A 45,282-nucleotide genomic window follows, 5' to 3' on the forward strand; every position below is an offset into this window, starting at 1 on the left:
GGTGCTTTCCGAGAAGCCGGTCACCACCTGCGCCCGGCTCATGCCGCCGTCGAGCCGCGCTACCCAGTTGGCCAGCCCGGCGGCATCGGGATCGCGGTCGAGTACGTTGCTGTAAAGCAGCGTCACGAAGCCGGCATTGTCGAGCGCGCCATAGGTGTTCTGGAACTCCACAGAATTGACGAAGCCCTGCGTCACCTGTTGCAGCGGCTGCCCATCCTCGATGCGGGCCGACCAGTTGGCGAATCCGGCGGAATCCGGATCGCGGTCGAGCGTCGCGCGATAGACGCGATAGACCTTCGCCCCCGCGCTGTCGGCCACATCCTCCATCTCGCCGCCGATCAGAACGTCGTTTCCGGCGTTGCCGATCAGGTATTCCTGACCGGTGGAGCCTTCGATCGTGTCGTCGCCCAGCCCCGCCGCGATCTCTTCGATCCCCGAGAACTGGCCGGTGAAGGGCGCATAGACATCGGCGAAGACGATCTCGAACAGATCGGCATCGGGGTCGCTGGCGCCCGGAAGGCTGCGGGTGAGGTCATCGGCCGAATTCGCGAAGGCGGCCTCGGTTTCGATGATGTCCCTGGGCGTCAGCAGGCCACCGTTCCACGACCGCGCCTCGGAGGTTCCGGTGTCGCGCCAGACCGGGGTGGATTGCGCCAGAACTGCGCTGTAGCTGCCCGTCCGGACCGAGATCGTTGCATCGCCATTGACCGACCCGAAGACGAGGCGGTCGGTTCCGGTGCCGCCGTCGAGCGTCGCGTTGCCCGGCCCCAGCAGAAAGATGTCGTCCCCGGCGCCGCCATGGGCGGTGTCGTTGCCCTCGCCCAGCGACAGCACATCGTTGCCGCCCCGGCCGTCGAGCAGATCGTCCCCTGCCCCGCCGGACAGCGCATTGGCCCGCCCGTCGCCGCGCAGCACGTCTCCGGCCTGCGAGCCGATCACGTTCTCGATGTCGATCAGCGTGTCGCTGCCCTGCGCCCCGGTGGCGGTGCCCGCGGCCAGATCCACAGTCACCCCGCCGAAATCTCCGGCGGCCAGGGCGCCGTTCGGCCCGTCGGGGCGCGCGTTCGAATAGGAGGCGGTATCGATTCCCCCGGTGCCGCCATCCAGATAATCGTCCCCGGCGCCGCCGTGCAAAAGATCGTTGCCCGCGCCGCCGAACAGCGCGTCATTGCCGGCGCCGCCGAACAGCGCGTCCTCGCCGCCGCGTCCGGTCAGCGAGTCGTTGCCGCCCCGCCCGACGAAACGTTCGCCCGCCGCGGTCCCCAAGAAGCTGTCGCGCACGCTGTCACCGCCGATCAGCGTCTCGATCCCGCTGATCGCCGTGAACGTCACCTGGTTCTGCAAGCCGCCAAGCCGGTTGATGAACTGCGCCGAGCCGGTGCCTGCGGCAAGATCCACCACGCTTTGCACCGTATTGGTGCCTTCCAGCGACAGCACGTCATAGCCCGCGCCACCATCCAGCGGGCCGTTCATCCGCTCGACCCGGAAGAAATCGTCGCCCGAGCCCCCTTCGACGGTCTGATTGCCCGAGGCGTCGAGATAGAATTCGTCGTCTCCGGCATCGCCGTACAGCGCCCCGGAGAGGCGCAGCCCCAGATAATCGTTGCCGTCGCCGCCATGGAAAATCGCCGACGGGTTGCCGTCATTCGCAGTCCAGCGCACCAGGCGGTCGTCACCGCCGGCACCGAAGATCTCGATGCGCGCGGTCCCCTGCGCGTAAAACTCATCGTTGCCGTTGCTGAGCAGCAGCACCTCGATGCCCTGAAAGCTGCCGCTGAAAAGCTGCACGATCTCGGTGTTGCCGATGTTGATGTCGTCGCTGTTCAGGCTTTCGACCTCGAAATCCGCATAGGCTTCGAAGCGGATCCGCTCATCGAAACTGTTGGTGATCGACCAGCGCGCATCGGTGAACTGGCGCAGATCCAGCGTGTCGATGTCGCCGCCGCTGTCCCCGCCATCGACGAAAGAGCCCTTTTCGGTCAGCACGATCATGTCGGAGCCGGTCCCGCCCAGCACCGAATCCGCGCCGCCGGAATACATCAGATCGTCTCCGCCGCCGCCGTCGATGGTCCAGCGTAGCGAGTCGTCGGGGCTTTCGGCACCATATATCGTGTCGTTCCTGTCCGATCCGACATAGGTCTCGATGTTCGAGGCGAGGTCGGTGGCAATCACCGTGCCCCCGTCCATGTGCTGAATCCGCCCGGTGCCGGCATAGATGCGCAGCGGCCCGCTGGCCGGAAGATCCCTGTCCTCCAGTGTCACATGTTCGGGATAGAGGCGGTAATTGCTGACCTGGGAGGAATAGACCAGCCGATCCGTCCCCGCCCCGCCGTCATAGACACTGCCGCGCCCGGGCGTCACCGGCCCGCCGATCAGCGTGTCGTTATCCTCTCCGCCATAGACCCGGTCGCGGCCCGGTCCGCCGATGAGAAAGTCACGCCCCGCGCCGCCGTGCAGCAGATCGTCGCCGGCAAGGCCGTTCAGGAAATCGCGCCCGCCGGCGGTGATCAGAGCGTTCAGCCTGTCCGTCCCGATCAGAACCGCGTCGCGGTCGTCCTCGATCGTCGCATTTTCGATCGAGGTCAGGTAGTCGCGGTCCCGCCCGTCCCAGGCCCAGCCGTCATAAGACTTTCCCGCCGAATCCTCGATGGCGCTCATCAACTCGACCGTGGTGAGCGAATTGCCCGAGCGATTGTCGGTCGGGAACAGCCATGTGTCCTGCCCCGCGCCGCCATCGACGGTGTCCTCGCCATCCAGCGTTACGATCACGTCGTCGCCGGTGGCGCCGATGATCAGATCGTCGCCATTCGTGGCAGGCGGCGCCAGGATGCCCATGTCCCGCAGTTCGTCCAGCGTGTAAACGCCGTCATTGAAGACGAAATACTCGATCCCCTCGACAACCTCCCGCCCCCACTCGCCGCGGGTGTCGAAAAAGATCACCGGCGCCATGCTGGAAAACTGGGTGATCCTGTAGTCCGCCAGGTTCTGGCGCAGCACCAGCCAGTCGGTGCCCGCCCCGCCGTACAGGAAATCGTCGCCCGAGCTGGCCAGGAACAGATCGCCGCTCGTGGCGCTGGCTGCGGCCCCCGCCTCATAGCCGTAGACGGTATCGTTGCCCTCCATCCCGTGCAGAAGATCGAGCTCGGTGGCCCGGCCGTAAAGCACGTTATGCCCCTCGTCGCCAAAGCGCAGCGCATCGGGCGCCAGCGCGCCGATGGCGTTCAGCACGTCGTTCTGGACATCTGCCACATAGCTGTCGATGTCGGGGTTCCAGCCATCGAGAAAGCCCGCGATCTCGCCGAAAGCATCGTCGAAACGGGCGACGATGGCGTCGAGAACATCGGCATCGGGCAGGACCTGGGAAATCGCGTCGCCGATCCGGTCCAGCAGGTCCTGAATGCCGAGCGTCTCGAGCAGCCAATCGACAACCGGGCCGACCGTCAGGTCATAGACGACGCCGACGGCATCCAGCGCCCATTCGATGGGCTGCAACGCCGACTGAACCGCATTGAGCGGCGTCGCGAGGAATGCCAGCGCGTCGTTTATGGTCCCGAAGGCCCTGGCCACATCGGTCAGCGGATCGAACAGGCCCGCGCTCGACTCGGTCGCGGCAAAGGCATCGTCGAGAAACTGCAACCGTTCCTCGATGGAATCGTAGGACCGGTTGATCGGCACCAGAAGATCGTTGATCGGCCGCGCGGCGAAATTTGCCGCAGATTCCAGCGGATCCAGGGGCGCCCCGATAAAATCGAAGGCCGCCACGATGTCGTTGATGCTGTCCGCATAGCTGTCCAGCTTGTTCTCGACGACCTGCAACGCATCTTCGGCATCGCCGAGCTTGTCTTCCGCGTTCTTCAGATCCTCGATATAGCCGCCCCGCTCGATCTTATCGACAAGCTGGCGGGCCTTGTCGCGCACCGAAAGCGCGACATCCTCCAGCCGGTCCAGGATCGCGGCCAGCGCCTTCGACGGCGCGTTCATCGGCCCGACCTTTTCAGAGAGCTTCAGCGCGAATTTGAAGGACTTGATCGTGTTGGCGAAGCTGGTCGCCTGATCCTCGACCTCCTGCGCCTGCTCCAGCGCCCAGCGCGCGGCCTCGACAACGGTTTTGATATTGCCGACCTTTTCCCGCATGTCGGCGGCGTTGTCCCTTGTGTCCTCGAGATTGAGGCCGAAATCCTCGATTTCGCGCCCGGTCGTCTGCGCCCCCGAACGCAGTGGCGTTACAAGTGTCATACAATCATCCGATAAAAAAACGCTGCCGTATACCGCAGGCAGACCGTGCCCTCATAAAGCCCCGTGGCCATTGAAAGCGCTCGTCACGTCCCCGCAGCCCGACCCGTCAAAAATGTGGCCGCGCACCGCCGGGAAGGCCGGTCTCTGCCCTCTAAAAAATAATCTCCCCCCTAAAAAAGATGACAAATGACTGCATGTTCCCGATGAGAAATCAACGCGTTTGTGGCCCCACACCGCCGCGAGGCCCCCGTGGCACAAACAAAAAGGCCATGCGCGAAGCTCGCGCATGGCCCTGTCTCGTCTGTGGTGCTGCCGATCAGTGACCGGCGATCAGCCCCATGCTTTCCAGCTTCAGGATAACCTGATGCGCGCAGTTATCGACATCGACATTCTCGGTCTCGACGCGCAGCTCGGGGTTCTCCGGCACATCGTAGGGGTCGGAAATCCCGGTGAACTCCTTGATCTTGCCTTCGCGGGCGAGCTTGTAGAGCCCCTTGCGGTCGCGCTTCTCGCATTCCTCGATCGTGGTGGCCACGTGCACCTCGATGAAGGCGCCGAACTGCTCGATGTCCTCGCGCACCGCACGACGGGTGGTCGCGTAGGGCGCGATGGGCGCGCAGATCGCGATCCCGCCGTTCTTGGTGATCTCCGAGGCCACATAGCCGATACGACGGATGTTGAGGTCGCGGTGCTCTTTCGAGAAGCCCAGCTCGGAGCTGAGGTTCTTCCGGACGATGTCGCCGTCGAGCAGCGTCACCGGGCGGCCGCCCATCTCCATGAGCTTGACCATGAGCGCGTTGGCGATGGTCGATTTGCCCGAGCCCGAGAAGCCGGTGAAGAACACGGTGAAGCCCTGCTTGGAGCGCGGCGGCTTGGTGCGGCGCAGCTCGGCGACCACCTCGGGGAAGGAGAACCACTCGGGGATTTCGAGCCCTTCCGCCAGACGGCGGCGCAGTTCGGTGCCCGAGATGTTCAGGATGTTGACGCTGTCCTTGTCGGCGATTTCGTCGTTGGGCTCGTACTGGGCGCGCTCTTCCACATAGACCATGTGTTTGAACGGCACCATTTCGATGCCCATTTCTTCCTCGTGCTCCTTGAACAGCTCTTGCGCGTCATAGGGGCCGTAGAAGTCGTCGCCTGCCGAGTTCTTGCCGGGGCCCGCGTGGTCGCGGCCGACGATGAAATGGGTCACGCCGAAGTTCTTGCGGATCAGGCCGTGCCAGACCGCCTCGCGGGGGCCTGCCATGCGCATGGCGAGCGGCAGCAGCGACATGGTGGTGGTCGATGCCGGGTATTTGTCGAGAACCGCCTCGTAGCAGCGCACGCGGGTGAAGTGATCGACATCGCCCGGCTTGGTCATGCCGACGACCGGGTGGATCAGCAGGTTGGCCTGCGATTCACGCGCGGCGCGGAAGGTGAGTTCCTGGTGGGCGCGGTGCAGCGGGTTGCGGGTCTGGAAGGCCACGACCTTGCGCCAGCCCAGCTTGCGGAAATAGGCGCGCAGCTCGTTGGGCGTGTCGCGACGGGCACGGAAATCGTAGTGAACCGGCTGCTGGATGCCGGTCACCGGGCCGCCCAGATAGATCTTGCCGGCGGTGTTGTGCAGGTAGTTGACGGCCGGGTGCGCGTCATCGTCGGCGCCAAAGACCTTCTCGGCCTCTTTCGCCTTGTTCGGCTCCCATTTGTCGGTGACGGTCATGGTGGCGAGGATCACGCCTTCCTGATCGCGCAGCGCGATGTCCTGACCGATCTCGATCTTGTCGGCGAACGCCTCTTTCACGTCGAGCGTGATGGGCATCGGCCAGAGCGTGCCGTCCGCGAGGCGCATGTTGTCGACAACGCCGTCGTAATCTTCTTCCGACAGGAAGCCTTTGAGCGGGAAAAATCCGCCATTCATGAGCAGTTCGAGATCGCAGATCTGGCGCGGAGAAAGGTCATGCGAAACGAGGTCGGCCGCTTCGACCTTCAGCTTCTGCGCACTGTCGTACGAGACAAAAAGCTCGGGGATGGGAGCAAGGTTATTTTGCATCAATGTGGTCCTGTTGCTTGATGGGACATAGCCGCTGCCGCTGCCGGTCAGCTCGGCGTGTAGAACCTGGTATTCCAGGAGTTTCCGGGCAAGGAACCGGTCTGTCAGCCGGGCCTTCTCGGCTGCGCCGCGCGAAGTCAGCGCATAAGCGAAACGTTGGCGCCGGTCCGGGCCCCCGCGTTCGCTGATTTTAATGAACCCCGCTTCGGCAGCGGCCCGAAGCTGTGCATTGAGCCACCCCAGAGACACGCCGATTGCCGAAGAGATCTCCCTCTGCGACGCATCCGGCGCCAGATCGAGCTGGCGCAGGAGGTGGAAGAACTGAGCTTCCTCATCGGTAATCGGTTTGGCACCGGGCGTGGACATAGTGTGCGACTCAAATGTGTTCACGCGTGAACACTTCGCATGGAAGCGCGTCCCGGGAAAGCCCAAACTTCCGCTGGGCGGGGATTCCCGCCGACGTGATTCTTTTGCAACGCCGCCCCGAATGTCTTCGGAGCCGAACGACAACGGGCCCGCCGATGGCGAGCCCGCGAAATTCATCCACCGTGACCGGGCCTTATCCGGAAACCGGCAGTTCGGCCCCCTGCCCCGCCGGCGCGGGCTCGGGCGCGCCTTCCTCGGCCAGCCAGCGCTCGGCCTCGAGCGCGGCCATGCAGCCCATGCCCGCCGAGGTCACCGCCTGACGGTATTTATGGTCGATCAGGTCTCCCGCAGCGAAGACGCCGGGAATCGATGTGGCGGTGCTGTCGGGCTGGGTCACGACATACCCGCCCATGTGGGTTTCCAGCACATCCTTGACCAGTTCGTTCGCCGGCGCGTGACCGATGGCGATGAACACACCCTTGCAGGGAATCTCGGTGATCTCGCCAGTCTGTACGTTCTTCGCACGCACGGCGGTCACCCCTTTCGGGCTGTCCTCGCCCACCACCTCTTCGAGCTGGTGATGCCAGAGCGGCACGATCTTCTCGTGCTTGAGCAGCCGGTCCTGAAGGATCTTCTCTGCCCGCAGCTCGTCGCGACGGTGGATCAGCGTCACCTTCGACGCGAAGTTGGTCAGGAACAGTGCCTCCTCCACAGCGGTGTTACCACCGCCGATCACCACGATTTCCTGACCGCGATAGAAGAAGCCGTCGCATGTGGCGCAGGCCGACACGCCAAAGCCCTTATAGGCCTCCTCGGAGGGCAGCCCCAGCCATTTGGCGCGCGCGCCGGTGGCCAGGATCACCGCATCGGCGGTGTAGGTGGTGCCGCTGTCGCCATGCGCCACGAAGGGGCGCTTGTCGAGTTCCAGCTTGCTGATGATGTCGCCGATGATCTCGGTGCCCATGGCGCGTGCATGGGCCTCCATCTTGACCATCAGCTCCGGCCCCTGGATCTCGGTCTCGCCGGGCCAGTTCTCGACCTCGGTGGTGGTGGTGAGCTGACCGCCGGGCTCGAGCCCCTGCACCAGAATCGGCTCCAGCATCGCGCGGGAGGCATAGACGCCGGCGGTATAGCCGGCCGGTCCGGAGCCGATGATCAGAACCTTGGTATGGCGTGTGTCGGACATGGGAGGCGCCTCGCAAGCTGTGACTTCACATTCCGGACTGCATATAGACACGCGGCGCGTCGGCGCAAACCCCAAGCCCCGCCAGACCGGGCAAATTCGCCATCCCTTAACAATCTTTCACGTTTATGAAACATTATTGCGCAGCGCGCCGCGGGTGGTATAACAATCGCGAATTCACAAGAGGACGAAAGATGCCCGGAAACCGGCTCGATCCGATCGACAGAAAGATTCTGGCCGAGCTGCAAGCCGATGGCCGCATGACGAATGTCGAGCTTGCCAAACGTGTGGGCATTTCCGCCCCGCCCTGCCTGCGCCGCGTGCGCACCCTGGAAGAGCAGGGGTTCATCCGGGGTTACCACGCCGATGTCGACCCGCGCGAGCTGGGATTCGAGGTGCAGGTCTTTGCCATGGTCGGGCTGCAAAGCCAGGCCGAGGCAGATCTGCGCGTGTTCGAGGACCGCTGCCGCGCCTGGCCGCTGGTCCGCGAATGCCACATGCTGAACGGCGAGGTGGATTTCATCCTCAAATGCGTCGCCCCCGACCTCTCGACCTTCCAGAGCTTCCTGACCGGAGAGCTGCTGACCGCCGAGAATGTCGGCAGCGTCAAAACCTCGCTGGTGATCCGCGGCGCGAAGGACGAGCCCGGCGTTCCCTTCGACGTGCTTGAAGAACGGCTCAGCCGCTCGGCGTAACAAAACGCCCCGGCACGGCGACCCGGTCAGGGGCTTTCCCGCTCACGACACCGAACGCCGCGCTGAGCCTCTTACATGGCGGTCAGGCTGTCGATGACCTCGCGCGTCGTGCGGGTCATGGTCAGCTCGCCGAAATCCTGCACCACGTCGATATTCGGGAACATCGACAGGAACAGCGCGCGCAGCGCATCCCCCATGGGCTGGGTGATCGCCTTGCCCGGGTGATAGGTCTCCATCTCGATCCCGCCGACCCGAATCGTGCCGTGGCGGCCCAGCATCAGATGATAGAGCTGCACCGCGCCGCCCGGCGTCACCCGCACGATGCGGTCGCCATCGGCGAAATCGGACACCGGCACCAGCACCCGGTCCTGTCCGATCAGCGATTTCAGACGCCCGCGCTGCAACACCATCCGTGCCGCCGGCCCCACCAGAACGTCGCCCAGCGGGCGGCCGGGGCCGAAAGCGTCCGAGGTGATCCGGGCGAGATAGGCAAGCGTCGTGGCATCGTCCTCGATGCCCGGCACGTAGGTGGTCGAGCCGATCCAGGTGACCGGCTGCGCCCCTTCGCTCGATTCCAGGTAATCGCCGGGCAGCAGATCCTCGACCGCGACCAGCCCCCGGACGGTGGGCACCAATGTACCGCGGGCGAAGGCCGTCGTGGCCTCTTCGAAAAGCGGGGTCGCAGGGGCGACATGGCTCTTGAACGAGATCGAGAGATCCGGCAGCAGCGCGGCGGCCTCGTATTTGCGCATGAGAGAAGGTGCGCGACGAGGCCGCCCGTCCCGGAGAGATACGGTATCACGAGAGATTTGCAGGGAAACCGCGTCGTCCACGGAACGGAAAGACTGGTGAAGGCTAGACATGTGAACACCCCTCGAGGCTGGTCACATCCGTGTTGGCCCCCACCAACAACGACAGAAGGACGATTGCGATTTCGTTGAACACGAACAGGCCGCAATGCCGCGTCTCTGTCAAAATTAAACCGGATTAAACCGTTTTTTCACGGTCAATCCGGTCAGGTCGGTAATATTGTCAGAAAATTCTCAACTATTTCGCCACATTCTGCCGAAACTCGGGCGAATCGACGCTGTTTTCAGGCGCGCTTGAGAATCGGGGCCTGCGCCTCGCGGCGGGCGATGGCGGCGGCGCGGCGGGTGCCGCGCGCCCAGGGCAGCTCGACATCGGTGCTCTTGGCGGTTGCGACGACCGATTTGATGAAACGGCTTTGCTTTTTCATGATCCTGCTCCTTGGTATTGCCTGTTCGGGCCTTGCCTGTGACCGCAGGTGCCCCCTGCGTTGTACCCTCGAAGATGCTACCGAATTGGGGCGGGTTTTTGACGGCAGGCGGACAATTTCCAGAAAAAGAGGCGTTTGTTTCCAGGCTGAACGGGCCAGGCGCCACCAGGGCCTAGAGACGGATCACCGAAATCAGCCGGCCGTAATCGGCTTCCTGCTCGTGACAGGAGCGCCGGTAAGAGAAGAAGCGCTCGGGATCGGAATAGGTGCAGTGCCGCGTCCATTCCGCACTCACCCCTGCCTCGCGCAGCTTGTGCAGCCCGTAGCCCGGCAGATCGAACTGCATCCGGTCCCCCGCGCCGCCGGCAAAGAAGCGGGCATTGGCGGGATCCTCGCCCATGAAATCGTCGAAGAACTCGGGCCCCACCTCATAGGCGCGCTGGCTGATCGACGGGCCGATCACCGCGGCAATCTTCTCGCGCGTCGCCCCCAGGGCGACCATCGCGGCCACGGTCTCTTCGAGCACGCCGTCGATCGCGCCGCGCCAGCCCGCATGCGCCGCCCCGACCACCCCGGCCTGCGCGTCGGCGAAGAGCACCGGCTGGCAATCTGCGGTCAGCACCGCCAGCGCCACGCCGGGCGTTGCGGTGACCACCGCGTCCGCCTCGGGCACCGGGCCCGGATGCGGCCCCTCGACCACGGCCACCTTCGCCGAATGCACCTGATGCACATTGATCAACAGCTCCGGCGCCACCTCCATGGCCGCGGCGACCCGCGCCCGGTTGATCGCGACGATCTCCGACTGGTCGGAAGAGCCGTTGCCGCAGTTGAGCCCCGCGAATACGCCCGAAGAGGCACCCCCCTTTCGGGTAAAGAACCCGTGCCGCAGGGGCGAAAGGCTGTGCGAGGTGATGATCTCAAGCGTCATGTCAGCAATCCGGGCGGCGGTGGGGCGCCTTCGGGGAAGAATCCGAGCGTCTTGAACACCGAACCCATTTCACCGGGATGCGTCAACCGGCGATGTGCGGCAACGTGGCTGTCGAGAGCCGCGCCGCTCAGCCCGCGAGCCAGCGCGCGGGCCCGGTCGGTGATGCCCAGACGTTCGAGAAACACCCCCTGCGGCGTCAGTTTCGTATGGGCGCAGGGCGCGGCCAGCGCCAGCGCCTCGAAATCCACATGCGCAGTGAGGTCGGCCTCTCCCGGGGTTTCCAGCGGCGCCGCGCGCTCATGCGCCCGCAGCGCCTGCAAGGTATCGCCCAGACTGTGCCAGTCGCCGTAATCGACGATCAGCGCCGCCCCGCCCCGCGCCGCGATGCGGCGGCCGATCTCGGCGGCGATGCCCTGCCCGGGTGCGCAGGTCTCGACCAGATCGCCCTCTTGCGTGTCCGCCAGCCGGTGCGCCAGCGCGGCCTGCGCGGCGGGCTCCGTCAGCCCGAAACTCAGCACCCCGTCGCGCAGCCCGACCACCCGTTCGGCCCAGCCCTGCCCCGCCCGGACGAACTGGCGGATCGGCAGCGCGTCGAAAAACTCGTTGGCGATCAGAAACAGCGGCGCCTCGGGCAGCGCGGCCACGCTGTCCTGCCAGACGGGAGCCGCCCCGCTCAGCCGCGCCGCCTGCTCCGCGCGCAGGCGCGGCGAGGTCTCGACCAGATGCAGCTCCGCCGCCTCCACCAGTCCCGGCACCGCCCGCATCGCCCGCAGCGCATCGGCCATCAGCGTCCCGCGCCCGGGGCCCAGCTCAGCCAGGACAAAGCGCGAAGGGCGCCCCTGATCGAGCCAGCATTGCGCCAGGCAGAGCCCCAGCAACTCTCCGAACATCTGACTGATTTCGGGGGCGGTGGTGAAATCGCCCGCCGCGCCCAGGGGATCGCGCGTCGGATAATAGCCGTATTGCGGATGCATGAGGCACAGCCCCATGTATTCCGCCAGGCTCATCGGTCCCTCCACGGCGATCCTCCGTGTCAGGATCTCCTTCAGCGGCGTCATCCCCGGCGCCTCGCGGCAAGCAGCAGCCCCAGCCCGATCAGGATCATCGGGAGCGACAGGATCTGCCCCATGGTCAGCCCGTAGCCATTCACATGCCACACCAGCCCCAGCGGATTGCCCTCGGACACGAATTGCGCATCGGGCTGACGGACAAGCTCTACCAGCACCCGCGCAAACCCGTATCCCGCAAAGAACACGCCCGCCACCGTGCCCGGCCGTTTCAGCGCCCCCCCGACAAAGGCGAGCCAGATCAGCAGAGCGCCCAGAAGCAGCCCCTCGAGCCCCGCCTCATACAGTTGCGAGGGATGTCGCGCGCAAAGCGTTCCGAGCGCCTGGCCGCAATCCTGCGCCGCCTGTCCGGGAAAGATCACGCCCCAGGGCAGATCGGTGGGCCGGCCCCACAGCTCCGCATTGACGAAATTCGCCAGCCGCCCGAGCAGCAGCCCCGGCGGCACCGCAAGCGCCATCATGTCGGCGGTGGGCATCAGCGGCACGCGATTCTTCAGACAGAAGCCCAGCACCGACAGAATCACCCCGATCAGCCCACCGTGAAAGGACATGCCGCCGTGCCAGACCATCAGGATTTCAGCCGGGTGGCTCAGGTAATAGGCCGGCTGATAGAACAGCACGAACCCCAGCCGCCCGCCCAGGATGATCCCCAGAATCACCCAGGTCATAAGCTGCTCGACCTGCGCCGCGCTCATCGGCGGGCTGTCGTCGCGCCAGAGGCGGACGCGCGTCACGGCCATCACCGCCAGCCGCCAGCCGATCAGGATTCCGACGATATAGGCGAGCGCATACCAGCGCAGCGCGAACTCGAAGCTGCCGAGCGTGAGCGTGAAGATCTCGGGCGAGAACTGCGGGAAGGGAATGGCGGCTTTCATGGCCGCATGAGTGACGTCGCTTTGCGCGGGAAGTCAACCTTGAGGCCCGCCGCGCATGGGCCCATATAGAAGACAAGCAACGTTCAGGAGTCTCCCATGCAGACGCGCAACAAGGTATTCGACGACATCTCGCAACTGATGACCAACGCCATGGGCGTGGCGCAGGGCGCAAAGGAAGAGGCCGAGACCGCGATGAAGTCGATGATCGACCGCTGGCTCGCCGACCGCGACTTCGTCACCCGCGAGGAATTCGACGCGGTCCGCGCCATGGCACAGAAGGCCCGCGAGGAAAACGAGGCGCTGAAGGCGCGACTCGACGCGCTGGAAAAAGGCGCGGAATAAACCGGCGGCACGCGGGAGCGGTGGGCAGATTGCCCACCCTACGGTCGCGGCGCTTGGAATAGCCGCACCATCGCCGGACGGCGGGGCGGCGATCAGAGGCGCCGAGCCTCTCGATCTATCCCGTCAAAACCGAATGACCTCGACACGCGGCGTCGGCGTCCCCAAATCGCCGGGGCCTGGGGCAGCCGTAGGGTGGGCAATCTGCCCACCGACCCCGATCCCTCTCCCCCACAGCGCCCTTGCGTGACAGCCCCCCTGGCGCTATACGCCCCCGGTGGCTTTGCGCCACCGATTCAAAACACCAAGAAACGCCGTGTTTGGCCCATTCGCTTCGGGGGCCATATCCGGCAATGGAGAAGCGATATGAAACTCAACGAACTGCGCGACAACGCGGGCGCCACCCGCTCGAAGAAACGCATCGGCCGTGGCCCGGGCTCGGGCAAGGGCAAGATGGGTGGCCGTGGTATCAAAGGTCAGAAATCCCGTTCGGGCGTGGCCATCGCCGGCTACGAAGGCGGCCAGATGCCGCTCTACCAGCGTCTGCCCAAGCGCGGCTTCAACAAGCCGAACCGCAAGAGCTATGCTGTTGTGAACCTCGGCCTGATCCAGAAATTCGTCGATGCGGGCAAGCTCGACGCCGGCTCGATCACCGAAGAGACCCTGGTCTCCTCGGGTCTCGTCCGCCGCAAGCTCGACGGCATCCGCGTGCTGGCCAAGGGCGAAGTGACCTCGGCCCTGACCATCGAAACCACCGGCGCGTCGAAATCGGCCGTCGAGGCGGTCGAGAAAGCCGGTGGCGCACTGAAAGTCACGGCTGCGGCAGCAGCCGAATAAGCGGGTTGTGAGCGGCACGCCAGCCGCTTACATAAGGCCCCACGTTTTCCACGAACGCCGCCGGAGCCGGAAAGCGCTTCCGGCGGCGTTTTCGCCTCAGAGAGGACCCGCATGGCATCCGCTGTGGAACAAATGGCCGCCAACACCAGCTGGGCGGCACTGGGCAAGGCTACCGACCTTCGCAACCGCATCCTATTCACTCTCGGCCTTCTGATCGTCTACCGGCTGGGCACCTATATCCCGGTTCCCGGCATCGACGGTGCCGCGCTTCGCCAGTTCATGGAAGAGGCGGGGCAGGGCATCGGCGGCATGGTCTCGATGTTCACCGGCGGCGCGCTGGGACGGATGGGGATCTTTGCCCTCGGCATCATGCCCTATATCTCCGCCTCGATCATCGTGCAGCTTCTGACGGCCATGGTGCCGGCGCTGGAGCAGCTCAAGAAAGAGGGCGAACAGGGCCGCAAGAAGATCAACCAGTACACCCGCTACGGCACGGTGGCACTGGCGCTGTTCCAGGCCTACGGCCTTGCGGTGAGCCTCGAGGCGGGCGATCTCGCCCATGATCCGGGCTGGTATTTCCGCGCCGCCGTGGTGATCACCCTCGTCGGCGGCACCATGTTCCTGATGTGGCTCGGCGAGCAGATCACCGCCCGCGGCATCGGCAACGGCATCTCGCTGATCATCTTCGTCGGCATCGTCGCCGAGATCCCGGCCGCGCTGGCGCAGTTCTTTGCCTCCGGCCGGTCCGGTGCCATCAGCCCGGCGGTGATCATCGGGGTGATCCTCATGGTGGTCGCGGTGATCATGTTCGTGGTCTTCATGGAACGTGCGCTGCGCAAGATCACCATCCAGTATCCGCGCCGTCAGGTCGGCATGAAGATGACCGAGGCGCAGCAGTCACACCTGCCCGTCAAGGTGAACCCGGCGGGCGTGATCCCGGCGATCTTCGCCTCCTCGCTGCTGTTGCTGCCCACGACGATCGCGACCTTCAGCCAGGCCGGCTCCACCGGGCCGATCATGTCCACGATCCTTGCCTATTTCGGTCCGGGACAGCCGCTCTACCTGCTGTTCTTCGCCGCGATGATCGTGTTCTTCGCCTATTTCTACACCTTCAACGTGTCGTTCAAACCCGATGACGTGGCGGACAACCTGAAGAACCAGAACGGCTTTATCCCTGGCATCCGCCCGGGCAAGAAAACCGCCGAGCATCTGGAATATGTCGTGAACCGGGTGCTGGTGCTGGGCGCGGCCTATCTCGCCGCCGTCTGCCTCATGCCCGAGATCCTGCGCTCGCAATATGCGATCCCGTTCTATTTCGGCGGCACATCCGTACTGATTGTGGTATCGGTGACCATGGACACGATCCAGCAGATCCAGAGCCACCTGCTGGCACATCAATACGAAGGTCTGATTCAAAAGTCGCAGCTCCGCGGCAAGAGTAAGACCCGTAAGCGGAAGGGACCGGCACGCCGATGAACATCATTCTTCTTGGACCGCCCGGCGCGGGCAAAGGCACCCAGGCACGTATCCTTGTGGAAGAGCGGGGCATGACCCAGCTCTCCACCGGCGACATGCTGCGCGAAGCCAAGGACAGCGGCACGGAAATGGGCAAGAAGGTCGCCGAGGTCATGGCCCGCGGCGAGTTGGTCACCGACGAGATCGTCATCGGCCTGATCCGCGAAAAGCTCGAAGCCGACCCGAACCGCGGCTATATCTTCGACGGCTTCCCCCGCACGCTGAAGCAGGCCGACGCCCTGGGCGAACTGCTTGCCGAAGAGGGGCTGACGCTCGACAAGGTGGTGGAACTGCGGGTAAACGACGAGGCGCTGGTGGAACGCATCACCGCGCGCTCGACCTGCGGATCCTGCGGCGAGGTCTATAACGACATCACCAAGCCGATCCCGGCGGATGGCAAATGCACCAACTGCGGCGGCACCGAGTTCAAGCGCCGCGCGGACGACAATGAGGAAAGCCTCAAGAAGCGTCTGATGGAATATTACAAGCAGACCTCGCCGCTGATCGGCTATTACTACGCCAAGGGCAATCACTGCCGGGTCGATGGCCTGGGCGAGATCGCCGACGTCAAGGCCGCCATCGCCGGCAAGCTCGACGGCTGAGACCGGCGAAGGCGCCATCTTGGAAGCAAAAGAGCGGGTCCCGCCGGGCCCGCTCTTTTTTCTTTCCGCGACTGCACGGGCCCCCTCCGCGCTCAGTCCTGTCCCGAGGCCACGCGCCCGATCCGCTCGAAGGCCAGCAGGATGCCCCCTGCCCCCTCGGCAAAGCAGGTTGCCAGAAAGGCGCTGTCCTCCGGCGACAGGCTTGCATAGCCCATCGACCAACCCAGAAAGCCCCGTTCCGGCACCTGCCGGCGCATCCGCAGGACCACATCGGAATGCCGGGGATCACCGGAGATACGCGCGAATAGCGGCTCGACGATCTCCGCCGGCCCTTCGAGCACCTGGCAGAACCCTCCGATGTCACGCAGCAGATACCCCGTCACCCCCTGCACGCGATTGTGCGAAAGCGCGTCTTGCAGAATCTCGAAATCCGAGGAATGTCCGCGCGGATGACGCGAAGCGCTTGTATATAGGAGCTGCGTGATCATACTGCGTCGGGACACCCGGTTCGGGAGGGCTGGGGCGTTCGGCGGTTGGGGCATGTTTGTCGCATGTGGGACGAAACGCCCGGGGAATGCAAGCTGTTCCGACATAGGGGTTGACGCTCTACGCGAATCCTCATACCCACCCCCATCTCTAATCGAGAATCAGACATGCGGAGCGGGTCGCTCCCCCTCCGCAGATCACCTCATCAGCGGACAGCCCGTGGTCTCCGACCTCGGGCTCATGTTGTGAAAAAAGGTTCTGGAGCTACGGAACCGCAACGAAAGGAACAGAGACTTGGCACGTATTGCCGGCGTCAACATCCCGACCAACAAACGGGTACCCATCGCCCTCACCTATATCACCGGTATCGGCCACACCTCGGCCAAAGCCATCTGTGAAGCCGTCAACATCGAGGCCTCGCGCCGCGTGAACGAGCTGTCCGATGCCGAAGTGCTCGCCATCCGTGAGCATATCGACGCGAACTACACCGTCGAAGGCGACCTGCGTCGTGAAACGCAGATGAACATCAAGCGCCTGATGGACCTCGGCTGCTACCGCGGCCTGCGTCACCGCCGCAACCTCCCCGTCCGCGGTCAGCGGACCCACACCAACGCCCGTACCCGCAAGGGCCCGGCGAAGCCGATCGCCGGCAAGAAGAAGTAAGGGAGGTCTACCGATATGGCACGTGATACCCGTCGCGGAGGCAAGAAGAAGGTCTCCAAGAACATCGCCGCCGGTGTGGCGCATGTGAACTCGTCCTTCAACAACACCAAGATCCTGATCTCGGACGTGCAAGGCAATGCGATCTCCTGGTCGTCCGCCGGCACCATGGGCTTCAAGGGCTCGCGGAAATCGACCCCCTACGCCGCTCAGCTTGCCGCAGAAGACGCAGGCAAGAAGGCGCAGGAACACGGCGTGAAGACGCTGGAAGTCGAAGTCCAGGGCCCCGGCTCGGGCCGTGAATCGGCACTGCGCGCACTGGCCGCCGTCGGCTTCAACATCACGTCGATCCGCGACGTGACGCCGATCGCGCATAACGGCTGCCGCCCGCCGAAGCGCCGCCGCGTCTGACCGCATCATTATTCAAGGTGGGGCCCTGCCATTGAGCGGGGCCCTGCCTTCGTCATTTTAACCTCGGGCGTCCGCGCCTTTTGGACATGGGGCACGGACAGGAATGGAGGGACGCATGATCCACAAGAACTGGGCTGAACTGATCAAGCCGACCCAGCTGGAGGTTCGCCCCGGCGCCGACCCGACCCGCGTGGCCACCGTTGTGGCCGAACCGCTGGAACGTGGCTTTGGCCTGACGCTGGGCAACGCGCTGCGTCGCATCCTGCTGTCGAGCCTTCAGGGCGCGGCCATCACCAGCGTGCAGATCGACAACGTGCTGCACGAATTCTCCTCCGTCGCCGGTGTGCGTGAAGATGTGACCGATGTGGTGCTGAACCTCAAGGGTGTCGCGCTGCGCATGGAAGTCGAAGGCCCCAAGCGCCTGTCGATCAACGCCAAGGGCCCCGGCGTCGTCACCGCTGCCGACATCGCCGAGACCGCCGGCATCGAAGTGCTGAACAAGGACCATGTGATCTGCCACCTCGACGATGGCGCCGATCTCTACATGGAGCTGACCGTCAACACCGGCAAGGGCTATGTCTCGGCCGACAAGAACAAGCCGGAAGACGCGCCCATCGGCCTGATGCCGATCGACGCGATCTATTCGCCGGTCAAGAAGGTCGCCTATGAGGTGCAGCCGACCCGCGAGGGCCAGGTGCTGGACTATGACAAGCTGACCATGAAGATCGAAACCGACGGCTCGGTCACCCCCGAGGACGCGATTGCCTATGCGGCGCGCATCCTTCAGGACCAGCTGTCGATCTTCGTCAACTTCGAAGAGCCGGAAAGCGCCTCGCGTCAGGACGACGACGACGGTCTGGAATTCAACCCGCTGCTTCTCAAGAAAGTGGACGAGCTGGAACTCTCCGTGCGCTCGGCCAACTGCCTGAAGAACGACAATATCGTCTATATCGGCGACCTGATCCAGAAGACCGAAGCCGAGATGCTCCGCACCCCGAACTTCGGCCGCAAGTCGCTGAACGAGATCAAGGAAGTGCTGTCCTCCATGGGTCTGCACCTCGGCATGGATGTCGAGGACTGGCCGCCGGACAACATCGAGGATCTGGCGAAGAAACTGGAAGACCAGTTCTGAGCCGCTGGCGGGGCGCGGTGAGAGGGCGCCCCGTCGCCTACCCGGGCAGTCTGCCCCAAGGAGAGCCGGTGACACGCATCGCCGGCCGGACAAAGCAAAACCGCCCGTAGAGGGCATAAGGAGTAAGACAGATGCGTCACGCAAAAGGCTACCGCCGCCTCAACCGCACCCACGAGCACCGCAAGGCGCTCTTCGCCAACATGGCCGGCTCGCTGATCGAGCACGAGCAGATCAAGACCACGCTGCCCAAGGCCAAGGAACTCAAGCGCGTCATCGACAAGCTGATCACCCTCGGCAAGCGCGGCGATGTGCACGCCCGCCGTCAGGCCGCCGCCCAGCTCAAGGAAGACAAGGACGTCGCCAAGCTGTTCGAAGTGCTCGGCCCGCGCTATGCCGAGCGTTCGGGCGGCTATTGCCGCGTGCTGAAGGCCGGCTTCCGCTATGGCGATATGGCACCGATGGCGATCATCGAACTGGTCGACCGCGATGTCGATGCCAAAGGCGCCGCCGACAAGGCCCGCCTGGTTGCCGAAGAGGCGCTCGAAGACTGAGATCTTCGGGACATCTCATAGAGAAAGGCGCCGCAGAAACCCTCTGCGGCGCCTTTTTTCATGCCCTTGCGGGCGCATGCCTCAAACGGCCTCGAGCTCGTCCCGCACCAGCGCCTCGATCCTGTCGACCGGATGGTTGGTCAGGGTCTTGGGCAGCTCGGCCACGATCTTGTCGGCCACTTCTTTGTGCAGCGCCGCGCGCAGATCGCCCAGCACCTTGGGCGGGGCCACCAGCACCAGCCGCTCGAACGCCCCCTTATGCGCGGCCTCATAAAGCATCGCGGCCAGGTCCGTGGCGAAACGCTCCTTGGCCAGCTCGTGCCAGTCCGTATCTTCCATCGCAGAGCGCTGTCCGGATCCGCCATCGGCCCGGCGCCCCGGGCGGTTGGCCGCCTGCGCGCGATCCGGCGGGTTTTCCTGGGTCTTCTCGTCGAAAAACGCCAGATTCGGATCCTCGGCGTCGGTCAGATTGCGCAGGAACAACGCCTTTTCGCTGTCGGTCACGACGACCCAGGTGCCTTGTGTCAGCTCTGTCATCGCATTCCCCTTTCTCTCCGAGCCGCCCGCTGTTCCGGAGGATCGGTCCCGGGCCGCGCCAACGGAACCTGCCCTTGCAGGCCCCGGTATCGCGCCGCCCGACCTAAAATCTCGGCGACTCTGACATCATCTCCTCCGATCACGGAGTATACACCCGCAACGCTCCGGACGCGACGGGCGTTCCGCCGCGCCTTGAATCCGCCCCGCGCGGCAGGCATATCCGGAGAACAGGAGGAAAGATCATGCTCCGTATCTGTCTTGTCGCCCTGACCCTTGCCGCGACACCGCTTGCCGCCCAGACCCGCGTGCCCGACAGCCAGGCCGAGATCTCGCTCAGCTTCGCCCCGCTTGTGAAAGCGGCGACGCCGGCGGTGGTCAATATCTACGCCCGCCGCGTCGTCGAGGCGCGCAGCCCCTTCGCCGGAGACCCGCTCTTCGGTAATCTGTTCCGCGATTTCGGCGGGCGCCCGCGCGTGCAGAACTCGCTGGGCTCCGGCGTGATCCTCTCGGATGACGGGATTGTCGTGTCGAATTACCATGTGGTCGGCCAGGCCACCGACATCCGCGTGGTGCTGAACAACGGCGCCGAATACGAGGCCCAGGTCCTGCTGGGCGACGAAGAGGCGGACCTTGCCATTCTCAAGCTGGACGGCGCTGCGGACATGCCGCATCTCGCCCTGCGCGACAGCGATACGGTCGAGGTGGGCGAGCTGGTGCTGGCCATCGGCAACCCGTTCGGCGTCGGGCAGACCGTCTCCTCGGGCATCGTCTCGGGGCTGGCGCGCTCGGGCACCGCGACGGGCAATGCGCGCGGCTATTTCATCCAGACCGATGCACCGATCAACCCCGGCAACTCCGGCGGCGCGCTGATCGATGTGAAGGGTCGGCTGATCGGGGTGAACACCTCGATCCTCACCCGCTCGGGCGGATCGAACGGCATCGGCTTTGCCATCCCGTCAGCGCTGGTGTCGCAATTTGTGGAACAGGCCCGTGCCGGCAAGGCGGATTTCGAGCGGCCCTGGGCGGGGATGACCGGGCAGCCGGTCAATGCCGACATCTCCGAGAGCCTTGGCCTCGGGCTGCCCAATGGCGTGCTGATCGCCGATCTGCATCCCCAAAGCCCCTTCGCCCGGGCCGGGCTGGAGGTGGGCGATGTCGTGCTGGAAGTGGACGGCCAGCCGGTCAACACCCCGCCCGAGATGCTGTTCCGCATGTCGGTGCGCGGGCTCGGCCATAGGGCGCAGATCCGCTACCTGCATGACGGTACGCCGCGGCAGGCCGAGGTCGAGATGATCGCGCCGCCCGAAACCCCGCCGCGCGACGCGGTGATACTGGGCGAAACCGCCGTGCTGCCCGGGCTCGCGCTGGCACGCATCAACCCTGCGGTAAGCGCCGAGCTGGGCCTGCCCCTGCCCGGCGAGGGTATCGTCGTCACCGATCCCGGCCCCTATGGCGCCCGGATCGGCCTGCGCCCCGGCGACGTGCTGCGGGCGATCAACGGCCGCGACATCGCCGCGCCGGACGATGTCGGCCGGCTGCTCGAACGGGCCGCGCCGCGTGTGCAGATCGACGCGCAACGCGGCGCCGGACGTGTCTCCCTTCGGTTCCGGACCTGAACCTTGGCCGATCTCTTCGACAACTCCCCGGACGCAACGCCCGAGAGCAACGCCCCCCGCCCGCTGGCCGACCGGCTGCGGCCAAAGACTCTGGGCGAAGTGATCGGCCAGGAGCAGGTGCTGGGCCCTGAGGCGCCGCTGGGCGTGATGCTGGCCTCGGGCTCGCTGTCGAGTCTGGTGTTCTGGGGCCCGCCCGGCGTGGGCAAGACCACCATCGCGCGGCTTCTGGCCCATGCGACCGATCTGCATTTCGTGCAGATCAGCGCGATCTTCACCGGCGTGCCGGAGCTGCGCAAAGTCTTCGAGGCGGCCAAGCACCGCCGCGCCAACGGTCAGGGCACGCTGCTGTTTGTCGACGAGATCCACCGCTTCAACAAGGCGCAGCAGGACGGGTTCCTGCCGCATATGGAGGACGGCACGATCCTCCTTGTCGGCGCCACCACCGAGAACCCCAGCTTCGAGCTGAACGCGGCGCTTTTGTCGCGCGCGCAGGTGCTGGTGCTGGAACGGCTGGCGTTGTCCGATCTGGAGCGGCTGGCGCAGCGCGCGGAAAAGGAACTGGACCGCCCCCTGCCCCTCGACGGCCGCGCGCGCGAGGCGCTGCTCGAGATGGCCGATGGCGACGGGCGGGCGCTGCTGAATCTCATCGAGCAGGTGATGGCCTGGCGGGTCACGGGCAAGCTCGACACCGAAGCGCTGACCCACCGGCTGATGCGACGCGCCGCGCAATACGATAAATCCGGCGACGGCCATTACAACCTGATCTCGGCGCTGCACAAATCCATTCGCGGCTCGGACCCGGACGCAGCGCTTTACTGGTTCGCGCGGATGCTGGAGGCGGGCGAGGACCCGCGGTTTCTGGCCCGGCGCCTGACCCGGATGGCGGTGGAGGACGTCTGCCTCGCCGACCCGCAGGCGCAGGCGGTCTGCATCGACAGTTGGCAGACCTATGAGCGGCTGGGCTCGCCCGAGGGCGAGCTGGCGCTGGCCAATGCAGTGATCTATCTGGCGCTCGCCCCGAAGTCGAACGCCGCCTATATGGCCTATAAGGCGGCGCGCGCGGCAGCGAAGAAGACCGGCTCGCTGATGCCGCCGAAACATATCCTGAACGCGCCCACGCGGCTGATGAAGGATCAGGGCTACGGCACCGGCTATGCCTATGATCACGATGCCGAAGACGGGTTTTCCGGGCAGGACTATTTCCCTGAGTCGATGGGGCGCACGCAGTTTTATGCGCCGGTCGAGCGCGGGTTCGAGCGCGATCTGAAAAAGCGCGTGGAGTATTTCGCGCGGCTGCGGCGGGAACGGAACGGGTAGCGCCCTGAACTGTCACAACGGAAGCCGGGCCAAGGGGGTGGGGATTGAGCGGATATTCACCTCAATCGCAGGCCGGGGCGCCTCGACCTCTCCCCTTCCCACCTCCCCGAACTTGACAACCGGCGCCGCGCAGGACACATCGCGCCCATGATCCTGACCCTTCTCCAGGTCGCCCTGGGCGGCGCATTGGGCGCAAGCGCGCGCTATCTGACCGGCGTGGGCATGACCGCGCTGATGGGCAAGACCTTCCCCTGGGGCACGCTGACGGTGAACATCCTCGGATCCTTCCTCATGGGCGTGCTGGTGGTGACGCTGGCGAATTTCTCTGCCACCCGCTACGCACCGCTTCTGATGATCGGCTTTCTCGGCGGCTTCACCACCTTCTCCTCCTTCTCGCTCGATTTCGCCACGCTCTACGAGCGCGGGGACATCCCCCTTGCCATAGGCTACGCCGCCGTTTCGGTGCTGGTGTCGATCACCGCGCTGTTCGCCGGACTGCTGCTGACACGGAGTCTTTTCGCATGAGCCGCGTACAGACCATCACCGTCGGTCCCGGCGACGGCGACCAGCGCCTCGACCGCTGGCTCAAACGGCATTTCCCGCATCTCCAGCAGGGGCGCATCGAAAAAATGTGCCGCAAGGGCGAGCTGCGCGTCGATGGTGCCCGCGCCAAGGCCTCGACCCGGCTCACGGTCGGCCAGCAGGTGCGCATCCCGCCGCTGCCGGAACCTGACGAGACGCCGCAGCCGAAACCCGAGCCCAAGGTATCGGAGGCCGACGCAAAGCTCATCCAGTCCTGCGTGCTCTGGAAAGACGACCATATCATCGCGCTGAACAAGCCGCCGGGCCTGCCCACGCAGGGCGGCAGCAAGCAGACGCGCCATGTGGACGGGCTTGCCGAAGCGCTGAAATTCGGGTTGGACGAAAAGCCGCGCCTCGTGCACCGGCTCGACAAGGACACCTCGGGCGTATTGCTGCTGGCCCGCACCCGCGAGATGGCGCAGGCGCTCACCGCGGCGATCCGCCACCGCCGCACGCGCAAGATCTACTGGGCGCTAGTCGCCGGCGTGCCCACCCCCTATCTGGGCGAAATCCGCTACGGTCTGGTCAAGGCGCCGGGGCACGGGCGCCATGGCGAGGGCGAAAAGATGATCTGCGTGCATCCGCGCGACATGAACACGACCCCCGGCGCGCAGCGGGCCCATACGCTTTACGCCACGCTTTACCGCGTGGCGGGGCGCGCCTCCTGGGTGGCGCTGGAGCCGATCACCGGGCGCACCCATCAGTTGCGCGCGCATATGGCCGAGATCGGCCATCCGATCATCGGCGACGGCAAATATGGCGGCTCGGGTCAGGAGAACCTGGGCGACGGCTGGGGGGCGCAGCTCGGCGGGGTGATCTCGAAAAAGCTGCACCTGCACGCGCGCTCGATCACCTTCGAACATCCGGTGACCAAGAAACCCGTCACCGTCACCGCCCCTCTGCCCGAACACATGGCCCATAGCTGGGAAACGCTTGGCTGGGCAGAGGACATCGCCGCCGACGACCCGTTCGAGGAGCTGCACTGACCATGGATCTGCGCCTTGTGATCTTCGATGTGGACGGCACGCTGGTGGACAGCCAGGCCGACATCATGGCCTCGATGACCCGCGCCTTCGAAAGCGCCGGCCTGCCGGCACCGGACCGCGAGGCGGTGCTGTCGCAGGTGGGGCTGGCCCTGCCCATCGCGCTGATGCATCTGGCGCCCCAGGCCAAGGCCCAGCACGACGCTATGATCGCCGCCTACAAGCAGCGCTATTTCGATCTGCGCACCGAAAAGGGCACGCCGCAAAGCTCGCCGCTGTTTCCGCATGTGCGTGCCGTGCTCGACCAGCTCCACGCAGAAGACGAGACGCTGCTCGGCATCGCCACGGGCAAGTCGCGCCGCGGGCTCGACGGGCTGCTCGACGGGCACGACATGCGCAAGCTGTTTGTCACCCAGCAATGCGGCGACGATCACCCCTCGAAACCGCATCCGGCGATGCTCGAGGCCGCGCTGTCGGAAACCGGCGTGCCGGCAAAGCGCGCGGTGATGATCGGCGACACCAGCTTCGATATGGAGATGGCCCGTGCCGCGGGGATGCTGGCGGTCGGGGTGAGTTGGGGCTATCACGACACCGCCCGGCTGAAGGCCGCACATCTGGTGATTGACGACATCCGCCTGCTGCCCGGCCTTCTGTCGCAGATCTGGGAGCAGAGCGCATGAGCGAATGGGCCCCCCGCAGGTTCTATAAAGAGGCCAGCGCCGCCCCCGCCGAAGGCGGCTTCGGTGTGTTCCTCGACGGCCGCCGGGTGATGACCCCGGGCAAGTCGCCTCTGGTCGTGCCGACGCAGGCGCTGGCCGACGAGATCGCGGCGGAATGGCAGGCGCAGGACGAAAAGATCGACCCGACCGCCATGCCCTTCACCCGCACCGCCAACAGCGCCATCGAAAAGGTTGCGCCACAGCGGGCCGCAGTGGCGCAGATGCTGGCCGAATATGGCGACAGCGATCTTCTGTGCTACCGCGCTGACACCCCCGAGGACTTGGTCCGGCATCAGGCCGAACGCTGGGATCCGCTGCTCGACTGGGCATCGGAGACGCTCGGCGCGCGGCTGGAACCGCGCGCGGGCATCATGCATGCACCGCAGGACCCCGCCGCGCTGGAGACGCTTTCGGCCCGGGCCCATGACTTCGATCCGTTCGAACTGGCCGCCTTTCACGATCTTGTGGCGCTTTCGGGCTCGCTCATCCTGGGATTCGCCGCGACCGACCCGCGCCACGATCCGGAACATCTCTGGAACCTCTCGCGCCTTGACGAAGACTGGCAGGCCGAGCGCTGGGGTGCCGACGAGGAAGCCCAGGAAATGGCCGTGCACAAACGTGCGGCATTTCTTCACGCGCATCGCTTTTTTGCGCTCTGCCGCCCTGCTTAATAGGGCCGCGCGCCCTATTTCATTGCACAATTTCCCGGCAGCGGGAGATGTTTTTCAAGGCAGGGTGGCTTGACCTCCAAAGAGGATTCCGAACAAACTCGCGGACACCAGTGGGGGGGAGCACCCATCCCAGGTATTCTCGGCCCCAGGGCCATGGAACCGGCCCATGAGGGGCCGGACAACAGGAAGAGGTTAACATGAAGAAAACCGTAATTCTTGGCGCGCTGACGGTTGCCGGTCTGGCGGCGGGCGCTGCCAGTGCGGGGACTCTCGACGACGTCAAGGCGCGTGGCAAGCTGAACTGCGGCGTTTCCACCGGTCTGACGGGCTTCTCGGCTCCGGATGCCAACGGCGTCTGGCAGGGCTTCGACGTGGCTGTCTGCCGTGCCGTCGCTGCCGCCGTTCTGGGCGATCCGATGGCTGTCGATTTCGTTCCCACCACCGGCCAGACCCGCTTTACCGCGCTGGCCTCGGGCGAGATCGACCTGCTTGCCCGGAACACCACCTGGACCTTCTCGCGCGACGTCGATCTCAAGTTCGAATTCGTCGGCGTGAACTACTATGACGGCCAGGGCTTCATGGTTCCGAAAGAGCTGGGCGTGTCCTCGGCCAAGGAACTCGACGGCGCCACCGTCTGCATCCAGACCGGCACCACCACCGAGCTGAACCTCGCGGACTTCTTCCGCGTGAACAACATCAGCTACGAGCCGGTGCCGATCGAAACCAACGCCGAAGCCCAGCAGCAGTACCTGGCCGGCGCCTGCGACGTCTACACCACCGACGCTTCGGGCCTCGCCGCAACCCGCGCCTCCTTCGAAGCGCCGGGCGATCACGTGATCCTGCCGGAAATCATCTCGAAAGAGCCGCTGGGCCCGCTGGTCCGTCACGGCGACAACGAGTGGGGCGACATCGCCCGCTGGACCCTGAACGCGCTGATCGCCGCCGAAGAATACGGTGTGACCTCGGCCAATATCGCAGAGCTGTCGGCAGCTCCGGGCAACAACCCGGAAATCAACCGTCTGCTCGGCACCGAAGGCGAGCTGGGCGCCATGCTCGGCCTCGAAGCCGACTGGGCCAAGAAAGCCATCATGGCCAATGGCAACTACGGCGAAGTCTTTGAAAAGACCATCGGCGAAAACACCCCGATCGGCCTGTCGCGCGGCCTGAACGCACAGTGGACCGAAGGCGGCCTGCTTTACAGCCCGCCGTTCCGCTGATCGGAACCAAAAACAGGGGCGCGGGGGTAAAACCCCGCGCCCTTTCCACCTTAATGATCTAAAAACAAACACAAATCCTAGATCAATACGAGTTTCCGAAGAGGGGCAAGAGGCCGGAGCAACCGGCACAACGCCCAGGAAGAACGGAAGCCGCCGGGGAGAAGACAATGACGACCATGACAGACCCGCCGGGGCAGGGCTTCCGGCTGTCTCAGCTTATTTACGATACCCGCTACCGGTCCCTGACCATTCAGGTCGTGGCGATGGTTCTGCTGATGCTGCTTTTCTCGTGGCTCGTTTCGAACACGATCCACAACCTGCAAAATCTCGGCAAGGATTTCGATTTCGGCTTTCTCACGCAGCCGTCGGGATATGACATCAACCAGCGGCTGATCGAATATAACAGCCAGATGACCCACGGACGCGCCGCGCTGGTGGGGATTCTCAACACCATTCTCGTCGCCTTCCTGGGCTGCGCGCTGGCCACCGTGCTGGGCGTGGTCGCCGGGGTTCTGCGGCTGTCGAACAACTGGCTCGTCTCGCGCCTGATGTCGGTCTATGTCGAGGGGTTCCGCAACGTGCCCCTGCTGCTGTGGATCGTGCTGATCTTCGCGCTGATGACCGAAAGCACCCCGGCCCCGCGGGCCTTCCGCGGCGATGACGCCACCGCCTCGATGCTCTTCGACGCCATCGCGGTCACGAACCGCGGCGTCTATACCCCGGCAATCCATTTCGGGACGCCCTTCTTTGCGAACGGGTTCTTCAACTGGCTTGTGGTGATCCTCGTGCTGGGCGCGTCGCTCTACGCAATCCGGCGGCTGCATCACTGGGCGACCGAACGACAGGAGGCCACCGGCGACCGCCCGACCACCTGGTATTTCACCCTCGGTCTGCTGATCCTCCCCACCGCCATCCTCATGGTGCTGATGAGCGCGTATCTGAACCTGCCCGAGCTCAAGGGGTTCAACTTCGGCGGCGGCATTCATCTGCGCAACTCGCTGATCGCACTCTGGCTTGCCCTGTCGCTCTACACCGGCGCCTTCATCGCCGAGATCGTGCGCGGCGGTATCCTGGCCGTCTCCAAGGGCCAGACCGAAGCCGCCTATGCGCTGGGTCTGCGGCCCTCCACGACGATGAATCTGGTGATCCTGCCGCAAGCCCTGCGGGTGATCATTCCGCCGCTGATCTCGCAATTCCTGAACCTGACCAAGAACAGCTCGCTCGCCATCGCCGTGGGCTACATGGATGTGCGCTCCACGCTTGGCGGCATCACCATCAACCAGACTGGCCGCGAACTCGAAGGGATGCTGCTGCTGGGGCTGTTCTATCTGGTGCTCAGCCTGCTCATCTCGGGCGCGATGAACATCTATAACGCCTCCGTGAAGCTGAAGGAGCGCTGACATGAGCGAAGTGCACGCACAGACCGTCGCCTATGTCCGCGACACCATGCTTGATCAGCGCGAGCCGCCGCTCTCGCAATCCGGCGCCTACAAGTGGATTCACGAAAATCTGCTGTCCTCCTGGGTGAATGTCGTCCTGACGGTCGCCTCGCTCTGGGTGATCTGGGCGGTGCTCAGCCACGTCGTCCCCTGGGCGGCGCTGGGGATCTGGAGCGCCGACAGCCTCGCACAGTGCCGCGAGATCCGCGATCAGATCTATGGCGCCGATGCCTCGGTCGCCTGCTGGGCGGTGATCGGAGAGCGCTGGAACCAGCTTCTCTTCGGCTTCTACCCGACCGAGCTCTACTGGCGTCCGATCCTGGCCTTCGTGCTGTTCCTGGTCGCCATCGCGCCGGTGCTTTTCGCCTCGCTGCCGCGCAAGATGCTGTGGTTCACCCTTGCCGCCCCCTTCGTGCTGTTCTGGCTGATCTGGGGTGGCGCGATCTGGACCCCCATCGTGGTGGCCCTGGGCTTTGTCATCGGCTGGGCCGTGGTGACCTTTGCCGGACCGGCGATCGGCGCGCTTGGCGGCGTGGTTCTGGCCATCGTGGCGCCGCTCCTCTACTGGCTGCTGGTCGCGGGCCCTCTGGCCGATGCGTTGGCCACGGTGCTGCCCATCGGGCTGGAGCCGGTGAAGTCCAACGAGATCGGCGGCTTCATGCTGGCCACGATCATCGGCGTCTCGGGCATCATCCTGTCGCTGCCGCTGGGGATCGTGCTGGCGCTGGGGCGGCAGTCGGATCTGTTCCTGATCAACAAATGCTCGGTGATCTTCATCGAGGTGATCCGGGGCGTGCCGCTGATCGTCTGGCTGTTCACCGCGTCGCTGCTGCTCAACTACTTCCTGCCGCCGGGGACGAATTTCGACCTCATGTTGCGGGTCATCATCATGGTGACGCTGTTCTCCTCGGCCTATATCGCCGAAGTGGTCCGCGGCGGGCTCGCGGCGCTGCCCAAGGGGCAGTACGAGGCGGCCGACGCGCTGGGGCTCGATTATTGGAAGAGCATGCGGCTGATCATCCTGCCGCAGGCGCTCAAGATCTCGATCCCGGGCATCGTGAACACCTTCATCGGGCTTTTCAAGGACACCACGCTGGTGGTCTTCATCGGCCTGCTCGACCCCATCGGCCTGTCGAACGCCATCCGGGCCAGCACCCAATGGAACGGCATCTACTGGGAACTCTTCGTCTTTATCGGCCTCTGCTTCTTCGTGTTCTGCTTCAGCATGGGCCGCTATTCCCTCTTCCTCGAGAAAAAGCTCCGTCGCGAGCATCGTTAAGGAGACCCGACACATGAACCAACCTGCGACAGCTTCCGTCGACCGCAGCCAGATGAAGGTCTCTGACGAGGTCGCCATCCAGATCACCAAGATGAACAAGTGGTACGGGAACTTCCACGTGCTGCGCGACATCGACCTGACCGTCTACCGCGGCGAGCGGATCGTCATCGCCGGGCCCTCGGGCTCGGGCAAATCGACGATGATCCGCTGCATCAACCGTCTGGAAGAGCATCAGGCCGGCCAGATCGTGGTGGATGGCACCGAACTCGGCTCGGATCTCAAGAACATCGACAAGATCCGCTCCGAGGTCGGGATGGTGTTCCAGCACTTCAACCTCTTCCCGCACCTGACCATTCTGGAGAACTGCACGCTCGCCCCGATCTGGGTGCGCAAGATCCCCAAGAAAGAGGCCGAGGCCACGGCGATGCATTTCCTGGAGAAGGTGAAGATCCCCGAGCAGGCCAACAAATACCCCGGCCAGCTTTCCGGGGGCCAGCAGCAGCGGGTGGCCATCGCCCGCTCGCTCTGCATGAAGCCGCGGATCATGCTCTTCGACGAGCCGACCTCGGCGCTCGACCCGGAGATGATCAAGGAGGTGCTCGACACCATGGTCTCGCTGGCCGAAGAGGGCATGACCATGCTCTGCGTGACCCACGAGATGGGCTTTGCCCAGGCGGTGGCGAACCGGGTGATCTTTATGGATGCGGGCCAGATCGTCGAACAGAATGAACCGAGAGAGTTCTTCAACAACCCGCAGCACGAGCGCACCAAGCTCTTCCTGAGCCAGATCCTGGGGCACTAAGGGGCAGGCCCCCTCCCCCACTCAGCGGCGCGCTCCGTGCCGCTGACGGTCCCTTCCGGGCCCGCCCTTCCCGGGCGGGCCTTTTTATTTGCCGCAACCTCCGCCCCAAGGCGCACTGGTTTGAAAAATCCTGGGTCTCACATAAGAACCGGCGGCGGCACCGGGCCGCCGCCGGACACACCGTGGCTCAGGGAAGTTGTCGATATTGCCACGGATCGCGCGGGTTCGGGCGCGCGCCGTCTGGAGCGCCGCTCAGGGGCGCGCGATGTGCCAGACGCCGTTCACACCGTCGCCGGTCATGTCTCCGGGCTTGGAATCCTTGATCCACAGATAAAGGGGCTGCCCCTTGTAGCTCACCTGCAAGGTGCCGTCCTTGCGCTCGGCAACGCCGTAGCCGCGCGGCAGATCCGTACCGGCCTCGGCCAGGACCGGCGGCCAGTTGGCAGCACACATGTCATAGCAGTTCGACAGGTTCTGCTCGTCCTTGTCGAAGGTGTAGAGCGTCATCTTGGCGCCATCCATCAGATAGACCTCCTCGCCATATTTGCCGGTCTGCACCAGCGGCGCGGGATCGGCGGCGAACAGGGCGGTGGCAGATGTCGCCAGAAACGCAGCGGCCAGGGGGAGCTTGGTCATCTCTCAATCCTCTCTTTCAGGTCTGCCCAATGCAGACATGAGAGATACAGCGCGCGCCCCGCCAATATTCCCCAGCAATAGAAAAAAACGCCCCCCGGGGTCCCGGAGGGCGTTTGAAACGTTCGAATTCCGCGTGGCCTCAGGCTCAGCCGCGCTCTTCGATGATTTCCACCAGATGCGGGATCTTGGCGACCATGCCGCGCACGGCGGGGGTGTCTTCCAGTTCCCGGGTCTTGTGCATCTTGTTCAGGCCCAGGCCGATCAGCGTCTTGCGCTGGACTTCCGGGCGGCGGATCGGCGAGCCGACCTGCTTAACGACAATCGTCTTTGCCATGGGTCTCAGGCCTCCTCAGCCACGTGCGACGATTCCGCCGGCGCGTCTTCGCGCTTGGGCAGGATGTCGGCCACTTTCTTGCCGCGACGCTGCGCAACGTTGCGCGGCGACTGGTTCTTGGCCAGACCGTCGAGCGTGGCGCGGATCATGTTGTAGGGGTTCTGCGAGCCGATCGACTTGGCGACCACGTCATGCACACCCAGCATTTCGAACACGGCACGCATCGGACCACCGGCGATGATCCCGGTCCCGTGCGGCGCGGTGCGCATCACAACGCGGCCTGCGCCGTGACGGCCTTCGATGTCGTGGTGCAGCGTGCGGCCTTCGCGCAGCGGCACGCGGATCATCTTGCGCTTGGCTTGCTCGGTGGCCTTGCGGATGGCCTCGGGGACCTCCTTGGCCTTGCCCTTGCCAAAGCCGACGCGGCCCTTCTGGTCGCCCACGACGACGAGGGCTGCAAAGCCGAAGCGCTTACCGCCCTTCACGGTCTTGGACACACGGTTGATCGCAACCAGGCGATCGGCGAATTCCGGGGCTTCCTCGCGGTCGCGACGGTTCCCGCGGCGGTTATCACGTTCTGCCATCAGGCATTCCTTTGTTCAGGGTCGGCGCGCATCGGTAGGACCGAACACACCGGATTTGTCCAATCCTGGTGCCCCAGCATGAGGTCCGGGGCCCGGATCATCGAGGCGTTTCCGCCTACAGGAACGGGGCGACGAGCGCCGCCCCGGTGCGAGCGTAGGGTGGGCAATTCTGCCCACCTTCGGCTCAGATCTTCAGGCCTGCTTCACGCGCGGCGTCGGCCAGAGCCTTGACGCGGCCGTGGAACAGGAAGCCGCCACGGTCGAAATAGGCTTCTTCGATGCCGGCTGCCTTGGCGCGCTCGGCAATCGCGGCGCCCACCTTGGCGGCGGCCTCCACATTGCCTTTGCCGACGACGCCCAGATCCTTCTCCATCGAGGAGGCGGCGGCGAGGGTCACACCCTTCACGTCGTCGATCAGCTGCACGCTGATGTTCTTGTTCGAACGGTGCACCGTCAGCCGCACGCGGCCGGCGTTCACCTTGCGAAGCTTGTTCCGGACGCGCAGGCGGCGCTTGAGGAACAGTTCCCGTTTGCTGAGTGCCATTTTCTGCGTCCTTACTTCTTCTTGCCTTCCTTGGCGAAGATGTATTCGCCTTTGTAGCGAATACCCTTGCCTTTGTAGGGCTCGGGGCGGCGCCAGTCGCGGATGTTCGCCGCAACCTGACCAACCTGCTGAACATCATGTCCTTCGACGATGATTTCCGTGGGCTTCGGCGTGGTGACCGTGATGCCCTGCGGGATGTCGAAGTTCACGTCGTGGCTGTAGCCGAGGTTCAGCTTCAGGGTCTGGCCCTGAACCTGCGCCCGGTAACCCACACCCTGGATCTCGAGTTCCTTCTTGAAGGTGTTCGAGACGCCGTGGACCATGTTGGCCACGATGGTGCGCGACATGCCCCACTGCTGACGGGCGCGCTTGGAATTGCCGCGCGGCGTCACAGAGACGGCGTTGTCTTCGACCGTGATGGTCACATCATCGGTGGCGTTGAAGCTCTGGGTGCCTTTCGGGCCCTTCACTTCGACGGTCTGGCCGCTGACGGATGCGGAAACACCCGAGGGCAGCTCGACCGGCTTTTTCCCAATACGAGACATGGATGTCCCTCCTTAGAAGACCGTGCAGAGCACCTCGCCGCCGACATTGGCAGCGCGGGCATTCGCGTCCGACATCACACCTTTCGGCGTGCTGACAATCGACACACCCAGGCCCTGACGGACGACGGGAATGTCACTGACACCCATGTAGACGCGGCGACCGGGCTTGGAGACCCGCTGCAGCTCGCGAATGACGGGGGTGCCGTCGAAATATTTCAGGCTGATCTCGAAGGCCGGGTGGCCGTTCACGTCCGTGGTCTTTTCGTAGCCGCGGATGTAACCTTCGTCCGCCAGCACGTCGAGAACCCAGCCGCGCAGCTTGGATGCGGGGGTCGAGGTGGTCGACTTGCCGCGCATCTGGGCGTTGCGGATACGGGTGAGCATATCGCCGATAGGATCGTTCATCTATGTACCCTCCTTACCAGCTCGACTTGACCACGCCGGGCAGCTGACCGTTCGAGCCCAGCTCGCGCAGCATGATCCGGGAGATCTTGAGCTTGCGGTAGTAGGCGTGCGGACGGCCCGTCAGCTGGCAGCGGTTGTGCAGACGGCTCGGGGCGGAATTGCGCGGCAGCTTCGCCAGCTTCAGGCGGGCCTTGAAGCGCTCTTCCATCGGTTTGCTTTCGTCGTTCGCGATCTCTTTGAGCGCGGCACGCTTGGCGGCATATTTCTCCACCAGCGCCTGGCGCTTCTTCTCGCGTTCGATCATGGATTTCTTGGCCATGTGTCTCTCGCTCCTCAGGCGTTGAAGGGCATGTTGAAAGCCTTCAACAGCGCCTTGGCTTCCGCGTCGGTCGATGCGGTGGTGGTGATGATGATGTCCATGCCCCAGACCTCGTCGACCTTGTCGAACTCGATCTCGGGGAAGACGATGTGTTCCTTGATGCCCATGGCAAAGTTGCCACGGCCGTCGAAGGACGGCTTCACGCCGCGGAAGTCCCGGATCCGGGGCATCGCGATGTTGATCAGGCGGTCGAGGAATTCATACATCCGGTCACCGCGGAGCGTGACCTTGGCGCCGAGCGGCATCTCTTCACGAACGCGGAAGCCCGCGATCGACTTCTTGGCTTTCGTGGTGACGGCTTTCTGACCGGCGATGGTGGTCAGATCCTCGACGGCCGATTTGGCCTTCTTGGAGTCGCGCACAGCTTCTGCGCCGCAACCGATGTTCAGAACGATCTTGTCCAGACGCGGGATCTGCATGTCGTTCTTGTAGCCGAACTCTTCTTTCAGAGTGGCCTTGATCGTGTCGCGGAACTGCGTCTTGAGACGCGGGGTATAGGTCGCGGTATCAAGCATCGATCACGTCCCCAGTGGTCTTGGCGAAACGGACCTTCTTGTCGCCTTCCATGCGGAAGCCAACGCGGGTCGCTTTGCCGTTTGCATCGACGATTGCCAGGTTCGACAGGTCGATCGGCATCGCCTGCGGCAGACGGCCGCCCTGCGACGTCTGGCTCTGGCGGGTGTGACGGATGGCCATGTTGATGCCGCCGACGACGGCCTTGCCGGTTTTCGGCGAGACGGCCTCGATGGTCCCGGTCTTGCCCTTGTCCTTGCCGGCAAGAACGATGACCTTGTCACCTTTTTTCAGCTTGGCAGCCATATCAGAGCACCTCCGGAGCGAGCGAGATGATCTTCATGAAGTTCTTCGCACGCAGCTCACGCACCACCGGCCCGAAGATACGGGTGCCGACCGGCTCGCCCGCGTTGTTCAGGATGACGGCCGCGTTGCGGTCAAAGCGGATGGAGGTGCCGTCTTCACGGCGGACTTCCTTGGCGGTGCGCACGACGACGGCCTTGCGGACGTCCCCCTTCTTCACGCGGCCGCGCGGAATGGCCTCTTTCACCGATACGACGATGATGTCGCCGACCGATGCATAGCGGCGATGCGAGCCGCCGAGGACCTTGATGCACTGAACTTTCCGGGCACCGGAATTGTCAGCGACATCCAGATTGGTCTGCATCTGGATCATGTGGTTTCTCCCGACCTTTGGGGGTTGTTCTTGGTCTACCCCCCAGGGTTTCGATCAAACCGAAAGGTGTCGTGGATTACTCCGCGATCACCTCCCAGCGTTTCGTTTTCGACTTGGGCGCGCATTCGATGATGCGGACCGTATCGCCGACAGCGAATTTTTCCGCCTCGTCATGAGCGCGGTATTTCTTCGACTTCCGGATCGTCTTCTGAAGCACCGGGTGCTTGAAGCGGCGCTCGACCGAAACGGTGACGGTCTGGGCGTTGGCGGTGGAGGTCACGGTGCCTTGCAGGATACGCTTGGGCATATTGGGAACTCCTTATTCCGCAGACGCCGCAGCAGCGGCTTTCTGGTTGAGCACGGTGTTGACCCGCGCCACGTCGCGGCGCACCTGACGGATACGTGCGGTGTTTTCGATCTGGCCGGTGGCTTTCTGGAAGCGGAGGTTGAAGGCCTCCTTCTTCAGTGCCACAAGCTCGTCCCGGAGCTGGTCCGGGGTCTTCGAGCTGAGCTCTTTGGCGTCCATGTCGGTCGCTCCTTCGTTGCAACATCACCGGAGAGCCCCGTCGTTACGCGGGTCACCCTGATTCCCGGTGGAGGTGGATGAGCGGGCTCTATAGGCGCGTTTTGCGAAGTTGGCAAGGGAAACCGATTTTCACAATCCACCCCCAGTGGCGCCAGCCTCTCCTCCCAAGAATGCGGGACCGGATACCCAACCCCCGGCTCCTGACGCCAACCAGCGCCAAAAGACTCGACTCGCAGGGAATTTCAGCGCAGTCTCCGTATGTTACTGAAGTCGCCATACCAAGCAGAGAAAAGGAAAGTGGATGTTTTCGAGTGTTGCGTTGATGGGGCTCCTCGCCGTGGGTCTGGGATGGGCGCTTGTCGGCAGCGGCGATGACGGTGAAAGCCAGGATGAAGACACCGCCGAAGACCTGCCCGAGACGGGCGACACCACCGGCACCCCCCCAGCAGAAGAGCCGGACGAAACTCCGACCGGCGGCGGCGGCGACTCTTTCTTTTCTCTCATCGACGGGCTGATCTCCGGCACCGACGGCGACGACGAAATGACCCGCGAGAGCATCGACGACAGCGACAGGTCAGCGTCTCTGCGGGCCGGCGACGGTGACGATCTGATCGACCTCGCCACGGGCCTGTCCGTCTATGACAGCGAATGGTCCGGAGACGTCAGCGGTGACGGCGGCAACGACACGATCGAGGCGCCCTTGGCCTATGGCGTTCTGGACGGTGGCGACGGTGATGACGAAATCACCGCCGGCTCCGCCGGAGCCACGATCCTGGGCGGCGCCGGTAACGATCGGATCCAAGTGACCGACTTGAGCGGCGAGGGGTTCGACGTGGACGGCGGCGAAGGCGACGACACCCTGATCGGGGAGCGCCATGGCGACCTGCACGGCGGTAATGGAAACGACTCCCTCGAGGTCAGCGGAATGGGCTCCAACGCTGCCAACTATTTCGTCTATGCCTACGGCGATGAGGGCGACGACGCGCTCTCATATGCAACCTACCTGCCGAACGCTGACATATTCGAGGAAGCCCACACTCTGTTCGGAGGCGCGGGCAGCGATACGTTCGAGATCACGATTTCTGAAACAGACGGGACAAGCCCCACCCCGGAGCTCAGCAGCCATTCGGATGGAACCCCCAGAACCTTCACAGTCGCCAATATCGGCGATTTCGAAAGCGGGACGGATGTGCTGATGATCGAATCCTTCGCAGAGACCGCCACGCATACGCTGACCACCGCACGTATCGTCACGACGGAGGCTCCCGGCGGCGGCGATCCCTCATACCAGCTCGCGCTACGTTACGAAGGCACCTCGGATGAAGACCCTTACGATGTGCTTATCTCTCTTGGCTCAAACGCTATTGCCTGGGAGGACGTGGTCTTTGCCGGTGAGGCCATCCCGGAGCTTGAAACCGCCGCAGCATGACGGCAGGCTACGAAAGCGCAAGCGCCGCCCGTTCGCAGCTCATACTCTCTACCGGAGAGTTTGCCTGCTACGCCGAACCGCCGGGCAAAGTCCGGAGCCCCGCTCACTCCCACTTATAGTTGAAGCTCACCGAAATCCGCTCTTCCTCGGCCGGGTTCGGTGGCACCTCGTGGCGCAGCCAGCTTTCCCAAAGCAGGATGTCCCCCACCTCCGGCGCCTCATACACAAACGTCTTCAGCTCCTCGCGGCAGCCCTTGCGGCGCGCGGGGGCGGCCATCATGAAGCCCAGGCGGGGGTCTTCCAGCTTCAGCGCCGAGGTGCCGCCCGGCATCGACACATAGGTCGTCCCCGAGATCACCGAATGCGGGTGGATATGCGAGGCGTGGGTGCCGCCTTCGGGCAGGATGTTGATCCAGATGTCCTCAATCACCAGCGCCTTGTCGCCCAGATCGAATTCCAGATCCCCGGCGAAAGCCGCGACATGCTTGTCGATGGACGCGACCAGATCGGCGAAGATCGGAAAGCGCCAGGGCAGATCGGTCAGCGAGGCATAGGAGGTGTAGCCGGGATAGTTGTTCTCGTCGCACCATGCCTGCCCCGCCTCGTCGTCCTCGGCGATGGACCAGCAGGAGCTTTCCAGCTCGGCGGTGTCGATGGCGGGCGCATGCTCGGAGAGCCGGGCGCGGTAGAGGCGGGTCGCGAAGAGGGAGCGGATCTGGGTCATGCCGCCTCATAGCGCGAGTCGCGGGGGCTGGCGAGAGGATTGAGTGCACGGCCTGATCCGGGGCCTCATCGGAAATCACGAGGCCCCGGATCGGGTCCGGGGCGGGTGTAGGGTGGGCAATTCTTGCCCACCGTCCCCGCCGCTCCCATGTCTCAGGACGCGGGCTCTTTCACCACCACGCAGACCGGATAGCCGCCGGGCTCCCGTCCGCCGCCCAGATCGAGACAGCGGTCTTCATAAAGATGGCGTTGCCAGAGCATCCCCAGCCAGAAGGCCAGCACAGCCAAAGCAAGCAGCAGCATCCCGTTGCGCCGGTTTGACATGCCCATCCTGAAAGCCCCCCGCCCAGAGAAAAAGAAAACCCCCGCCGTTCGCACAGCGGGGGTCCATCTCGTAGGGTGGGCAATCTGCCCACCGGCCGGTTACCAGTCCTCGCGGACCACCACGCGGGTCTTGATCGGCAGCTTCATCGCGGCCAGACGCAGCGCCTCGCGGGCGACGTCTTCGGCAACACCGTCGATCTCGAACATCACGCGGCCCGGCTTGACCTTGCAGGCCCAGTAATCGACCGAGCCCTTACCTTTACCCATCCGAACCTCGGTGGGTTTCGAGGTCACCGGGGTATCCGGGAAGATCCGGATCCAGACGCGGCCCTGACGCTTCATGTGACGCGTCATGGCACGACGGGCGGCCTCGATCTGGCGCGCGGTGACGCGCTCGGGTTGCAGAGCCTTCAGGCCGTAATGGCCGAAGTTCAGGTCGGAACCGCCCTTGGCCTCACCCTTGATGCGGCCCTTGAACATCTTCCGGAACTTGGTGCGTTTCGGTTGCAGCATGTCTCAAACTCCCTCAGCGACGGCCGCCCATGGCGCCGCGCGGAGCCGGACCGTCCTGGATTTCCTGCGACTTGCGGTCGCGGGCAGCCGGGTCGTGCTCCATGATTTCGCCTTTGAAGATCCAGACCTTGATCCCGATGATGCCATAGGGGGTCGTGGCTTCGACGTGCGCATAGTCGATATCGGCGCGCAGGGTGTGCAGCGGCACACGGCCTTCGCGATACCATTCGGTCCGTGCGATCTCGGCACCGCCGAGACGGCCCGCGACGTTCACCCGGATGCCCAGGGCGCCCATGCGCATGGCGTTCTGCACCGCGCGCTTCATGGCGCGACGGAACGAAACGCGGCGCTCGAGCTGCTGCGCGATGCTTTCCCCCACAAGGCGGGCGTCCAGCTCGGGCTTGCGGACCTCGACGATGTTGAGGTGCAGCTCGCTGTCGGTCATCTTCGCCAGCTTCTTGCGCAGGGTTTCGATGTCCGCGCCTTTCTTGCCGATGATGACGCCCGGACGGGCGGTGTGGATGGTCACGCGGCACTTCTTGTGCGGACGCTCGATGATGACGCGCGCCACACCGGCCTGCTTGCACTCTTCGTGGATGAAATCGCGGATCGCGAGATCTTCCAGAAGCAGGTCACCATAGTCCTTGGTGTCGGCGTACCAGCGGCTGTCCCAGGTGCGGTTGACCTGGAGGCGCATGCCGATCGGATTGGTCTTGTTACCCATTAGGCTTGCTCCTCGATCTGACGCACCTTGATGGTGAGTTCCGAGAACGGCTTGTTGATGCGGCCAAAGCGGCCACGGGCACGGGGACGGCCGCGCTTCATCACAAGGTTCTTGCCCACATAGGCCTCGGCGACGATGAGCTCATCGACGTCCAGACCGTGGTTGTTCTCGGCGTTCGCGATAGCGGACTGAAGGCATTTCTTCACGTCCACGGCGATCCGCTTTTTCGAGAAGGTCAGGTCCGTGAGGGCCTTTTCCACCTTCTTGCCACGGATCAGCGCGGCCACCAGGTTCAGCTTCTGCGGCGAGGTGCGCAGCATGCGGAGCTTCGCCATCGCCTCGTTGTCCGCCACGCGGCGGGGATTCTTATCCTTGCCCATGGCTTACTTCCTCTTGGCTTTCTTGTCGGCCGCATGCCCGTAATAGGTACGGGTCGGTGCGTATTCGCCGAACTTCTGACCGATCATGTCTTCGGAGACGTTCACGGGGATATGTTTCTGGCCGTTGTAGACGCCAAACGTCAGGCCCACGAACTGGGGCAGGATCGTCGAGCGGCGCGACCAGATCTTGATAACTTCGTTCTTGCCGCTTTCGCGAACCTTCTCGGCCTTCTTCAGGACGTAGGCATCAACGAAAGGGCCTTTCCAAACAGAGCGCGACATATGTTAGCGACCCTTCTTCTTGGCGTGACGCGAGCGGATGATAAGCTTCTGCGACGCCTTGTTGGTGTCGCGGGTCCGCTTGCCCTTGGTCGGCTTGCCCCAGGGCGTCACCGGGTGACGGCCACCGGAGGTCCGGCCTTCACCACCGCCGTGCGGGTGGTCGATCGGGTTCATCACGACGCCGCGGACGCTCGGACGCTTGCCCATGTGGCGGACGCGGCCGGCTTTACCGAGGTTCTGGTTGGAGTTGTCGGGGTTCGACACGGCACCGACGGTGGCCATGCATTCCTGACGCACCATGCGCAGCTCGCCCGAGCTGAGGCGGATCTGGGCGTAGCCGCCGTCACGGCCGACGAACTGGGCATAGGTGCCCGCGGCGCGTGCGATCTGGCCACCCTTGCCGGGCTTCAGCTCGATGTTGTGGACGATCGTCCCGATCGGCAGGCCCGAGAAGGGCATTGCGTTGCCGGGCTTGATGTCGGCCTTGGCGCTGGCCACCACCTTGTCGCCGATGGCGAGACGCTGGGGGGCGAGGATATAGGCCTGCTCGCCGTCATCATACTGGATCAGCGCGATGAAGGCGGTGCGGTTGGGATCGTATTCGATCCGTGCAACGATGCCGTTGACGTCGAACTTGTTCCGCTTGAAATCGACGATCCGGTAGAGACGCTTTGCGCCACCGCCGCGGCGGCGTGCAGTGATCCGTCCGGTGTTGTTCCGGCCGCCCGATTTCGTCAGACCCTCGGTGAGGGCTTTGACGGGACGTCCTTTATACAGCTCCGAACGGTCGATCAGCACCAGCCCGCGCTGGCCCGGCGTCGTCGGCTTGTACGACTTGAGTGCCATGCTTTCTGTCTTCCGTTTACAGACGGGCGGAAGGCTCCGCCCTATGTGATAGCCCCCTCGACTGGTCGTCCGCAGGTGGCCGGTTTGTAGGCCCCCGAAGGTGCCCGGTTCTTAGCGTCCCGTGATCCCCTGCCCCGGATGTAGTCCGTGGCCTCTGGCATGAGGTCCCGGATCAGGCCCGGGACGGGTGTCACAAGACAAACGCGAAGCCCCGGACGAATCCGGGGCTGTTGCGGATGGGATCTCATAGGGGAGGAGAGATGCCGGGTCAAGGCCTTGCCGGTGTGCCCGTAACGTTCGAAAGTCAATTCAGTTGAAGAGGTAGAGGGAGTTTGGTGTGACCACCTTCATTGATACAACTTTTGACTTTTATTCTGACACCCCCGTCGGGAGAGATCCCGATAGTCGAAGCCCTACCCTGCGACAATATCACCGATGTCTGTGGAGCAAACCTTTACCTAATGGCATTCGCTTTTTACTTTCGGATAGTCATTCAAAAACTTACCTATACCACTCTTCAAGCGCTGGGGAGTTTTTTCTGTCAAGCGATGCGCTGGGACACACATACCGATACTGGAAATCTATGCAGCACATCGTTTCCGAGATACCTCCAACAGAGATGGAAGCATTTCTTCGCGTTTGCAGCACCATAGGCGCCTACATCATTTTCCCAACCAAGATGATCAACAGGCAACAAAATATCAATATGGCTCGCGGAACCAACAGCCGTATAAAAGACCGGTTCGATCTTACGCTCGAATGCATTCGTCTTCACTATGTTGGTGCACCCAGCCCGTTATCTGCAACGCTACAGCGATATGCTGATTTCTTTGACCTCTTCAGCTCCTTCGAACGCTACACTCAATTCTTTCTACTGCAGGACTTAATTCAGGAAGGCACCCAAGACATAAAATTCTTTCTTCCATTCAGAGGCTTTGAGGGGTCCCCCACCCCAAGAAACGTCACTGAATATAGAGCATACAGAGACAACGTTACGCGTTTTGTTCTGTCTAGGAACAGCCGAATTTCTGCATTCACCAGCAACGAGACGCCGGCATGAACTTTCAAGCTGGCAAAGCATTTCAGCATGCAGGCTCAAACGTTCCTATAACTGCCAATGACATCCAAAAATTAAAAAAGGCCCCCGCATCGCTGCGAGGGCCTCTCCGGTTCCGTAGGGTGGGCAATGCTGCCCACCACGATCAAAGGCCGGTCGACACGTCGATCGTGTTGCCCTCTTCGAGGGTCACATAGGCCTTCTTTACGTCGTTCCGCTTGCCGAGCTGGCCGCGGAAGCGCTTGACCTTGCCCTTGGTGATGGTGGTGTTCACGGCCTTGACCTTGACACCGAAGAGCGCCTCGACGGCCTCTTTCACCTGGGGTTTCGTCGCGTCGATCGCCACTTCGAAGACCACCGCGCCGTTCTCGGACGCCATGGTGGATTTCTCGGTGATGATCGGCTTGCGGATCACATCGTAATGTTCTGCCTTGGCACTCATTTCAGTCGAGCCTCCAGAGCTTCGACACCCGCCTTGGTGAGCACCAGAGTGTCACGCTTGAGGATGTCGTACACGTTTGCACCCATGCTGGGCAGCACGTCCAGGCCCTCGATATTGGCCGCGGCACGAGCGAAGTTCTCGTTGACCGAGGCACCGTCGATGACCAGCGCGCGCTTCCAGCCCAGGCTTTTCACCTGTGCCGCCAGCGTCTTGGTCTTGCCGTCCGTCTCCGCCGTGTCGATGATCACCAGCGACCCGGTCTTGGCTTTGGCGGAGAGCGCCAGCTTCAGACCGAGGGCACGGACCTTCTTGGGCAGGTCATGGGCGTGCGACCGCGGGGTCGGGCCCTTGTAGATGCCACCCTTGCGGAAGATCGGCGCCTTGCGGGAGCCGTGGCGTGCGCCGCCGGTGCCCTTCTGGCGATAGATCTTCTTGGTCGAGTAGCTCACTTCCGAGCGGGTCTTGACCTTGTGCGTGCCGGCCTGCGCCTTGTTGCGCTGCCAGCGGACCACACGGTGCAGGATGTCGGCGCGCGGCTCGAGATCAAAGATCGCGTCCGTCAGCTCGACCTCGCCTGCGGTCGCGCCGTCAAGCTTGATCACGTCGAGTTTCATGCCTCGCCTCCTTCTTCAGTGGGGGCCTCTTCAGCCGCGGCAGGTGCCTGGGCCGATTTCAGAGCCGCCGGCAGAACCAGGTTGTCGGGGGTCGGCTTCTTGACGGCGTCCTTGATGGTCACCCAGCCGCCCTTCGAACCCGGAACCGCGCCCTTGATCATGATCAGGCCACGGTCGGCATCGGTCTTGACGACCTGAAGGTTCTGCGTGGTGACGCGGACGGCACCCATGTGGCCGGCCATCTTCTTACCTTTGAAGACCTTGCCCGGATCCTGACACTGGCCGGTCGAGCCGTGCGAACGGTGCGAGATCGACACGCCGTGCGAGGCGCGCAGACCGCCGAAATTGTGCCGCTTCATGGCACCGGCAAAGCCCTTACCGATGGTCGTGCCGGCAACGTCGACGAACTGGCCTTCGAAATAATGGTCGGCGGTGATTTCCTCACCCACACCGATCATGTTTTCCGGGGCCACGCGGAATTCCGCGATCTTCCGCTTCGGTTCCACCTTGGCAACGGCGAAATGGCCGCGCATGGCTTTGGTCACGTTCTTGGCCTTCACCGAACCGGAACCGAGCTGAACGGCGGTGTAGCCGTCTTTCTCGGCGGTCCGCTGAGCGACCACCTGGCAACCTTCGAGCTGGAGGACGGTCACAGGGATCTGCTTGCCGTCTTCCATGAACAGCCGGGTCATACCGACTTTCTTTGCGATAACTCCAGAGCGCATCCGTTTGCCCTCCTTACACCTTGATCTCGACATCCACGCCGGCGGCGAGGTCGAGCTTCATCAGCGCGTCCACCGTCTGCGGGGTCGGATCGACGATGTCCAGGAGCCGCTTGTGGGTGCGGATCTCGAACTGGTCGCGGGATTTCTTGTTCACGTGGGGGCCACGCAGAACGGTGAATTTCTCGATCTTGTTCGGCAGCGGGATCGGCCCGCGCACCTGCGCGCCCGTCCGCTTGGCGGTGTTCACGATCTCCTGCGTCGATGCATCGAGGACGCGGTAATCGAACGCCTTGAGCCGGATGCGAATGTTCTGGCTTTGCATGTTCGGTATGCCTTTTCATAGGCGTGAGAGTTGAGAGGAGGAAGCAGGACCACCCTGCCCCCTCATCGAACCCGTTCGGGCGCGGCGAAAGCCTCTGCCCTAAGAGATGATGGGTGCCGAAGCACCCATCAGAATGTCAGGCTGGCGGGCCGATTAGAGCCCGCCGCGCCATCTGTCAAGATCACTCGAGGATCTTGGAGACGACGCCGGAACCGACGGTGCGGCCGCCTTCGCGGATGGCGAAGCGCAGGCCGTCTTCCATGGCGATCGGCGCGATCAGCTCGACCACGAACTTCAGGTTGNCCGACGGTGCGGCCGCCTTCGCGGATGGCGAAGCGCAGGCCGTCTTCCATGGCGATCGGCGCGATCAGCTCGACCACGAACTTCAGGTTGTCGCCCGGCATCACCATCTCGGTGCCCTCGGGCAGCGTCACGGTCCCGGTCACGTCCGTCGTGCGGAAGTAGAACTGCGGACGGTAGTTCGCAAAGAACGGCGTGTGACGGCCACCCTCTTCCTTCGTCAGGATGTAGACCTCGCACTCGAACTTGGTGTGCGGCGTCACCGAACCCGGCTTGCACAGAACCTGACCGCGCTCAACCGCTTCACGGTCGATGCCGCGCAGCAGCGCGCCGATGTTGTCGCCCGCTTCACCGCGGTCCAGCAGCTTGCGGAACATTTCCACACCGGTACAGGTCGTGGTCTGCGTGTCCTTGATCCCCACGATCTCGATCGTGTCGCCGACATTGATCACGCCACGCTCGACACGGCCGGTCACAACGGTGCCGCGGCCCGAGATCGAGAACACGTCTTCGATCGGCATCAGGAACGGCTGGTCGATCGCACGCTCCGGCTGCGGGATGTACTCGTCCACGGCGGCCATCAGCTCACGGATCTTGTTTTCGCCGATTTCCGGGTCGCGGCCTTCCAGCGCGGCCAGCGCCGAGCCGGCGATGATCGGAATATCGTCGCCCGGGAAATCGTACTCGGACAGCAGCTCGCGGACTTCCATTTCCACCAGCTCGAGCAGTTCCTCGTCGTCCACCTGGTCGACCTTGTTCAGGAACACCACCATGGCGGGGATGCCCACCTGGCGGCCCAGCAGGATGTGCTCGCGGGTCTGCGGCATCGGGCCGTCAGCGGCGTTCACAACCAGGATCGCGCCGTCCATCTGGGCGGCACCGGTGATCATGTTCTTCACATAGTCGGCGTGGCCGGGGCAGTCCACGTGAGCGTAGTGACGGTTCTCGGTCTCGTATTCGACGTGGGCGGTCGAGATCGTGATGCCGCGGGCCTTTTCTTCCGGCGCGCCGTCGATCTGGTCGTAGGCTTTGAACTCGCCGAAATACTTCGTGATCGCCGCCGTCAGCGTCGTCTTCCCGTGGTCAACGTGACCGATCGTGCCGATGTTGCAGTGCGGTTTGCCGCGCTCAAACTTTTCCTTTGCCAT

The 45,282-nt window shown here is 63.9% G+C and carries 54 protein-coding genes and 1 pseudogene (1 of these 55 only partly in view); 21 read left to right on the forward strand and 34 right to left on the reverse strand.

Going from position 1 to position 45,282, the window contains the following annotated elements; translation table 11 throughout:
* From M4578_RS25730 to trxB, 3 genes are all read right to left on the reverse strand, one after another.
* Positions 1-4,236: the 5' portion of a DUF4214 domain-containing protein gene (locus tag M4578_RS25730; RefSeq protein ID WP_274705740.1), read on the reverse strand. It extends 708 nt beyond the left edge of the window; the window shows 4,236 of its 4,944 coding nt (coding positions 1-4,236); it begins with the start codon at positions 4,234-4,236; the stop codon falls past the left edge of the window.
* Between the two features lie 316 nt (positions 4,237-4,552).
* Positions 4,553-6,631, reverse strand: coding sequence for a bifunctional sulfate adenylyltransferase/adenylylsulfate kinase (locus tag M4578_RS24100; RefSeq protein ID WP_258095692.1), 2,079 nt, complete (start codon positions 6,629-6,631; stop codon positions 4,553-4,555).
* Between the two features lie 193 nt (positions 6,632-6,824).
* Positions 6,825-7,817, reverse strand: a complete 993-nt coding sequence (trxB, locus tag M4578_RS24105; RefSeq protein WP_258095693.1) for a thioredoxin-disulfide reductase — start codon at positions 7,815-7,817, stop codon at positions 6,825-6,827.
* 191 nt (positions 7,818-8,008) lie between these two features.
* Between trxB and M4578_RS24110 the strand changes: the two genes are divergently transcribed.
* Positions 8,009-8,509 (forward strand): Lrp/AsnC family transcriptional regulator, encoded by a 501-nt coding sequence (locus tag M4578_RS24110; RefSeq protein ID WP_258095694.1) that lies wholly within the window; start codon positions 8,009-8,011, stop codon positions 8,507-8,509.
* 71 nt (positions 8,510-8,580) lie between these two features.
* On the opposite strand, the gene M4578_RS24115 is transcribed toward M4578_RS24110, so the two are convergent.
* The 5 genes from M4578_RS24115 to lgt form a co-directional block, all read right to left on the reverse strand.
* Positions 8,581-9,261, reverse strand: coding sequence for a Hint domain-containing protein (locus M4578_RS24115; protein WP_258095695.1), 681 nt, complete (start codon positions 9,259-9,261; stop codon positions 8,581-8,583).
* A gap of 341 nt (positions 9,262-9,602) precedes the next feature.
* Entirely contained in the window at positions 9,603-9,746 is a 144-nt protein-coding gene (locus tag M4578_RS24120) for a hypothetical protein (RefSeq protein ID WP_258095696.1), read from the reverse strand.
* A gap of 172 nt (positions 9,747-9,918) precedes the next feature.
* Positions 9,919-10,674 (reverse strand): peptidoglycan editing factor PgeF, encoded by a 756-nt coding sequence (gene pgeF / locus M4578_RS24125; RefSeq protein WP_258095697.1) that lies wholly within the window; start codon positions 10,672-10,674, stop codon positions 9,919-9,921.
* Positions 10,671-11,732 (reverse strand): class I SAM-dependent methyltransferase, encoded by a 1,062-nt coding sequence (locus tag M4578_RS24130; RefSeq protein ID WP_258095698.1) that lies wholly within the window; start codon positions 11,730-11,732, stop codon positions 10,671-10,673. Before M4578_RS24130 ends, pgeF begins: the two co-directional genes overlap by 4 nt.
* Complete coding sequence (gene lgt, locus M4578_RS24135) at positions 11,729-12,616, reverse strand: prolipoprotein diacylglyceryl transferase (protein WP_258095699.1); 888 nt, start codon at positions 12,614-12,616, stop codon at positions 11,729-11,731. Before lgt ends, M4578_RS24130 begins: the two co-directional genes overlap by 4 nt.
* Before the next feature lie 96 nt (positions 12,617-12,712).
* Here lgt and M4578_RS24140 point away from each other — a divergent pair, with 96 nt between their 5' ends.
* The 4 genes from M4578_RS24140 to M4578_RS24155 all read left to right on the forward strand — a co-directional run bounded on the left by M4578_RS24140 (position 12,713) and on the right by M4578_RS24155 (position 15,909).
* On the forward strand, positions 12,713-12,958 hold the full coding sequence (locus tag M4578_RS24140; RefSeq protein ID WP_258095700.1) for an accessory factor UbiK family protein: 246 nt from the start codon (positions 12,713-12,715) through the stop codon (positions 12,956-12,958).
* Positions 12,959-13,321: 363 nt separating this feature from the next.
* Entirely contained in the window at positions 13,322-13,792 is a 471-nt protein-coding gene (gene rplO / locus M4578_RS24145) for a 50S ribosomal protein L15 (RefSeq protein ID WP_258095701.1), read from the forward strand.
* 111 nt (positions 13,793-13,903) lie between these two features.
* Positions 13,904-15,268, forward strand: a complete 1,365-nt coding sequence (secY, locus tag M4578_RS24150; protein WP_258095702.1) for a preprotein translocase subunit SecY — start codon at positions 13,904-13,906, stop codon at positions 15,266-15,268.
* On the forward strand, positions 15,265-15,909 hold the full coding sequence (locus M4578_RS24155; RefSeq protein WP_258095703.1) for an adenylate kinase: 645 nt from the start codon (positions 15,265-15,267) through the stop codon (positions 15,907-15,909). The genes secY and M4578_RS24155 overlap by 4 nt, the downstream gene beginning before the upstream one ends.
* A 92-nt stretch (positions 15,910-16,001) precedes the next feature.
* Here the strand turns inward: M4578_RS24155 and M4578_RS24160 are convergent, their stop codons facing one another.
* A complete protein-coding gene (locus M4578_RS24160; protein ID WP_258095704.1) occupies positions 16,002-16,397 on the reverse strand; it encodes a BLUF domain-containing protein in 396 nt (131 codons plus the stop codon).
* A 292-nt stretch (positions 16,398-16,689) separates the two neighbouring features.
* Here M4578_RS24160 and rpsM point away from each other — a divergent pair, with 292 nt between their 5' ends.
* The 4 genes from rpsM (at position 16,690) to rplQ (ending at position 19,149) form a co-directional block, all read left to right on the forward strand.
* Positions 16,690-17,058, forward strand: a complete 369-nt coding sequence (rpsM, locus tag M4578_RS24165) for a 30S ribosomal protein S13 (protein ID WP_258095705.1) — start codon at positions 16,690-16,692, stop codon at positions 17,056-17,058.
* Positions 17,059-17,073: 15 nt separating this feature from the next.
* On the forward strand, positions 17,074-17,466 hold the full coding sequence (rpsK, locus tag M4578_RS24170; RefSeq protein ID WP_076696689.1) for a 30S ribosomal protein S11: 393 nt from the start codon (positions 17,074-17,076) through the stop codon (positions 17,464-17,466).
* A 115-nt stretch (positions 17,467-17,581) separates the two neighbouring features.
* A complete protein-coding gene (locus tag M4578_RS24175; protein WP_258095706.1) occupies positions 17,582-18,598 on the forward strand; it encodes a DNA-directed RNA polymerase subunit alpha in 1,017 nt (338 codons plus the stop codon).
* Between the two features lie 131 nt (positions 18,599-18,729).
* Entirely contained in the window at positions 18,730-19,149 is a 420-nt protein-coding gene (gene rplQ / locus M4578_RS24180; protein ID WP_258095707.1) for a 50S ribosomal protein L17, read from the forward strand.
* Between the two features lie 81 nt (positions 19,150-19,230).
* Here rplQ and M4578_RS24185 read toward each other — a convergent pair whose 3' ends face one another.
* A complete protein-coding gene (locus M4578_RS24185; RefSeq protein WP_258095708.1) occupies positions 19,231-19,686 on the reverse strand; it encodes a host attachment family protein in 456 nt (151 codons plus the stop codon).
* A 242-nt stretch (positions 19,687-19,928) separates the two neighbouring features.
* On the opposite strand from M4578_RS24185, the gene M4578_RS24190 reads away from it, so the two are divergent.
* From M4578_RS24190 to M4578_RS24235, 10 genes are all read left to right on the forward strand, one after another.
* Positions 19,929-21,302, forward strand: a complete 1,374-nt coding sequence (locus M4578_RS24190) for a trypsin-like peptidase domain-containing protein (protein WP_258095709.1) — start codon at positions 19,929-19,931, stop codon at positions 21,300-21,302.
* A 3-nt stretch (positions 21,303-21,305) separates the two neighbouring features.
* The gene (locus tag M4578_RS24195; protein WP_258095710.1) at positions 21,306-22,619 is read left to right on the forward strand and encodes a replication-associated recombination protein A; all 1,314 of its coding nucleotides are present in this window, start codon (positions 21,306-21,308) and stop codon (positions 22,617-22,619) included.
* Positions 22,620-22,766: 147 nt separating this feature from the next.
* Entirely contained in the window at positions 22,767-23,144 is a 378-nt protein-coding gene (crcB, locus tag M4578_RS24200; protein ID WP_258095711.1) for a fluoride efflux transporter CrcB, read from the forward strand.
* On the forward strand, positions 23,141-24,187 hold the full coding sequence (locus M4578_RS24205; RefSeq protein ID WP_258095712.1) for an RluA family pseudouridine synthase: 1,047 nt from the start codon (positions 23,141-23,143) through the stop codon (positions 24,185-24,187). The genes crcB and M4578_RS24205 overlap by 4 nt, the downstream gene beginning before the upstream one ends.
* A 2-nt stretch (positions 24,188-24,189) precedes the next feature.
* Positions 24,190-24,864 (forward strand): HAD-IA family hydrolase, encoded by a 675-nt coding sequence (locus M4578_RS24210; RefSeq protein ID WP_258095713.1) that lies wholly within the window; start codon positions 24,190-24,192, stop codon positions 24,862-24,864.
* Complete coding sequence (locus M4578_RS24215; RefSeq protein ID WP_258095714.1) at positions 24,861-25,574, forward strand: ATP12 family chaperone protein; 714 nt, start codon at positions 24,861-24,863, stop codon at positions 25,572-25,574. The genes M4578_RS24210 and M4578_RS24215 overlap by 4 nt, the downstream gene beginning before the upstream one ends.
* 197 nt (positions 25,575-25,771) lie before the next feature.
* A complete protein-coding gene (locus M4578_RS24220) occupies positions 25,772-26,791 on the forward strand; it encodes an amino acid ABC transporter substrate-binding protein (protein ID WP_258095715.1) in 1,020 nt (339 codons plus the stop codon).
* A 167-nt stretch (positions 26,792-26,958) separates the two neighbouring features.
* Positions 26,959-28,191: an amino acid ABC transporter permease gene (locus tag M4578_RS24225; RefSeq protein WP_258095716.1), complete on the forward strand. Its 1,233-nt coding sequence runs from the start codon at positions 26,959-26,961 to the stop codon at positions 28,189-28,191.
* 1 nt (position 28,192) lies between these two features.
* Positions 28,193-29,509, forward strand: a complete 1,317-nt coding sequence (locus M4578_RS24230; protein WP_258095717.1) for an amino acid ABC transporter permease — start codon at positions 28,193-28,195, stop codon at positions 29,507-29,509.
* Between the two features lie 13 nt (positions 29,510-29,522).
* Positions 29,523-30,311 (forward strand): amino acid ABC transporter ATP-binding protein, encoded by a 789-nt coding sequence (locus M4578_RS24235; RefSeq protein ID WP_274705741.1) that lies wholly within the window; start codon positions 29,523-29,525, stop codon positions 30,309-30,311.
* Positions 30,312-30,563: 252 nt separating this feature from the next.
* Here the strand turns inward: M4578_RS24235 and M4578_RS24240 are convergent, their stop codons facing one another.
* The 12 genes from M4578_RS24240 to rpmC all read right to left on the reverse strand — a co-directional run bounded on the left by M4578_RS24240 (position 30,564) and on the right by rpmC (position 35,453).
* Positions 30,564-30,947 (reverse strand): COG4315 family predicted lipoprotein, encoded by a 384-nt coding sequence (locus tag M4578_RS24240; RefSeq protein WP_258095718.1) that lies wholly within the window; start codon positions 30,945-30,947, stop codon positions 30,564-30,566.
* A 145-nt stretch (positions 30,948-31,092) separates the two neighbouring features.
* A complete protein-coding gene (rpmD, locus tag M4578_RS24245) occupies positions 31,093-31,281 on the reverse strand; it encodes a 50S ribosomal protein L30 (protein WP_258095719.1) in 189 nt (62 codons plus the stop codon).
* Positions 31,282-31,286: 5 nt separating this feature from the next.
* The gene (gene rpsE / locus M4578_RS24250; protein WP_258095720.1) at positions 31,287-31,865 is read right to left on the reverse strand and encodes a 30S ribosomal protein S5; all 579 of its coding nucleotides are present in this window, start codon (positions 31,863-31,865) and stop codon (positions 31,287-31,289) included.
* A gap of 184 nt (positions 31,866-32,049) precedes the next feature.
* A complete protein-coding gene (gene rplR, locus M4578_RS24255; protein ID WP_258095721.1) occupies positions 32,050-32,409 on the reverse strand; it encodes a 50S ribosomal protein L18 in 360 nt (119 codons plus the stop codon).
* 11 nt (positions 32,410-32,420) lie between these two features.
* Positions 32,421-32,954, reverse strand: a complete 534-nt coding sequence (gene rplF / locus M4578_RS24260) for a 50S ribosomal protein L6 (protein ID WP_258095722.1) — start codon at positions 32,952-32,954, stop codon at positions 32,421-32,423.
* A 12-nt stretch (positions 32,955-32,966) separates the two neighbouring features.
* A complete protein-coding gene (gene rpsH / locus M4578_RS24265; RefSeq protein WP_258095723.1) occupies positions 32,967-33,359 on the reverse strand; it encodes a 30S ribosomal protein S8 in 393 nt (130 codons plus the stop codon).
* Between the two features lie 13 nt (positions 33,360-33,372).
* Complete coding sequence (rpsN, locus tag M4578_RS24270; RefSeq protein ID WP_258095724.1) at positions 33,373-33,678, reverse strand: 30S ribosomal protein S14; 306 nt, start codon at positions 33,676-33,678, stop codon at positions 33,373-33,375.
* A gap of 14 nt (positions 33,679-33,692) precedes the next feature.
* On the reverse strand, positions 33,693-34,253 hold the full coding sequence (gene rplE, locus M4578_RS24275) for a 50S ribosomal protein L5 (RefSeq protein WP_258095725.1): 561 nt from the start codon (positions 34,251-34,253) through the stop codon (positions 33,693-33,695).
* On the reverse strand, positions 34,246-34,557 hold the full coding sequence (gene rplX, locus M4578_RS24280; RefSeq protein ID WP_258095726.1) for a 50S ribosomal protein L24: 312 nt from the start codon (positions 34,555-34,557) through the stop codon (positions 34,246-34,248). The genes rplE and rplX overlap by 8 nt, the downstream gene beginning before the upstream one ends.
* 1 nt (position 34,558) lies before the next feature.
* Complete coding sequence (rplN, locus tag M4578_RS24285) at positions 34,559-34,927, reverse strand: 50S ribosomal protein L14 (protein WP_023851005.1); 369 nt, start codon at positions 34,925-34,927, stop codon at positions 34,559-34,561.
* A gap of 76 nt (positions 34,928-35,003) precedes the next feature.
* Positions 35,004-35,234 carry a 30S ribosomal protein S17 gene (gene rpsQ, locus M4578_RS24290; RefSeq protein WP_258095727.1) on the reverse strand — a complete coding sequence of 77 codons (231 nt, stop codon included), beginning with the start codon at positions 35,232-35,234 and terminating at the stop codon, positions 35,004-35,006.
* Between the two features lie 12 nt (positions 35,235-35,246).
* Positions 35,247-35,453: a 50S ribosomal protein L29 gene (gene rpmC, locus M4578_RS24295; protein ID WP_076696734.1), complete on the reverse strand. Its 207-nt coding sequence runs from the start codon at positions 35,451-35,453 to the stop codon at positions 35,247-35,249.
* Between the two features lie 301 nt (positions 35,454-35,754).
* Between rpmC and M4578_RS24300 the strand changes: the two genes are divergently transcribed.
* Positions 35,755-36,882 carry a hypothetical protein gene (locus M4578_RS24300; RefSeq protein WP_258095728.1) on the forward strand — a complete coding sequence of 376 codons (1,128 nt, stop codon included), beginning with the start codon at positions 35,755-35,757 and terminating at the stop codon, positions 36,880-36,882.
* 103 nt (positions 36,883-36,985) lie between these two features.
* Here M4578_RS24300 and M4578_RS24305 read toward each other — a convergent pair whose 3' ends face one another.
* From M4578_RS24305 to rplB, 7 genes are all read right to left on the reverse strand, one after another.
* Positions 36,986-37,606 carry a TIGR02466 family protein gene (locus M4578_RS24305; protein WP_258095729.1) on the reverse strand — a complete coding sequence of 207 codons (621 nt, stop codon included), beginning with the start codon at positions 37,604-37,606 and terminating at the stop codon, positions 36,986-36,988.
* 152 nt (positions 37,607-37,758) lie between these two features.
* The gene (locus M4578_RS24310; RefSeq protein WP_258095730.1) at positions 37,759-37,929 is read right to left on the reverse strand and encodes a hypothetical protein; all 171 of its coding nucleotides are present in this window, start codon (positions 37,927-37,929) and stop codon (positions 37,759-37,761) included.
* A 99-nt stretch (positions 37,930-38,028) separates the two neighbouring features.
* The gene (gene rplP, locus M4578_RS24315) at positions 38,029-38,442 is read right to left on the reverse strand and encodes a 50S ribosomal protein L16 (RefSeq protein ID WP_007792765.1); all 414 of its coding nucleotides are present in this window, start codon (positions 38,440-38,442) and stop codon (positions 38,029-38,031) included.
* A 13-nt stretch (positions 38,443-38,455) separates the two neighbouring features.
* A complete protein-coding gene (rpsC, locus tag M4578_RS24320; protein ID WP_258095731.1) occupies positions 38,456-39,166 on the reverse strand; it encodes a 30S ribosomal protein S3 in 711 nt (236 codons plus the stop codon).
* Positions 39,166-39,546, reverse strand: coding sequence for a 50S ribosomal protein L22 (rplV, locus tag M4578_RS24325; protein WP_258095732.1), 381 nt, complete (start codon positions 39,544-39,546; stop codon positions 39,166-39,168). The genes rpsC and rplV overlap by 1 nt, the downstream gene beginning before the upstream one ends.
* Positions 39,547-39,549: 3 nt before the next feature.
* On the reverse strand, positions 39,550-39,828 hold the full coding sequence (gene rpsS / locus M4578_RS24330; protein WP_258095733.1) for a 30S ribosomal protein S19: 279 nt from the start codon (positions 39,826-39,828) through the stop codon (positions 39,550-39,552).
* A 3-nt stretch (positions 39,829-39,831) separates the two neighbouring features.
* The gene (gene rplB, locus M4578_RS24335; RefSeq protein WP_258095734.1) at positions 39,832-40,674 is read right to left on the reverse strand and encodes a 50S ribosomal protein L2; all 843 of its coding nucleotides are present in this window, start codon (positions 40,672-40,674) and stop codon (positions 39,832-39,834) included.
* A gap of 337 nt (positions 40,675-41,011) precedes the next feature.
* Between rplB and M4578_RS24340 the strand changes: the two genes are divergently transcribed.
* Positions 41,012-41,734 (forward strand): DUF6994 family protein, encoded by a 723-nt coding sequence (locus M4578_RS24340; protein ID WP_258095735.1) that lies wholly within the window; start codon positions 41,012-41,014, stop codon positions 41,732-41,734.
* Positions 41,735-41,876: 142 nt separating this feature from the next.
* Here M4578_RS24340 and M4578_RS24345 read toward each other — a convergent pair whose 3' ends face one another.
* From M4578_RS24345 to tuf, 5 genes and pseudogenes are all read right to left on the reverse strand, one after another.
* The gene (locus M4578_RS24345) at positions 41,877-42,173 is read right to left on the reverse strand and encodes a 50S ribosomal protein L23 (RefSeq protein ID WP_258095736.1); all 297 of its coding nucleotides are present in this window, start codon (positions 42,171-42,173) and stop codon (positions 41,877-41,879) included.
* The gene (gene rplD / locus M4578_RS24350; RefSeq protein ID WP_258095737.1) at positions 42,170-42,787 is read right to left on the reverse strand and encodes a 50S ribosomal protein L4; all 618 of its coding nucleotides are present in this window, start codon (positions 42,785-42,787) and stop codon (positions 42,170-42,172) included. The genes M4578_RS24345 and rplD overlap by 4 nt, the downstream gene beginning before the upstream one ends.
* Positions 42,784-43,512, reverse strand: a complete 729-nt coding sequence (gene rplC, locus M4578_RS24355; protein ID WP_258095738.1) for a 50S ribosomal protein L3 — start codon at positions 43,510-43,512, stop codon at positions 42,784-42,786. Before rplC ends, rplD begins: the two co-directional genes overlap by 4 nt.
* Positions 43,513-43,525: 13 nt before the next feature.
* Positions 43,526-43,834, reverse strand: a complete 309-nt coding sequence (rpsJ, locus tag M4578_RS24360) for a 30S ribosomal protein S10 (protein WP_007792792.1) — start codon at positions 43,832-43,834, stop codon at positions 43,526-43,528.
* Between the two features lie 275 nt (positions 43,835-44,109).
* Positions 44,110-45,282: pseudogene (tuf, locus tag M4578_RS24365) on the reverse strand (elongation factor Tu); the annotation flags it as partial.

It is taken from the genome of Salipiger pentaromativorans, from assembly GCF_024721115.1.
Taxonomy (GTDB): Bacteria; Pseudomonadota; Alphaproteobacteria; order Rhodobacterales; family Rhodobacteraceae; genus Salipiger; species Salipiger pentaromativorans.

Bases quoted from the DNA above. Each gene is read 5' to 3' on its own strand.
- M4578_RS24100 (WP_258095692.1), bottom strand. From the start codon at position 6,631: ATGTCCACGCCCGGTGCCAAACCGATTACCGATGAGGAAGCTCAGTTC.
- trxB (WP_258095693.1), bottom strand. From the start codon at position 7,817: ATGTCCGACACACGCCATACCAAGGTTCTGATCATCGGCTCCGGACCG.
- M4578_RS24110 (WP_258095694.1), top strand. From the start codon at position 8,009: ATGCCCGGAAACCGGCTCGATCCGATCGACAGAAAGATTCTGGCCGAG.
- M4578_RS24115 (WP_258095695.1), bottom strand. From the start codon at position 9,261: ATGCGCAAATACGAGGCCGCCGCGCTGCTGCCGGATCTCTCGATCTCG.
- M4578_RS24120 (WP_258095696.1), bottom strand. From the start codon at position 9,746: ATGAAAAAGCAAAGCCGTTTCATCAAATCGGTCGTCGCAACCGCCAAG.
- pgeF (WP_258095697.1), bottom strand. From the start codon at position 10,674: ATGACGCTTGAGATCATCACCTCGCACAGCCTTTCGCCCCTGCGGCAC.
- M4578_RS24130 (WP_258095698.1), bottom strand. From the start codon at position 11,732: ATGACGCCGCTGAAGGAGATCCTGACACGGAGGATCGCCGTGGAGGGA.
- lgt (WP_258095699.1), bottom strand. From the start codon at position 12,616: ATGAAAGCCGCCATTCCCTTCCCGCAGTTCTCGCCCGAGATCTTCACG.
- M4578_RS24140 (WP_258095700.1), top strand. From the start codon at position 12,713: ATGCAGACGCGCAACAAGGTATTCGACGACATCTCGCAACTGATGACC.
- rplO (WP_258095701.1), top strand. From the start codon at position 13,322: ATGAAACTCAACGAACTGCGCGACAACGCGGGCGCCACCCGCTCGAAG.
- secY (WP_258095702.1), top strand. From the start codon at position 13,904: ATGGCATCCGCTGTGGAACAAATGGCCGCCAACACCAGCTGGGCGGCA.
- M4578_RS24155 (WP_258095703.1), top strand. From the start codon at position 15,265: ATGAACATCATTCTTCTTGGACCGCCCGGCGCGGGCAAAGGCACCCAG.
- M4578_RS24160 (WP_258095704.1), bottom strand. From the start codon at position 16,397: ATGATCACGCAGCTCCTATATACAAGCGCTTCGCGTCATCCGCGCGGA.
- rpsK (WP_076696689.1), top strand. From the start codon at position 17,074: ATGGCACGTGATACCCGTCGCGGAGGCAAGAAGAAGGTCTCCAAGAAC.
- M4578_RS24175 (WP_258095706.1), top strand. From the start codon at position 17,582: ATGATCCACAAGAACTGGGCTGAACTGATCAAGCCGACCCAGCTGGAG.
- rplQ (WP_258095707.1), top strand. From the start codon at position 18,730: ATGCGTCACGCAAAAGGCTACCGCCGCCTCAACCGCACCCACGAGCAC.
- M4578_RS24185 (WP_258095708.1), bottom strand. From the start codon at position 19,686: ATGACAGAGCTGACACAAGGCACCTGGGTCGTCGTGACCGACAGCGAA.
- M4578_RS24190 (WP_258095709.1), top strand. From the start codon at position 19,929: ATGCTCCGTATCTGTCTTGTCGCCCTGACCCTTGCCGCGACACCGCTT.
- crcB (WP_258095711.1), top strand. From the start codon at position 22,767: ATGATCCTGACCCTTCTCCAGGTCGCCCTGGGCGGCGCATTGGGCGCA.
- M4578_RS24205 (WP_258095712.1), top strand. From the start codon at position 23,141: ATGAGCCGCGTACAGACCATCACCGTCGGTCCCGGCGACGGCGACCAG.
- M4578_RS24210 (WP_258095713.1), top strand. From the start codon at position 24,190: ATGGATCTGCGCCTTGTGATCTTCGATGTGGACGGCACGCTGGTGGAC.
- M4578_RS24215 (WP_258095714.1), top strand. From the start codon at position 24,861: ATGAGCGAATGGGCCCCCCGCAGGTTCTATAAAGAGGCCAGCGCCGCC.
- M4578_RS24220 (WP_258095715.1), top strand. From the start codon at position 25,772: ATGAAGAAAACCGTAATTCTTGGCGCGCTGACGGTTGCCGGTCTGGCG.
- M4578_RS24225 (WP_258095716.1), top strand. From the start codon at position 26,959: ATGACGACCATGACAGACCCGCCGGGGCAGGGCTTCCGGCTGTCTCAG.
- M4578_RS24230 (WP_258095717.1), top strand. From the start codon at position 28,193: ATGAGCGAAGTGCACGCACAGACCGTCGCCTATGTCCGCGACACCATG.
- M4578_RS24235 (WP_274705741.1), top strand. From the start codon at position 29,523: ATGAACCAACCTGCGACAGCTTCCGTCGACCGCAGCCAGATGAAGGTC.
- M4578_RS24240 (WP_258095718.1), bottom strand. From the start codon at position 30,947: ATGACCAAGCTCCCCCTGGCCGCTGCGTTTCTGGCGACATCTGCCACC.
- rpmD (WP_258095719.1), bottom strand. From the start codon at position 31,281: ATGGCAAAGACGATTGTCGTTAAGCAGGTCGGCTCGCCGATCCGCCGC.
- rpsE (WP_258095720.1), bottom strand. From the start codon at position 31,865: ATGGCAGAACGTGATAACCGCCGCGGGAACCGTCGCGACCGCGAGGAA.
- rplR (WP_258095721.1), bottom strand. From the start codon at position 32,409: ATGGCACTCAGCAAACGGGAACTGTTCCTCAAGCGCCGCCTGCGCGTC.
- rplF (WP_258095722.1), bottom strand. From the start codon at position 32,954: ATGTCTCGTATTGGGAAAAAGCCGGTCGAGCTGCCCTCGGGTGTTTCC.
- rpsH (WP_258095723.1), bottom strand. From the start codon at position 33,359: ATGAACGATCCTATCGGCGATATGCTCACCCGTATCCGCAACGCCCAG.
- rpsN (WP_258095724.1), bottom strand. From the start codon at position 33,678: ATGGCCAAGAAATCCATGATCGAACGCGAGAAGAAGCGCCAGGCGCTG.
- rplE (WP_258095725.1), bottom strand. From the start codon at position 34,253: ATGCTTGATACCGCGACCTATACCCCGCGTCTCAAGACGCAGTTCCGC.
- rplX (WP_258095726.1), bottom strand. From the start codon at position 34,557: ATGGCTGCCAAGCTGAAAAAAGGTGACAAGGTCATCGTTCTTGCCGGC.
- rplN (WP_023851005.1), bottom strand. From the start codon at position 34,927: ATGATCCAGATGCAGACCAATCTGGATGTCGCTGACAATTCCGGTGCC.
- rpsQ (WP_258095727.1), bottom strand. From the start codon at position 35,234: ATGCCCAAGCGTATCCTGCAAGGCACCGTGACCTCCACCGCCAACGCC.
- rpmC (WP_076696734.1), bottom strand. From the start codon at position 35,453: ATGGACGCCAAAGAGCTCAGCTCGAAGACCCCGGACCAGCTCCGGGAC.
- M4578_RS24300 (WP_258095728.1), top strand. From the start codon at position 35,755: ATGTTTTCGAGTGTTGCGTTGATGGGGCTCCTCGCCGTGGGTCTGGGA.
- M4578_RS24305 (WP_258095729.1), bottom strand. From the start codon at position 37,606: ATGACCCAGATCCGCTCCCTCTTCGCGACCCGCCTCTACCGCGCCCGG.
- M4578_RS24310 (WP_258095730.1), bottom strand. From the start codon at position 37,929: ATGTCAAACCGGCGCAACGGGATGCTGCTGCTTGCTTTGGCTGTGCTG.
- rplP (WP_007792765.1), bottom strand. From the start codon at position 38,442: ATGCTGCAACCGAAACGCACCAAGTTCCGGAAGATGTTCAAGGGCCGC.
- rpsC (WP_258095731.1), bottom strand. From the start codon at position 39,166: ATGGGTAACAAGACCAATCCGATCGGCATGCGCCTCCAGGTCAACCGC.
- rplV (WP_258095732.1), bottom strand. From the start codon at position 39,546: ATGGGCAAGGATAAGAATCCCCGCCGCGTGGCGGACAACGAGGCGATG.
- rpsS (WP_258095733.1), bottom strand. From the start codon at position 39,828: ATGTCGCGCTCTGTTTGGAAAGGCCCTTTCGTTGATGCCTACGTCCTG.
- rplB (WP_258095734.1), bottom strand. From the start codon at position 40,674: ATGGCACTCAAGTCGTACAAGCCGACGACGCCGGGCCAGCGCGGGCTG.
- M4578_RS24345 (WP_258095736.1), bottom strand. From the start codon at position 42,173: ATGAGTGCCAAGGCAGAACATTACGATGTGATCCGCAAGCCGATCATC.
- rplD (WP_258095737.1), bottom strand. From the start codon at position 42,787: ATGAAACTCGACGTGATCAAGCTTGACGGCGCGACCGCAGGCGAGGTC.
- rplC (WP_258095738.1), bottom strand. From the start codon at position 43,512: ATGCGCTCTGGAGTTATCGCAAAGAAAGTCGGTATGACCCGGCTGTTC.
- rpsJ (WP_007792792.1), bottom strand. From the start codon at position 43,834: ATGCAAAGCCAGAACATTCGCATCCGGCTCAAGGCGTTCGATTACCGC.